The sequence below is a fragment of the Frigidibacter sp. genome (genome assembly GCF_030695035.1).
Classification (GTDB): Bacteria; Pseudomonadota; Alphaproteobacteria; order Rhodobacterales; family Rhodobacteraceae; genus Frigidibacter.
This window is the reverse complement of sequence record NZ_JAUYTT010000010.1, coordinates 281,519-335,867: the sequence shown is the minus strand read 5'-3', so window position 1 is coordinate 335,867 and position 54,349 is coordinate 281,519. Positions and strand designations below refer to the sequence as shown.

The 54,349-nt window shown below is 64.0% G+C and carries 60 protein-coding genes, 4 tRNA genes, 1 pseudogene and 1 riboswitch (1 of these 66 only partly in view); of the genes and pseudogenes, 35 read left to right on the top strand and 30 right to left on the bottom strand.

The features are described from left to right. Positions 1-11 precede the first annotated feature (11 nt). Complete coding sequence (locus Q8S30_RS10785) at positions 12-380, top strand: hypothetical protein (RefSeq protein WP_305666019.1); 369 nt, start codon at positions 12-14, stop codon at positions 378-380. Between the two features lie 168 nt (positions 381-548). Further along, a complete protein-coding gene (gene secD, locus Q8S30_RS10780; RefSeq protein ID WP_305666018.1) occupies positions 549-3,176 on the top strand; it encodes a protein translocase subunit SecD in 2,628 nt (875 codons plus the stop codon). A gap of 258 nt (positions 3,177-3,434) precedes the next feature. Here secD and Q8S30_RS10775 read toward each other — a convergent pair. Next, a tRNA-Thr gene (locus tag Q8S30_RS10775) sits at positions 3,435-3,509 on the bottom strand. Positions 3,510-3,648: 139 nt separating this feature from the next. Here Q8S30_RS10775 and Q8S30_RS10770 point away from each other — a divergent pair. From Q8S30_RS10770 to Q8S30_RS10705, 14 genes are all read left to right on the top strand, one after another. Beyond that, entirely contained in the window at positions 3,649-3,828 is a 180-nt protein-coding gene (locus Q8S30_RS10770; RefSeq protein ID WP_371135497.1) for a hypothetical protein, read from the top strand. 143 nt (positions 3,829-3,971) lie between these two features. Then, the gene (murA, locus tag Q8S30_RS10765; RefSeq protein ID WP_305666016.1) at positions 3,972-5,243 is read left to right on the top strand and encodes a UDP-N-acetylglucosamine 1-carboxyvinyltransferase; all 1,272 of its coding nucleotides are present in this window, start codon (positions 3,972-3,974) and stop codon (positions 5,241-5,243) included. Positions 5,244-5,256: 13 nt separating this feature from the next. Then, on the top strand, positions 5,257-5,733 hold the full coding sequence (locus Q8S30_RS10760) for a DUF2948 family protein (RefSeq protein ID WP_305666015.1): 477 nt from the start codon (positions 5,257-5,259) through the stop codon (positions 5,731-5,733). 58 nt (positions 5,734-5,791) lie between these two features. Continuing rightward, a complete protein-coding gene (hisD, locus tag Q8S30_RS10755) occupies positions 5,792-7,102 on the top strand; it encodes a histidinol dehydrogenase (protein WP_305666014.1) in 1,311 nt (436 codons plus the stop codon). Continuing rightward, a complete protein-coding gene (locus Q8S30_RS10750) occupies positions 7,099-7,578 on the top strand; it encodes a UPF0262 family protein (protein ID WP_305666013.1) in 480 nt (159 codons plus the stop codon). The genes hisD and Q8S30_RS10750 overlap by 4 nt, the downstream gene beginning before the upstream one ends. A gap of 1 nt (position 7,579) precedes the next feature. Beyond that, on the top strand, positions 7,580-8,062 hold the full coding sequence (locus Q8S30_RS10745) for a low molecular weight phosphatase family protein (RefSeq protein WP_305666012.1): 483 nt from the start codon (positions 7,580-7,582) through the stop codon (positions 8,060-8,062). Then, the gene (locus Q8S30_RS10740) at positions 8,059-8,469 is read left to right on the top strand and encodes a ketosteroid isomerase-related protein (RefSeq protein ID WP_305666011.1); all 411 of its coding nucleotides are present in this window, start codon (positions 8,059-8,061) and stop codon (positions 8,467-8,469) included. Before Q8S30_RS10745 ends, Q8S30_RS10740 begins: the two co-directional genes overlap by 4 nt. A gap of 8 nt (positions 8,470-8,477) precedes the next feature. Beyond that, positions 8,478-9,074 (top strand): GNAT family N-acetyltransferase, encoded by a 597-nt coding sequence (locus Q8S30_RS10735; RefSeq protein WP_305666010.1) that lies wholly within the window; start codon positions 8,478-8,480, stop codon positions 9,072-9,074. 30 nt (positions 9,075-9,104) lie between these two features. Beyond that, positions 9,105-9,998, top strand: coding sequence for a carbon-nitrogen hydrolase family protein (locus Q8S30_RS10730; protein WP_305666009.1), 894 nt, complete (start codon positions 9,105-9,107; stop codon positions 9,996-9,998). Between the two features lie 76 nt (positions 9,999-10,074). Then, the gene (gene infA / locus Q8S30_RS10725) at positions 10,075-10,293 is read left to right on the top strand and encodes a translation initiation factor IF-1 (protein ID WP_007205486.1); all 219 of its coding nucleotides are present in this window, start codon (positions 10,075-10,077) and stop codon (positions 10,291-10,293) included. Between the two features lie 10 nt (positions 10,294-10,303). Continuing rightward, a complete protein-coding gene (locus tag Q8S30_RS10720) occupies positions 10,304-10,876 on the top strand; it encodes a nucleoside triphosphate pyrophosphatase (protein WP_305666063.1) in 573 nt (190 codons plus the stop codon). After that, positions 10,873-11,937 (top strand): ribonuclease E/G, encoded by a 1,065-nt coding sequence (locus Q8S30_RS10715; protein ID WP_305666008.1) that lies wholly within the window; start codon positions 10,873-10,875, stop codon positions 11,935-11,937. The genes Q8S30_RS10720 and Q8S30_RS10715 overlap by 4 nt, the downstream gene beginning before the upstream one ends. Beyond that, positions 11,934-12,131, top strand: a complete 198-nt coding sequence (locus Q8S30_RS10710; RefSeq protein WP_305666007.1) for a DNA gyrase inhibitor YacG — start codon at positions 11,934-11,936, stop codon at positions 12,129-12,131. The genes Q8S30_RS10715 and Q8S30_RS10710 overlap by 4 nt, the downstream gene beginning before the upstream one ends. Before the next feature lie 195 nt (positions 12,132-12,326). Continuing rightward, a tRNA-Phe gene (locus tag Q8S30_RS10705) sits at positions 12,327-12,402 on the top strand. Positions 12,403-12,421: 19 nt separating this feature from the next. Here Q8S30_RS10705 and Q8S30_RS10700 read toward each other — a convergent pair. The 3 genes from Q8S30_RS10700 to Q8S30_RS10690 are packed head-to-tail and all read right to left on the bottom strand — an operon-like array spanning position 12,422 to position 14,024. Next, positions 12,422-13,546: a tyrosine-type recombinase/integrase gene (locus Q8S30_RS10700; RefSeq protein WP_305666006.1), complete on the bottom strand. Its 1,125-nt coding sequence runs from the start codon at positions 13,544-13,546 to the stop codon at positions 12,422-12,424. Then, positions 13,546-13,782, bottom strand: a complete 237-nt coding sequence (locus Q8S30_RS10695) for a hypothetical protein (protein ID WP_305666005.1) — start codon at positions 13,780-13,782, stop codon at positions 13,546-13,548. Before Q8S30_RS10695 ends, Q8S30_RS10700 begins: the two co-directional genes overlap by 1 nt. A 17-nt stretch (positions 13,783-13,799) precedes the next feature. Next, positions 13,800-14,024, bottom strand: a complete 225-nt coding sequence (locus Q8S30_RS10690; protein ID WP_305666004.1) for a hypothetical protein — start codon at positions 14,022-14,024, stop codon at positions 13,800-13,802. Positions 14,025-14,168: 144 nt separating this feature from the next. Here Q8S30_RS10690 and Q8S30_RS10685 point away from each other — a divergent pair, with 144 nt between their 5' ends. Together Q8S30_RS10685 and Q8S30_RS10680 are read left to right on the top strand one after the other, a co-directional pair. After that, entirely contained in the window at positions 14,169-14,588 is a 420-nt protein-coding gene (locus tag Q8S30_RS10685; RefSeq protein WP_305666003.1) for a helix-turn-helix domain-containing protein, read from the top strand. Next, complete coding sequence (locus tag Q8S30_RS10680) at positions 14,585-14,956, top strand: hypothetical protein (RefSeq protein WP_305666002.1); 372 nt, start codon at positions 14,585-14,587, stop codon at positions 14,954-14,956. Before Q8S30_RS10685 ends, Q8S30_RS10680 begins: the two co-directional genes overlap by 4 nt. Positions 14,957-15,068: 112 nt before the next feature. Here Q8S30_RS10680 and Q8S30_RS10675 read toward each other — a convergent pair whose 3' ends face one another. After that, a complete protein-coding gene (locus tag Q8S30_RS10675; protein ID WP_305666001.1) occupies positions 15,069-16,298 on the bottom strand; it encodes a tetratricopeptide repeat-containing protein in 1,230 nt (409 codons plus the stop codon). Positions 16,299-16,930: 632 nt separating this feature from the next. Here Q8S30_RS10675 and Q8S30_RS10670 point away from each other — a divergent pair. The 7 genes from Q8S30_RS10670 to Q8S30_RS10640 all read left to right on the top strand — a co-directional run bounded on the left by Q8S30_RS10670 (position 16,931) and on the right by Q8S30_RS10640 (position 23,026). Continuing rightward, positions 16,931-18,067 carry a carbohydrate kinase family protein gene (locus Q8S30_RS10670; protein WP_305666000.1) on the top strand — a complete coding sequence of 379 codons (1,137 nt, stop codon included), beginning with the start codon at positions 16,931-16,933 and terminating at the stop codon, positions 18,065-18,067. A 72-nt stretch (positions 18,068-18,139) separates the two neighbouring features. Then, on the top strand, positions 18,140-19,543 hold the full coding sequence (locus tag Q8S30_RS10665) for a toll/interleukin-1 receptor domain-containing protein (RefSeq protein ID WP_305665999.1): 1,404 nt from the start codon (positions 18,140-18,142) through the stop codon (positions 19,541-19,543). A 26-nt stretch (positions 19,544-19,569) separates the two neighbouring features. Next, positions 19,570-20,235 (top strand): hypothetical protein, encoded by a 666-nt coding sequence (locus tag Q8S30_RS10660; RefSeq protein ID WP_305665998.1) that lies wholly within the window; start codon positions 19,570-19,572, stop codon positions 20,233-20,235. After that, a complete protein-coding gene (locus Q8S30_RS10655) occupies positions 20,232-20,822 on the top strand; it encodes a 7-cyano-7-deazaguanine synthase (RefSeq protein ID WP_305665997.1) in 591 nt (196 codons plus the stop codon). Before Q8S30_RS10660 ends, Q8S30_RS10655 begins: the two co-directional genes overlap by 4 nt. Before the next feature lies 1 nt (position 20,823). Then, complete coding sequence (locus Q8S30_RS10650) at positions 20,824-21,291, top strand: TIR domain-containing protein (RefSeq protein ID WP_305665996.1); 468 nt, start codon at positions 20,824-20,826, stop codon at positions 21,289-21,291. A 353-nt stretch (positions 21,292-21,644) separates the two neighbouring features. Continuing rightward, on the top strand, positions 21,645-22,154 hold the full coding sequence (locus Q8S30_RS10645) for a TIR domain-containing protein (protein ID WP_371135491.1): 510 nt from the start codon (positions 21,645-21,647) through the stop codon (positions 22,152-22,154). Beyond that, positions 22,151-23,026 carry a DUF4231 domain-containing protein gene (locus tag Q8S30_RS10640; protein WP_305665995.1) on the top strand — a complete coding sequence of 292 codons (876 nt, stop codon included), beginning with the start codon at positions 22,151-22,153 and terminating at the stop codon, positions 23,024-23,026. The genes Q8S30_RS10645 and Q8S30_RS10640 overlap by 4 nt, the downstream gene beginning before the upstream one ends. Positions 23,027-23,214: 188 nt before the next feature. Here the strand turns inward: Q8S30_RS10640 and Q8S30_RS10635 are convergent, their stop codons facing one another. The 5 genes and pseudogenes from Q8S30_RS10635 to Q8S30_RS10615 all read right to left on the bottom strand — a co-directional run bounded on the left by Q8S30_RS10635 (position 23,215) and on the right by Q8S30_RS10615 (position 25,914). Beyond that, positions 23,215-24,120, bottom strand: coding sequence for a nucleotide-binding protein (locus tag Q8S30_RS10635; protein ID WP_305665994.1), 906 nt, complete (start codon positions 24,118-24,120; stop codon positions 23,215-23,217). Continuing rightward, positions 24,117-24,398 (bottom strand): hypothetical protein, encoded by a 282-nt coding sequence (locus tag Q8S30_RS10630; RefSeq protein ID WP_305665993.1) that lies wholly within the window; start codon positions 24,396-24,398, stop codon positions 24,117-24,119. Before Q8S30_RS10630 ends, Q8S30_RS10635 begins: the two co-directional genes overlap by 4 nt. A gap of 303 nt (positions 24,399-24,701) precedes the next feature. Then, positions 24,702-25,133: pseudogene (locus Q8S30_RS10625) on the bottom strand (IS3 family transposase); the annotation flags it as partial. Between the two features lie 85 nt (positions 25,134-25,218). Further along, positions 25,219-25,557 (bottom strand): hypothetical protein, encoded by a 339-nt coding sequence (locus Q8S30_RS10620; RefSeq protein WP_305665992.1) that lies wholly within the window; start codon positions 25,555-25,557, stop codon positions 25,219-25,221. Positions 25,558-25,629: 72 nt separating this feature from the next. Next, positions 25,630-25,914, bottom strand: a complete 285-nt coding sequence (locus Q8S30_RS10615; RefSeq protein ID WP_305665991.1) for a helix-turn-helix transcriptional regulator — start codon at positions 25,912-25,914, stop codon at positions 25,630-25,632. 304 nt (positions 25,915-26,218) lie between these two features. Here Q8S30_RS10615 and Q8S30_RS10610 point away from each other — a divergent pair, with 304 nt between their 5' ends. Both Q8S30_RS10610 and Q8S30_RS10605 read left to right on the top strand, forming a co-directional pair. After that, complete coding sequence (locus tag Q8S30_RS10610) at positions 26,219-26,521, top strand: helix-turn-helix transcriptional regulator (RefSeq protein ID WP_305665990.1); 303 nt, start codon at positions 26,219-26,221, stop codon at positions 26,519-26,521. Beyond that, positions 26,521-27,855 carry a type II toxin-antitoxin system HipA family toxin gene (locus tag Q8S30_RS10605; RefSeq protein ID WP_305665989.1) on the top strand — a complete coding sequence of 445 codons (1,335 nt, stop codon included), beginning with the start codon at positions 26,521-26,523 and terminating at the stop codon, positions 27,853-27,855. Before Q8S30_RS10610 ends, Q8S30_RS10605 begins: the two co-directional genes overlap by 1 nt. 280 nt (positions 27,856-28,135) lie before the next feature. Here Q8S30_RS10605 and Q8S30_RS10600 read toward each other — a convergent pair whose 3' ends face one another. The 3 genes from Q8S30_RS10600 to Q8S30_RS10590 form a co-directional block, all read right to left on the bottom strand. Next, a complete protein-coding gene (locus Q8S30_RS10600) occupies positions 28,136-28,543 on the bottom strand; it encodes a helix-turn-helix transcriptional regulator (protein WP_305665988.1) in 408 nt (135 codons plus the stop codon). Positions 28,544-28,685: 142 nt separating this feature from the next. After that, on the bottom strand, positions 28,686-29,276 hold the full coding sequence (locus Q8S30_RS10595; protein WP_305665987.1) for a hypothetical protein: 591 nt from the start codon (positions 29,274-29,276) through the stop codon (positions 28,686-28,688). 353 nt (positions 29,277-29,629) lie between these two features. Further along, positions 29,630-30,487, bottom strand: a complete 858-nt coding sequence (locus Q8S30_RS10590; protein WP_305665986.1) for a hypothetical protein — start codon at positions 30,485-30,487, stop codon at positions 29,630-29,632. Positions 30,488-30,874: 387 nt separating this feature from the next. On the opposite strand from Q8S30_RS10590, the gene fabI reads away from it, so the two are divergent. From fabI to Q8S30_RS10555, 7 genes are all read left to right on the top strand, one after another. Next, a complete protein-coding gene (gene fabI, locus Q8S30_RS10585; protein ID WP_305665985.1) occupies positions 30,875-31,639 on the top strand; it encodes an enoyl-ACP reductase FabI in 765 nt (254 codons plus the stop codon). A 14-nt stretch (positions 31,640-31,653) separates the two neighbouring features. Then, positions 31,654-34,323, top strand: a complete 2,670-nt coding sequence (locus tag Q8S30_RS10580; RefSeq protein ID WP_305665984.1) for a DUF3141 domain-containing protein — start codon at positions 31,654-31,656, stop codon at positions 34,321-34,323. Between the two features lie 33 nt (positions 34,324-34,356). After that, positions 34,357-35,733 carry a bifunctional enoyl-CoA hydratase/phosphate acetyltransferase gene (locus Q8S30_RS10575; RefSeq protein ID WP_305665983.1) on the top strand — a complete coding sequence of 459 codons (1,377 nt, stop codon included), beginning with the start codon at positions 34,357-34,359 and terminating at the stop codon, positions 35,731-35,733. Continuing rightward, positions 35,730-36,908 (top strand): acetate/propionate family kinase, encoded by a 1,179-nt coding sequence (locus Q8S30_RS10570; RefSeq protein WP_305665982.1) that lies wholly within the window; start codon positions 35,730-35,732, stop codon positions 36,906-36,908. The genes Q8S30_RS10575 and Q8S30_RS10570 overlap by 4 nt, the downstream gene beginning before the upstream one ends. Beyond that, entirely contained in the window at positions 36,905-37,558 is a 654-nt protein-coding gene (locus Q8S30_RS10565; protein ID WP_305665981.1) for a CoA transferase subunit A, read from the top strand. Before Q8S30_RS10570 ends, Q8S30_RS10565 begins: the two co-directional genes overlap by 4 nt. A gap of 11 nt (positions 37,559-37,569) precedes the next feature. Beyond that, complete coding sequence (locus Q8S30_RS10560) at positions 37,570-38,223, top strand: 3-oxoacid CoA-transferase subunit B (RefSeq protein WP_305665980.1); 654 nt, start codon at positions 37,570-37,572, stop codon at positions 38,221-38,223. A 117-nt stretch (positions 38,224-38,340) separates the two neighbouring features. Then, positions 38,341-39,213 carry an alpha/beta fold hydrolase gene (locus tag Q8S30_RS10555; protein ID WP_305665979.1) on the top strand — a complete coding sequence of 291 codons (873 nt, stop codon included), beginning with the start codon at positions 38,341-38,343 and terminating at the stop codon, positions 39,211-39,213. Between the two features lie 2 nt (positions 39,214-39,215). On the opposite strand, the gene Q8S30_RS10550 is transcribed toward Q8S30_RS10555, so the two are convergent. The 4 genes from Q8S30_RS10550 to Q8S30_RS10535 all read right to left on the bottom strand — a co-directional run bounded on the left by Q8S30_RS10550 (position 39,216) and on the right by Q8S30_RS10535 (position 42,505). Then, positions 39,216-39,380: a hypothetical protein gene (locus tag Q8S30_RS10550; protein ID WP_304808295.1), complete on the bottom strand. Its 165-nt coding sequence runs from the start codon at positions 39,378-39,380 to the stop codon at positions 39,216-39,218. After that, on the bottom strand, positions 39,377-40,501 hold the full coding sequence (locus Q8S30_RS10545) for a YeeE/YedE thiosulfate transporter family protein (RefSeq protein WP_305665978.1): 1,125 nt from the start codon (positions 40,499-40,501) through the stop codon (positions 39,377-39,379). Before Q8S30_RS10545 ends, Q8S30_RS10550 begins: the two co-directional genes overlap by 4 nt. After that, on the bottom strand, positions 40,501-41,427 hold the full coding sequence (locus tag Q8S30_RS10540) for a sulfurtransferase (protein ID WP_305665977.1): 927 nt from the start codon (positions 41,425-41,427) through the stop codon (positions 40,501-40,503). Before Q8S30_RS10540 ends, Q8S30_RS10545 begins: the two co-directional genes overlap by 1 nt. A 235-nt stretch (positions 41,428-41,662) precedes the next feature. Beyond that, positions 41,663-42,505 (bottom strand): NAD(P)H-binding protein, encoded by an 843-nt coding sequence (locus Q8S30_RS10535; RefSeq protein ID WP_305665976.1) that lies wholly within the window; start codon positions 42,503-42,505, stop codon positions 41,663-41,665. A gap of 98 nt (positions 42,506-42,603) precedes the next feature. On the opposite strand from Q8S30_RS10535, the gene Q8S30_RS10530 reads away from it, so the two are divergent. Beyond that, positions 42,604-42,981 (top strand): helix-turn-helix domain-containing protein, encoded by a 378-nt coding sequence (locus Q8S30_RS10530; RefSeq protein WP_305665975.1) that lies wholly within the window; start codon positions 42,604-42,606, stop codon positions 42,979-42,981. Here Q8S30_RS10530 and Q8S30_RS10525 read toward each other — a convergent pair. The 13 genes from Q8S30_RS10525 to Q8S30_RS10465 all read right to left on the bottom strand — a co-directional run. Beyond that, a tRNA-Arg gene (locus Q8S30_RS10525) sits at positions 42,960-43,036 on the bottom strand. The two genes, Q8S30_RS10530 and Q8S30_RS10525, sit on opposite strands and share 22 nt — an antisense overlap. Positions 43,037-43,360: 324 nt before the next feature. Continuing rightward, complete coding sequence (locus Q8S30_RS10520) at positions 43,361-43,771, bottom strand: GNAT family N-acetyltransferase (RefSeq protein ID WP_305666061.1); 411 nt, start codon at positions 43,769-43,771, stop codon at positions 43,361-43,363. A 233-nt stretch (positions 43,772-44,004) separates the two neighbouring features. Then, positions 44,005-44,730, bottom strand: a complete 726-nt coding sequence (locus Q8S30_RS10515) for a DNA-processing protein DprA (RefSeq protein WP_305665974.1) — start codon at positions 44,728-44,730, stop codon at positions 44,005-44,007. Beyond that, the gene (locus Q8S30_RS10510; RefSeq protein ID WP_305665973.1) at positions 44,711-45,541 is read right to left on the bottom strand and encodes a hypothetical protein; all 831 of its coding nucleotides are present in this window, start codon (positions 45,539-45,541) and stop codon (positions 44,711-44,713) included. Before Q8S30_RS10510 ends, Q8S30_RS10515 begins: the two co-directional genes overlap by 20 nt. Positions 45,542-45,809: 268 nt before the next feature. Then, positions 45,810-45,885: transfer RNA gene (locus Q8S30_RS10505), tRNA-Ala, on the bottom strand. 71 nt (positions 45,886-45,956) lie between these two features. Continuing rightward, complete coding sequence (trxC, locus tag Q8S30_RS10500) at positions 45,957-46,403, bottom strand: thioredoxin TrxC (RefSeq protein WP_305665972.1); 447 nt, start codon at positions 46,401-46,403, stop codon at positions 45,957-45,959. A 106-nt stretch (positions 46,404-46,509) separates the two neighbouring features. Further along, entirely contained in the window at positions 46,510-46,650 is a 141-nt protein-coding gene (locus Q8S30_RS10495; RefSeq protein WP_163535496.1) for a hypothetical protein, read from the bottom strand. Between the two features lie 207 nt (positions 46,651-46,857). Further along, on the bottom strand, positions 46,858-49,695 hold the full coding sequence (gene gcvP, locus Q8S30_RS10490; RefSeq protein ID WP_305665971.1) for an aminomethyl-transferring glycine dehydrogenase: 2,838 nt from the start codon (positions 49,693-49,695) through the stop codon (positions 46,858-46,860). An 8-nt stretch (positions 49,696-49,703) separates the two neighbouring features. Further along, positions 49,704-50,063 (bottom strand): glycine cleavage system protein GcvH, encoded by a 360-nt coding sequence (gcvH, locus tag Q8S30_RS10485; protein ID WP_305665970.1) that lies wholly within the window; start codon positions 50,061-50,063, stop codon positions 49,704-49,706. Positions 50,064-50,079: 16 nt separating this feature from the next. Then, positions 50,080-51,204 carry a glycine cleavage system aminomethyltransferase GcvT gene (gcvT, locus tag Q8S30_RS10480; RefSeq protein WP_305665969.1) on the bottom strand — a complete coding sequence of 375 codons (1,125 nt, stop codon included), beginning with the start codon at positions 51,202-51,204 and terminating at the stop codon, positions 50,080-50,082. A 150-nt stretch (positions 51,205-51,354) separates the two neighbouring features. Beyond that, positions 51,355-51,458: riboswitch (glycine riboswitch) on the bottom strand. Between the two features lie 101 nt (positions 51,459-51,559). Then, positions 51,560-52,591 carry a histone deacetylase family protein gene (locus tag Q8S30_RS10475; protein WP_305665968.1) on the bottom strand — a complete coding sequence of 344 codons (1,032 nt, stop codon included), beginning with the start codon at positions 52,589-52,591 and terminating at the stop codon, positions 51,560-51,562. Positions 52,592-52,673: 82 nt separating this feature from the next. Further along, positions 52,674-53,753 carry a CaiB/BaiF CoA-transferase family protein gene (locus tag Q8S30_RS10470; protein ID WP_305665967.1) on the bottom strand — a complete coding sequence of 360 codons (1,080 nt, stop codon included), beginning with the start codon at positions 53,751-53,753 and terminating at the stop codon, positions 52,674-52,676. Then, a protein-coding gene (locus Q8S30_RS10465; protein WP_305665966.1) for a hydantoinase B/oxoprolinase family protein crosses the window boundary here: on the bottom strand, positions 53,753-54,349 show its 3' portion. It continues 1,104 nt past the right edge of the window; 597 of the gene's 1,701 nt are visible here — the last part of the coding sequence; the start codon falls outside the window, past its right edge; its stop codon occupies positions 53,753-53,755. Before Q8S30_RS10465 ends, Q8S30_RS10470 begins: the two co-directional genes overlap by 1 nt.

Genomic DNA, 54,349 nt, shown 5'->3' with positions numbered 1-54,349 from the left:
AGAAGCGCGCTATGACCACGCGCGCCACGCCTCCCGGGAAGCTACGTCAGGCTGCGTTCGCCTGGACGGTGGTGCTGTCGCTGTTCATGGTCTGGGCGGCATCGGGGCAACGTCCGGCAGGCATTCCGGTTCAGTCCGGGGCGGCCAGCTTGGCCGAAGCCCGAGGCCACGACCACGTCGCGACGCCCGTCGCCGCCAGCAAGGCGCATCGCCCTTCGGAGGTCCGAAGCGGGCCGGACCCCGATCTTCTTGCTCTGATCGCCGAGGCGCCGGGTTTCCCGGTCGGCACCGCGGCGAATGAACCGGCCTGCCCGCCGATTGCGTCGCGCTGCCTGCAGCCCCGGCACCGCCCCGAGCCCCGGGCACCCCCGCTGACCTGACCCCGAGTTTCGAACCGTGCGCGCAGCCCGCGCCGCGATCCATCCCCACCACAGCCATTCTGCCGGACCGTCCTTGAGGGCGGTTCGCAAGCTGTGGCGGCCCTTCGGTTTCAACGTCTCCGGTGTGTCTTGCGCCCTTGCGGCGGGCCTCCGGGTTCAGGACAGGTCATGACAAATACTCTTCTGTGGAAGCGCCTCCTCATCTGGGGAGTCTGTCTCTGGGGCATCCTCTTTGCCCTTCCCAATGCCTTCTACCCGCAGGTGGAACGCCACAACGATGCCGCGGCGGTCATCGCCGAAACCGGCACCCTGCCGCCGGGAGCGCAGGCGGATCTCGACGGCTGGCCCGCCTGGATGCCCTCCAGCCTCGTCAACCTGGGCCTCGATCTGCGCGGCGGCGCGCATCTGCTGGCAGAGGTGCATGTGGAGGACGTCCATGCGGCGCGGATGGAGGCGCTGTGGCCCGAGCTGCGCGATGCACTGCGCGGGCTGCGGGGTCAGGTCGGCACCGTGCAGCGGCAGGACAGTGCCCCCGGCGAGCTGCGGGTGCGGATCGGCAACCCGGACGGGATGCAGGCAGCGCTGGCCGCCGCCCGGGCCTTGGCGACGCCGGTGGTGTCGCTGACCGGCGCCGGCCAGACCGACATCGAGCTGCGAGGCGACGGGACCACGCTGGTGGTGACGCTGTCCGAGGCAGAGCGGCAGGCGCTGGACCAGCGCACGATCCAGCAGTCGCTGGAGATCGTCCGGCGGCGGGTGGATGAGGTCGGCACGCGCGAGCCGACCATCATGCGGCAAGGCACGGATCGCATCTTGATCCAGGTGCCGGGCATCGGGTCGGCGGCGGAACTGAAATCGCTGATCGGGACGACGGCGGAACTGACCTTCAACGCGGTGCTGGGGCAGGCGGCCGAAGGCCAAACGGCGGGCGCGGGGGAGATGATCCTGCCGGCAGCCGACCAGCCGGGGCTGTTCTACGAGCTGAACCGCACGCCCGTGGTACGCGGCGAGAACCTTGTCGATGCGCAGCCAGCCTTTGACCAGAACGGCCGCCCCGCAGTAAACTTCCGGTTCGATCCGGCGGGCGCGCGGGCCTTCGGCGACTTCACCGGCGAGAATATCGGCAGCCCCTTTGCCATCGTGCTCGACGGTGAGGTGCTCTCGGCCCCGGTGATCCAGAGCCACATTCCGGGCGGATCGGGGATCATCACCGGCAGCTTCACGGTCGAGGAAAGCACCGAACTGGCCGTGCTGCTGCGCGCCGGTGCCCTGCCTGCCAAGATGACCTTCCTCGAAGAGCGCACCATCGGCCCCGAGCTGGGGCAGGACAGCATTGAGGCGGGCCAGCGGGCCGCGGTGATCGGTATGGTCGCCGTCGTGACCTTCATGATCGCCTGCTATGGCGGCTTTGGCCTGATGGCAAACCTCGCGCTGGCGCTGAACATGGGGCTGCTGCTGGCCTTCCTGTCGGTGCTGGGGGCGACGCTGACGCTGCCCGGCATTGCCGGGATCGTGCTGACGATGGGCATGGCGGTCGATGCCAACGTGCTGATCTTCGAGCGGATCCGCGAGGAGTTGCGGCAGGGCCGCACCCCCGGCCGCGCCGTCCAGATCGGGTTCGACAAGGCCCTGTCGGCGATCATGGACAGCAACATCACTGGCCTGCTGACCGCGGTGATCATGTTCGCGGTCGGCTCCGGCGCGGTGCGCGGCTTTGCGGTAACGCTGGGGCTTGGCATCCTGACCTCGATGTTCACCGCCGTCTATGTGACGCGGCTGATCATCGAGACATGGCTGCGCTGGAAACGCCCCAAGACCCTCGCGGTGAAGGGATGGATCCGGCTGGCGCCAGAGAAGACGACCATCGACTTCTTCCGCGCCCAGTGGCTGACCTTCGGGGCGTCGGTTGTGGCGGTCATCGCCTCGCTGCTGCTGGTGGCGACCCTCGGGCTCAACTTCGGGATCGACTTCAAGGGCGGCACGACGATCCGGGCCGAGACGACGCAATCCCTCGATATCGGCGGCTACCGGGCGGCGCTGTCGGACATGGGCCTCGGCGATGTCTCGATCACCGAGGTGTTCGACCCGTCCTTCCGCGCCGACCAGCATGTGGCGACCATCCGCATCGAGGCGCAGCAGGGCACCGAAGCGCTGGCCCCCGAGGTGGTGGCGAGCGTGGAGGCGGCGCTGAAGGCCGTCGATCCGGCGGTGGGTTTCACGGCAGTTGAATCAGTCGGACCGAAGGTCTCGGCCGAGTTGATCTGGCTGGCGCTCGCCTCGGTCGGGGCGGCGGCGGCGGGCATCCTCGTCTATGTCTGGATGCGCTTCGAATGGCAGTTCGCAGTCGGCACCGTCGCGGCGCTGGTCCATGACGTCATCGTCACCGTCGGCATCTTCGCGCTGTTCGGGCTGAAGTTCGACCTGACCATCGTGGCGGCGCTGCTGACCATCCTTGGCTATTCTGTCAACGACACGGTGGTGATCTTCGACCGGCTGCGCGAGAACCTTGCCAAGTTCAAGACGACGCCACTGCGCGACCTGATGAACCTGTCGGCCAACGAGACGCTGAGCCGCACGCTGATGACAGCGATGACCACGCTGATCGCCCTCGTGGTGCTGCTGGTCTTCGGCGGCGACGTGATCCGCGGCTTTGTCTTCGCCATGCTGTTCGGCGTGATCATCGGCACCTGGTCCACGCTCTATGTGGCCAAGAACATCGTGCTGTTCCTCGGGCTCAATCGCAGCGACAAGCCAAGGCGTGGGGTGGAGCACGAATTTGCCAAGATCGACGCGTGATGTCTGCGGCCCGAACCGGAAGATGGTTTCGGGCGCCCACCGCCATGAAGAGCGTCTTCATGGCGGTGGGGCGCGACGAGGGCTCCCGGCACACCTGTGGGGGTAGCCCGCGCCCCCGTTGACCGCACAGCAGGAGCACGTCGCCCCGGAGATTGATCTGTCACGTTGGCTGCAGAAAGTCGGCGAATGACCCCCGTTCTGGCGCAGATAATGGCACCACCCCTGACTAGGGTCTTCTTTGCAATCAAGGGGTTAGGATGGTGCTGTGAGAGAGGATTGAACTCTCGACCTCACCCTTACCAAGGGTGTGCTCTACCACTGAGCTACCACAGCGCCGTGGCCAATCACGTCTGCTTGCGCATCTGCGTTTCGGCCGGTGTGGGCGCGGATTTAGACGCAAAGCCCGGGCAGCGCAAGCGCAATCTGGACCCTTTTCGCCATCCGCGTTACAGAGGCGGGGATGGAACGCAAAGTGAGCAAAAAGCCGGGCGGAACGGCGGCAGACGAGCGTGCAGCCCGGCTGAAGGCGGCGCTGAAGGCCAACCTCGGACGGCGCAAGGGGCAGGCGAAGGCGCGTGCCTCGGCCGACGAGGGCGTCGCGCCCGAAGGCAGCCCGCAAAGCGATGTCGACAGCGGCGCAGGCGAAGGATAGGAGCGCGGGCACCCCCCCGGCACGATACGGGGAAGCCCGGGCAAGGCCAGGACCCGCCGCACAGCGCGGACCAGACAGGACCGGGGCACGGGCGGCAGCGCCCTCCCCCGCACAATCAACAAGACGCAACGCGAGGCAGGCAGATGGATTCGATACGGGTGGTGGGCGGCACGGAACTCAACGGGCGAATCCCGATTGCCGGGGCCAAGAATGCCTGCCTGACGCTGATGCCGGCGACGATCCTGACGGATGAGCCGCTGACGCTGACCAATGCGCCGCGGCTGTCGGATATCCGCACCATGACCGCGCTGCTGCAATCGCTGGGGGCAGAGGCGGCCAGCCTGCAGGGCGGACAGGTGCTGGCGCTGTCGAGCCATGACCTGTCGAACCTCCATGCCGATTATGACATCGTGCGCAAGATGCGCGCCTCGATCCTCGTGCTCGGGCCCATGCTGGCGCGGCACGGTCAGGCTGTGGTCTCGCTCCCCGGCGGCTGCGCCATCGGCGCCCGGCCCGTGGATCTGCACCTGAAGGCGCTGGAGGCGATGGGGGCGGAGCTGGAGCTGCGTGAAGGCTATATCCATGCGCGGGCGCCAATGGGCGGGCTGCGCGGCGCGGTCATCGACTTCCCCTTCGTCTCGGTCGGCGCCACGGAAAACGCGCTGCTGGCCGCCACCCTCGCCCGCGGCACCACGGTGCTCAACAACGCCGCACGCGAGCCGGAGATTGTCGATCTCGCCCGCTGCCTGCGCCGCATGGGCGCGCAGATCGAAGGCGAAGGCACCCACACCATCACCATTCAGGGCGTCGACCGGCTGGGCGGCGCCACGCATCCGGTGGTCGTGGACCGGATCGAGCTTGGCACCTACATGCTGGCCCCGGCGATCACTGGCGGGTCGGTCGAATGCCTTGGCGGGCGGATGGAGCTGATCGGCGCCTTCGCCGAGCGGCTGGATGCGGCTGGCATCGCGGTCGAGGAAACGCCCGACGGGCTCAAGGTCACCCGCCGCAATGGCCGGGTGAACGCGGTGGATGTGGTGACGGAACCTTTCCCCGGTTTCCCGACTGACCTTCAGGCGCAGATGATGGCGCTGCTGTGTACGGCCGAAGGAACCAGCGTGCTGGAGGAGAGGATCTTCGAGAACCGCTTCATGCACGCGCCCGAGCTGATGCGGATGGGCGCGCGGATCGAGGTGCATGGCGGTACTGCCACCGTCACCGGGGTGGACCGGCTCAAGGGCGCGCCGGTGATGGCGACCGACCTACGCGCCAGCGTCAGCCTGATCCTGGCCGCGCTGGCGGCGCAGGGCGAAACCGTGGTCAGCCGCGTCTATCACCTCGACCGCGGCTATGAGCGGGTGGAGGAGAAACTGCGGGCCTGCGGCGCCACCATCGAACGGGTGCAGGGCGATTGAGGGAAGCAGCGACATGACCGATGCACGCTTTGAAGACGGCGGCGAGACCGCGCTGACCCTGCTGGCGCAATCGCCCGAGGATCTGCCGGTGATCTCGGCCCTGCTGCAGGACGCGGTGCTGCCCGCCTCGGAAATCCGCTGGGACCGCACCGCGCGCAAGCTGGCGCTGCTGGTCAACCGCTTCCGCTGGGAAGACCGCGAGGCGGCAGAGCGCGAGGGGCGGCCCTATGAACGGGTGCGCTCCTTGCTGGTCATCGGTGATGTGCAGCGCGTCGTCTCGCAGGGGATCACCCGCGGCGATGCCGATACCGTACTGTCGATCCTGTCGCTGGACTGGCAGCCCGCGGAAGACGGCACCGGCCGGCTGGTGCTGGTGCTGGCCGGCGACGGCGCCATCGCGGCCGAGGTCGAATGCCTCGACCTCAGCCTGCGCGATGTGACGCGCCCCTACATCGCCCCCTCGCGCAAGGCTCCCGGCCACCCTGACTAGGCTTGAGGCTCGCCCCCCGCCCCTGTAAGCGATAGGCCGACAGCCGCAGGAGTGCCCGATGCCCCAGTTCCTGACCACCGCCGATGACGGTTTTGAGCCCGCCTTCGCCGCGCTCCTCGGCCTCAAGCGCGAGGATGCGCCCGATGTCGATGACGCGGTGGCCGCCATCATCGCCGATGTCCGCGCCCGCGGCGATGCAGCGCTGATCGAGCTGACTTCCAGGTTCGACCGGCTCGACCTGACCCCTGCGACCCTCGCCTTCACGACAGCCGAGATCGAGGCGGAATGCGCCAAGGTCTCCCCCGAGGACCGCGCCGCGCTGGAACTGGCGGCCGAGCGTATCCGCGCCTACCACGCCCGCCAGCTGCCCGAGGATGCCAGCTGGCAGGACGAGCATGGCGCCACCCTCGGCTGGCGCTGGACGCCCGTTTCGGCGGCGGGCCTCTATGTCCCCGGCGGCCTCGCATCCTACCCGTCCTCGGTGCTGATGAACGCTGTCCCCGCCCGCGTGGCAGGCGTCGAGCGGCTGGTGATCTGCTGCCCCACCCCCGGCGGCGTGGTGAACCCGCTGGTGCTGCTCGCCGCCCGCATCGCCGGGGTGGACACCATCTACCGCGTCGGCGGCGCGCAGGCGATTGCCGCCCTCGCCTATGGCACCGAAACCATCGCGCCCGTCGACAAGATCACCGGCCCCGGCAATGCCTATGTCGCCGCCGCCAAGCGCCGGGTCTTCGGCCGCGTCGGCATCGACATGATCGCCGGCCCCTCGGAAATCCTCGTCATCGCCGATGCCGACAATGACCCCGACTGGATCGCCCTCGACCTTCTCAGCCAGGCCGAGCATGACGAAAGCGCCCAGTCGATCCTCATCACCGATGACGCCGCCTTCGGCCGCGCCGTCGCCGCCGCCGTGGACAGCCGCCTTGAAACGCTGGAACGCCGCGCCATCGCCGGGGCCAGCTGGCTGAACAACGGCGCGATCATCATCACCCAGGACCTTGAGGAAGCCGCCCAGCTTTCCAACCGCATCGCCCCCGAACACCTCGAGCTTTGCGTGGCCGATCCCGACGCGCTGGCCACCCGCATCACCCATGCCGGCGCCATCTTCTTGGGGAACTGGACGCCCGAAGCGATCGGTGATTACGTGGGCGGGCCGAACCATGTGCTGCCCACCGCACGCTCGGCGCGGTTCTCCAGCGGGTTGTCGGTCATGGATTTCGTCAAGCGCACCACCCTTGCCAAGATGACCCCCGGCGCGCTGGCCGCCATCGGCCCCGCCGCCGAACGCCTCGCCACCTCGGAAAGCCTTCAGGCGCATGGCCTGTCGGTCCGCGCGCGGCTGGACCGGCTGAATGGGGGCGCGCAATGACCCGCATCTGCCGCATAGAGATCGACGATTCGGGCCTGCCGGCGCCGACGCCGGAGATCGAGCAGGAACGCCGGGTGGCGATCTTCGATCTGCTGGAAGACAACAGCTTCATCCTGCCCGGTCGCCCCGGCATCCCGGCCCCTGAAGGCCCCTTCGTGCTGGCCCTTGCCATGCGTGAAGGCCGGCTGGTCTTCGACACCACCACCGAGGCGGGTGCCAAGGCCGCCGAATTCCACCTCTCGATGGGCCCCTTCCGGCAGGCGGTGAAGGACTACTTCCAGATCTGCGCCAGCTATTTCGAGGCGGTCAAGCGCCTGCCCCCCAGCCAGATCGAGGCCATCGACATGGCCCGCCGCGGCATCCACAACGAGGGCGCGCGGATCTTGCAAGAACGGCTGGAGGGCAAGGCAGAGCTGGACATCGACACCGCCCGGCGCCTGTTTACCCTGATCTGCGTCCTCAATACCGGGAGCTGATTTGGCCAGACCGCTGCCCACCTCTGTGCTGTTCTGCTGCGACCACAATGCCGTGCGCTCGCCGATGGCCGAAGGGCTGATGAAGAAGCTGTTCGGCGACAAGGTCTATGTGCAGTCGGTTGGCGTCAAAAGCGATCTGGAGGTGGATGGCTTCGCCGTCGCCGTCTGCCACGAGATCGGGGTAGAGCTGGAACGCCACCGCACCCGCAGCTTCGACCAGATGCAGGACTGGGGCGATGACCTGTCGGGCTTCGATCTGGTGGTGGCCCTTTCCCCGGCCAGCCAGCGCCGGGCGCTGGACCTGACGCGCTTCTTCCACCTCGATGTCGAATACTGGCCGATCCTCGACCCGACCGGCCTTGCCGAGGGCCGCGAGGGCAAGCTGGCCGCCTATCGCCAGACCCGCGACCAGATCCACGAGCGCATTCTGGGCCGCTTCGGCCCCGCTGCCGAACAGCCGACCACAAGGGAGACAGGGACATGACCATCGATGCAGGCGCCGTGATCGCCGCCTATTACCGCGCCTTCAATGCCGGCGATGCGCAAGGGATGCTGGCGCTGCTGGCCGATGATGTGGAGCACCATGTCAACGAAGGCGGCATCCGCCGCGGCAAGGAGCTGTTTGCGGAGTTCTGCGGCCATATGGGCGTCAGCTACCGCGAGACGCTGACCGATATCGTGATTTTCTCTGGCCAGGACGGCACCCGCGCCGCCGCCGAGTTCACCGTGAACGGCGAATATCTGCAGACCGACCCGGGCCTGCCAGAGGCCAAGGGCCAGCGCTACATCCTGCCCGCCGGCACCTTCTTTGCGTTGCGGGGTGGGCTCATCACCCGCGTGACCACCTATTACAACCTGTCGGACTGGGTGAAGCAGGTCTCGGCGGGATGAGCGGGGATGTGCAAACCAGCGACGTGCAAGTCAGAGTGCTGACGGGCGCGGCGCTGGATGCCGCGCTGGACGATGTCGCCGGGCTGCGCATGGCGGTGTTCCGCGACTGGCCCTATCTCTATGAAGGCACGCTGGAATACGAACGGCGCTACCTGCGGAATTACCAGACCTCGGCCAATTCCGTTCTGGTGGGCGCGTTCGATGGCAATGCCCTGATCGGCGCTTCTACCGGCGCTCCGATGGAGGATCACGCGGGCGAGTTCTCCGCCGCCTTCTCGGGCACCGGGCTGGCGCTGGAGGACATCTTCTACTGCGCGGAATCGGTGCTGCTGCCGGCCTATCGTGGCCGCGGCCTCGGTCATGCCTTCTTCGACGCGCGCGAGACCCATGCCCGCGCCCTCGGCCGCGCCAAATCCGCCTTCTGCTCGGTGCTGCGGCCCGAAGATCATCCGGCCCGCCCAGCAGACTATCGCACCCTCGACAGCTTCTGGCGCGGCCGTGGTTATGCCCCGCTGTCCGGCGTCGTCGCGCAGTTCGACTGGACGGATGTCGGCGACACCTATGACAGCCGCAAGCCCCTGCAATTCTGGATCCGGGATCTCTGACTCCCCTGCCCTTCCGCAAAGGACACCGCCATGAAGATCGCCGCCGCCGCCTACCCGCTGGACTGGTTCGACACCTGGCAGGGCTATGAGGACAAGCTGACCCGTTGGGTGGCCGAGGCTGCAGGGCAAGGCGCCGAGCTTCTGGTCTTCCCCGAATACGGCGCGATGGAGCTGGCGAGCCTTGGCGGGGCCGAGGTCGCGGCGGATCTGGAGGCCGCCATCCGTATGGTCGCGCAGCACGGGCCGGCGGCGGATGCGCTGCATGACCGGCTCGCGCGTATGTATGACATACATATACTTTCTGCATCGAAACCATATTACCCAAGTGCTGCCTCGCGCCCCGTCAACCGCGCCAGCCTCTTCGGCCCGGATGGCCTGATCGGCCATCAGGACAAGGTGATGATGACCCGCTTCGAGCGTGAGGATTGGGATGTGGTGGCCGGGGCCAGCCTCACGGTTTTTGACACGGCGCTTGGCCGCATCGGCGTAACCATCTGCTACGACAGCGAATTTCCTCTGCTGGCGCGCGCCCTTGCCGAAGCGGGCGTGGAAATCCTCCTCTCCCCCTCCTGCACCGACACCCTCGCCGGCTTCACCCGCGTCCGCGTGGGCTCCATGGCCCGGGCGCTGGAAAACCAATGCGTCGTCGTCCACGCCCCCACCGTCGGCCCTGCCGCATGGTGCCCCCCGGTCGATGAAAACATAGGCCGCGCAAGCATTTACGGCCCGCCCGACAGGGGCTGGCCCGAGACCGGCATCCTCGCCGAAGGCGCGCTGAACACCCCCGGCTGGGTCTATGCCGACATCTCGCTCGACCTCGTCCGCCGCAGCCGCGCCGATGGCGGCGTGATGCCCTTCGCCCATTGGCCGGAACAGGCCGCCGCCGCCGCCCATGTCACATTCGCGGGCCGGGAACCGCAATAAGCCTTGAATTGTTGCCCCGACAGGAGCATTTAAGCGGCGCCCGCCGAACAGGCGGGTGTTTCAAGACGGAGTGACCATGGCCAAGGAAGAACTGCTCGAATTCCCCGGCGTCGTGAAGGAACTCCTGCCGAACGCGACATTCAGGGTCGAGCTGGAAAACGGCCATGAGATCATCGCACATACGGCAGGCAAGATGCGCAAGAACCGCATCCGCGTTCTCGCAGGCGACAAAGTACAGGTCGAGATGACCCCCTACGACCTGACCAAGGGGCGGATCAATTACCGCTTCAAGTAAGACCGGGCCGCTGCTGATCCTGGGATCGGCCAGCCCGCGCCGGAAGGAAATTCTGGCGCAACTTGGGCTTACGCCCGACGCGGTGCGAGCCCCTGACATCGACGAAGATCCGCGCCGGGGCGAGCTGCCCCGCCCCTATTGCGAGCGCATCGCCCGCGAGAAGGTGCTGGCCGTTCAGGCGGGCGCCGATGATATCGTGCTATGTGCCGACACGACCGTCGCGCTTGGCCGCCGCATCCTTGGCAAGCCACGCGACGCAGGCGAGGCGGCAGAGTTCCTGCTCGCCATGTCGGGCCGGCGCCACCGGGTGCTGACCGCGGTGGCGGTGCGGCGCGGCGCGCAGGTTTGGGAGCGACTGGTAGAGACTGTGGTGAAGATGAAACCGATATCCGATACCGAACTGAACGGCTATCTCGCCACCGGCGACTGGCAGGGCAAGGCCGGTGCTTATGGCATTCAAGGGCCCGCCGGCGCGTTCTTCCCATGGATCCAGGGCAGCTATTCGGCGGTGATGGGCCTGCCCGTCACCGAAACCGCGCATCTGCTGGCCGCCGCCGGCTATCCGGTCTGGGGGCGCGCATGAAGGGCCGGGTTGTCGTTCTGGGCAGCCTCCGCGGCCGCGAGGCCGCGGCGCTGTTGGTCGATGGCCGGCTGGAAGACCTGCTGATCGAGCCGGGCGAGGCCGCGCCCCCGGGCGTCGGCGCGATCTTCCGGGCCGTGGTGGACCGGCAGATGAAGGGTCAGGGCGGGGTTTTCGTGAAGCTCCCCAATGGCTTGAAGGGCTTTCTTCGCGAAACCGGTGGCCTCGCCCCCGGCCAGACCCTGCTGGTGCAGGTCTCGAGCCATGCCGAGCCCGGCAAGGCGCTGCCGGTCAGCCTGCGGCTGCTGTTCAAGTCGCGCCTTGCCATCGTCACCCCCGGTGTACCCGGCCTCAACCTCTCGCGCCGGGTGCGCGATGAGGAGGAGCGGACGCGGCTGGAGGCGGTTGCCGCCGCCGCGATGGCGGGCTGCGAGTTCGGGCTGATCGTCCGCTCTGCCGCGGAAGGCATGGAAGAGGCCGAACTGGCCGAAGACATCGCCGCCACCCGCGCTCTGGCCGAGGCGGTCAGCGAGGATCTGACGGGCGGCCCCGAGCTGCTGGTCGATGCCGCGGGCCCCCATGAAACCGCCTGGCGCGATTGGGCCGACCCCGCGCCGGATGAGGTGGCCGAGGGCGAGCGCGCCTTTGCCGATCACGGCGTCGAAGACATGGCGCTTGAGCTGCTGGACCCGGTGGTGCCGCTGCCCGGCGGCGGGTCGATGGCGGTGGAACCCACCCGTGCGCTGGTGGCAGTGGACGTCAACACCGGCACCGACACCTCTCCCGCTGCCGGCCTCAAGGCCAATATCGCCGCCGCCCGCGACCTGCCCCGCCAGCTGCGCCTGCGCGGGTTTGGCGGCCAGATCGCTGTGGATTTCGCGCCGATGCCGAAGAAGGACCGCGCCACGCTGGAACAGCAACTGCGTGCCGCCTTCCGCGCCGAGGGGGCCGAAACCAGCCTCGCCGGCTGGACCCCGCTTGGCCTCTACGAGCTGCAGCGCAAGCGCGCGCGCCAGCCGCTGACCGAGGTGCTGGCCGAGGTGATGAAGGAGACCCGCGCATGAGCTGCCCGATCTGCGGCAAGACCACCGATGCCGGCTACCGCCCCTTCTGCTCGCGCCGCTGCGCCGATATCGACCTCGGCCGCTGGCTGACCGGCAGCTACGTCATCCCCGGCGAGGCGCTGGAGGAGGACGAGGCGGCGCTGAAACTGCCGGAAGACGATGCGGACGAGCCGCCCCGGCGCAAGCCCCACTGAGCGCGCCCGGGGTCGCGGAGGGAAACCTCAGTGGGTCCGGTTAAAGCCTCCTTGGGGCCGCAGGCCAAAACCGCACCAAGCCCCCGAATTTTGCGCAGAACCCACTGGACAGCCCCCGCCCCTTCCCCTAATACCGCGCCACCAAGGCGGTAACGCCCCGGCCGATCCGCAAGGATCGCCCCGGGATATACCAGCGCCCGGATAGCTCAGTTGGTAGAGCAGCGGATTGAAAATCCGCGTGTCGGCGGTTCGAATCCGTCTCCGGGCACCACTTAAGCTCCTGAATTCATTCATTTCTGCACTGCCTCCGTCGCCTGTTTCGGCTTGGGTTTGCCGCTTTTCGCGGAAGGTTTGACAATCTGCGCCCGCCGCGCATTCTCGGTTTCGAGCGTCGCCATCGTCTCGCGGTTCTTCGCAGCGAGGTTTGCAGAGCGGGAATAATGCCGCGCCATCGACAGGGTTTTCTGCCCCAGCAGGTCGGCGATGCGCCGTTCATCAAGGCCCGCTTCCCGCAAGGTGGTCGCAACCGTGTGGCGCAGCCCCTTGAGGGTCAGGCCGGGTTCGATCAGCCCCTCCTCCTCCAGATCCACCTTGAAGCGGTGCCAGACGGTCGAGAACCCGTTATAGGTCCAGGGCTCGCCGCGGGAGTTGCACAGCATGGTCTCGGCCTCATGCTCCGGGATGCTGTCGAGCGCACTCTGCAAGGCCCGGCTGACCGGAATCGCCACCTCCTCCCCTGTCTTGCCGCGCACGCCCCAGATGGTGTCGCCGTCGATCTGATCCTTGCGCAGCTTCAACGCGTCGGAGGGATCGAGCCCGGTGTTCATCATCAAGGCCAGCGCGACGCGCACATGCGGCTTAGCCCGGGGCAGAACCATGTCGCGCTCCTCGATGCTCCAGGGCCGGTTGGCATAGGCACGGTCGCGCGGGCGGCGCTTGGGGATCACATCCTTGGCGTAGTTCGCGGTGATCAGGCCCTTGGGGATGTTGTAGCGGAACACCTCGCTGAGTAGCGTGCGCACCATGTTGGCCCGCCGCCAGCCGATCTTCGCGGCGGCCTTGTCATGGATGCCCGATACCAGCGGCGTGTCGAGCACATGGACCGGAGTGTGCCGGATCGGCTCCAGAAAATCTGCGCATTTGCGGTAGTCGCGGCGAGTCGCCTCGGCGAGGTTCTGGAAGTGCTCGGTCTGGAAGTAGGACAGGATCAGCCCGCCGAGCGTGCCGGCCTTCGGGGCCTTGGCCTTCTGCGCTTCGGCAATGGTGCGGATGGTTTCGCACTCAGCGAAGAATTCGGCCGACCCCAGCGGTGCCTTCTGCAGATCGACCTTGTGGCCGGTGATGCGGTGGTAGCAGCGCATCCGCCCGTGACGGTCCTTGAAGACCTTGAACCCTTTGACGCGCACCTGGGTCATCACAGCCGGCCCAGGATGTCGTCCCGCGTCTCCATCACCTCGCCGGACTTCACCGTGTCGATCCACTGATCGATATCGCGGCGGTCCCAGAGCAGCGAGCCCTGCGCCAGTTGCACGGGCCGCACCGGACAGGCCGCCTTGAAGTGCTTTACCGGAAGGCCGGTATAGCTGGCCGCCTCGGCCTGCTTCAGCATGCGCTTGTCGATCACACTGATGTTGAGATTGGTCGTGGCCATCGGATCTCTCCCCTTCGTCAGTTGGCACCCGAAGCCACACCCGACCTCTCACTCTCCCGAGCCCTGACCCGCGTCGCGCGGCGTTGGAACCGGTCCCAGCCGCTCATGGTCAGCATCTTCGTCTTCGATGAAATCTCGACGAATTCGAGCCGCCCGTCGTTCATCAACGCGCGAACCTGCGCCGTGCTGAGCCCGACGATGTCGCCGAGTTCCTTGGGCGACAGTAGCTTTTCCTGTGCCAAAGCCTGATCCTTCCCTGACGGTCCATGAATCCTGTTGAAAGCCCCGCGCCGCCATGGTCCGATAGTGAACTGGCACGAATAACGCTCAAACGTGCGCTTATCATCTTTACGTGCGCAATGACAAGTGACTCGATGGCAAGAATAGTGTCTCGACCCTACGACTACCTGAGCGCCCTCGGCGCGCGCATCGCCATTGCGCGCAACGAACTGGGGCTGTCGCAGGCCAAAATGTCCGAGGCGCTTGGCATGTCGCTGCGCGCCTACCAGAGCTATGAGCTCGGCAAGCGGTCGATCCCGGTCGAGGCGCTGGTGGAGCTACACCGCAAGTACGACGTGGACCTGAACTGGATCCTGCTCGGCGTCGAGGCGGTTCGGATGAAACACGACCTGGCCGCGCTGGAGGCCTTCGAGATCGCGCTGGACAAGCACCTGTCGGAGAGCGGCACGAAGCTGCGGAGCGAGAAGCGCGGGGCGATCGCGGCCCGCTGGTACCGGTCCTTCCTAGAAGGGAAGGAAATCGCGATGGACGATGTCCACACCTGGATCGAACTTTTGAGGGAATGACGATGGAGCTGAAGCAAACCGAGGCGTGGCAGCGCCATCAGATGGCGACGACGGAACGGATGCAGGCGGAGGTGGGGCGGTATACGCAACCGGTGATGCGGGCGATGGGGGTCTGCTCGCTGGCCTATTTGGCGAGCTGGGGGCTGATGTGGGTGTTTGGAGCGGAGGGGCGCGCGCCGGTGGTTGCCGTGGCTGGGCTGTCGGGGGTGGTAGTGGTTCTGGGTGCGCCGGCGTTTGCGCTGGCGGTGGGGGTGGAGGGGTATTTTCGGCGGCGGATGCGGGGAGTGCAGTGCGGGGGTAAGGAAACAACCAGACGAATGGCCACGCAGCACCCCGAACAAAAGAAAATCGGAAGAAGTCACTCATAGAGCGACCCGCATCGTGCCCCTGCCCCGCTCAAATCGGTTCCCGAGACTGACTGGCTTTTGGAAGTAAGCTGAATAGTTAGCGATGCGAGAAAGTCATCCTTGGCCTTAACAACTATAGCTCTTCAATAAGCCGCAGCCCATCATCGAAAGATTTGACCTCCCAGTCAGGAGCACCGGCATCCCGATACATCCTTTCGTATTCATCACCATCCCGAGTTCTGCCAACAGCTTTGAGGCAATGCGCCATGGTCGCAAGAATCCACTGACGGTCTGCACGCTCATCGAAATCGGGCTCCTTCATTAGTTCTTCAATAATTTGGATAACGGCACTCCAAACTTTGGTCGCGCTCATTGAGTCGTACTGCACTTCCGCAACGTCAGACTGAAGCGAACTACGAGAAATATAGCAATCCGCCAAGTTTTGACCGTTGTAGTAGTCGCGCCGTACGTCGAAGCCTCGGCCATAGTACTTAATGGCATAGTTCAACTGGACCAAATCACCTGTCTCTATCCAGAGGCGTTTTCGAATAGCTCCAGCCAAACCTAAGGTCTCTGGGTCATTCGAGTTGTCTGGATCGAGCTCAGAAATGAGTTCCCGAGCCTTCATCAAAGCCTCGAGTTTTGATGGGATCTCGCATTTGTAAGTGGCCAACGCCAATCGCTGAACTATGTAGGGCTCACCCGGCTTCAATTTGTTGGCGCCAGAATAGGCCGCGACTGCCACGTCCATCTCGCTGGACTCGAACGCACTTTCCCCTCTTTCGAGATAGTCGCTCATTCTCTCCTGCGCCTCCTCGGCCTGCTCGATTATTTCCTGGTATTCTTCCTCACTTAAGCGTGGGCGTTGCAAGCGTGGCAGAAAGGTATAGACGGGACTATCAGGTTCCTGAGATTCTCTGGCAGCAACTAAGAGCGCCGACAAGGCTTCCCGGGCGCGATTTGCCTCGGTGAAACCAATGTCCTCACCCAAGTGGCGATAATGAAAAGTATTTATGTGATTAAGGTCGAAGTGAAGCCTGCCACGATCCTCCTTCATTACGACCGTGGTGTTTGGACGCAATGCGTGACGAACCCCGAGTTCGTAAAGCGCATTTGCGTTGCCTGTAGAAATGTCAGCCACTACCACATCGGCGCGTAGCAGCATATCATACATCTTAAAATCAATAACCGCCGAGTGAAGAATCTCATCTGCTCTAATCGGCCTCAGGCCGGCCGACTTTACCGCAGGTTCAATTATCGCTCTATAAGTTGCATCCAAGTCAAAGGTCATGCCGAGCTCATAGTCGGTCTTTTTCCCGAACCCCATCACAATAAAGCAGATCGGCCGCTCATCTACAGTCATCTGAACATAATCCCGTTAGAGTCAGAACAGAATCGGGGGGAATGGGTGAACTGTCAAGTATGCTATTCGCCGCACCGGGGAGCCCCTTCGCCCCGCCGCACTTAATGCAGGCCCCGCTCCAGAACGTCACCACGCTCGGCCATCGGCACCGTGGCGGACCCTGAGCGAGGGGGCCGTCGATCGGAACACAATTCAGAGCAAAATGCTCAAATCTCCAACCAAGATCCCTTTCCGAGCTGGGATCAACGTGCAGTGCCAGCACGACTGGCAGAACGATCTGTCATATCGAGAAGTGGAAACAACCAGAACATTAGAATCGGCCTGGCACCTCAGGAAACTTGCCAAATTCCTCAGTACGAAGATGGCTAAGTTTCTTGATTGGCTCACGTAGCTGATCAGCTTCGCTAGCCCCTAGGCCAAGACCTGCCCCAAGTTGAATCGGGTTGTCCTTCATCGGCGGTCATCCCGCCCGAGGGACGGATCCTCGCACCTGCCCAAACCTTGCGCTCTGCAAGAAGATTTGCTCGGGCGGCGCCGCGACCAAGACGTTGAGAGAAGACTTGCACCGCAAGCCATTTGACGGATAAGAGTTACATGACTACGTTGCAAGTATCTCCACGGAGGGGCCGGGCATGCACGTTGCCGGCGGCATATATCTGGAAACTTGCGAAACTCCAAGCTGGAGCGGACTCTGGGGATCCGGGCTCCGCGCCGCAATTGCAATCAGCGAAATGTCAGAAAAAGTCACTTTGCATGGGTATCTAAAAAACAACGGCGAAAATCTAACGTCTCGCCTCGCTTCCTATAGAGTTTCGACAGAAATTCTTCCGCGCCATCATGATGTAGTGTTTTCATACTTTCACCCGCTATCAGACCCCCTTGTCGAGCCTGCCCACCAGAGAATAAGAAAACAACGCGCACTGCTCCTATCGGCGGATAATATACTCAGATTTAGCTATCTTGAGGGATCTGCGTGCGTTCATGGTTCACATGTCGTCTACGATCCACAGTCGCCCCGCGGGCCCGAAAAATTTCATGAGAATGGTTCGACCGCTGAGAATCTGGCACTCGTAATGAACGAAAATGAGTTTAAGGCCTACTCTGCCTCAGATGATCTAGACGAGGGAGCAAGCCGGCTTTTGAAGGCAAATGAAGCACAAGTAATCGTTGTCAAGCGGGGCATATTTGGCGCCAACGTTTATCAGACTTCAGAAACTCCATTTTATGTGCCAGCTTATCAATCCGAACGGATTTTTAAAATTGGGACCGGGGACGTCTTCTCGGCCGCGTTTTCTTACTTCTGGGCCGAAAAGAGGCAGGATGCAAATCAAGCTGCGGACCTAGCGTCTCGCGCAGTGGCCAGCTACTGTGAGAATCCTACAGTCCCGATCAATTCGATGGGGCTACGAGATAGAAAGCCCATTCAAGAATGTAGGGCGTCGTTGATCGAGGTCTACGGTTCCGCCGACACCCTAGGTCGCCTATATACTCGGCAGGAGGCACTATACTGCATCAGAAGCCTCGGACTCGAGGCTTCTATAGGGAGCGGCACTTTGGCTGCGGCTGGGAAACGGGTGGGCACTGTTAGCCTTGTTATCGTAGATGGATTTCCGGACCAGTGTCTGACCGTGCTGGACACAACTTTACCAGGGATCATTTTCCTAGATGAAGAACATCGCTTGAAGCCGGCCTTTACCCACCATGAGCAAATAACTGACGATTTCACGTCTTCCATTTATAAAGCATGTATGCAAAGTCCCGTGTTGTGATACATGGAAGACGGGTGCTTGTAATCCATTGCCGAAGAGGATCTTGTAGTGCCTGGGGAAAAGACGCGTTCCATGTCTGACGTCTACGTTATCCACTCGAGCGAAGACGGCGAAGCTACGAGAATAATCGTTGAGTTTCTGTCAAGTCACTGGACTATCTGGTGGGACGACACGCTGGTCGGAGACTTCTCAACCGTAATTCAAGAGAAGATGTCCTGTACCAAGTTTGTTGTCGCGGTGCTATCAGCACACGCTATAAAGAAAGAAACAGTCATCGATGAGATGCGTTTAGCAAAGGAAGCCGGAGTTACCTTGCTCCCCGTGATGCTAGATGCCAGTAGTCCTCCTTATCCCTATGGCGGCCTGAGCCGCGTGAGCTTGGCTGAGTGGGACGAAACCGAGGCGCATGCAGACTTTCAGAAGATCATAAGAAAAATTAGCTCTGTCGTGCCTAGGCGCGTCCCCCCTTCACGCCCCATGGAGGTGTTGAGGACATCGCTTTCCTTACCTGCAGTTTTTCTATCGGTGTCTTCGCACGAAACCCAATTAGTGCCTCTGGAAGCAATCAAGGTATTGCGTGTATTCGGAGCTCCGGCTGTTTTAGTTTCAGCGTATGACCTTTGGGCGAAGAGGAGGCCCAAGGCGGCAGCATCCGAATTAAACGCAATCCGAGAGGCGGGTGGGGTCGTGATTGTCGATTCCGGGAACTATGAAGCGTCACGGCGGCGCAGCAGGAACTGGACACCTCAAAAATTTCACGAAGCACTACAAGGAATACCACACGATTGGGCATATTGTTTCGACGTCATGCGGCCATCGCAGAGTTTGAAAGATGCTGTGACCGAGGTCGTTGATGCGGTCAACCGCGACAGCAAGGCGACCGGTTCGATGGTGCTACCGATCGTGCACACCTTTAGGGAACCTGCCGGATACGACTCGCGGCAGTTACCGGAGGTGGTGAAGCTGGTGGCCAGCGAGTTGCAGCCACCGCTCATCGCTGTTGCAGAACGAGAATTGGGGCGCGGGCTGATTGAACGAGCCGATACAGTACGAAAGATTAGGCGATCTCTTGACAATCTGCCATTCTATCAACCCTTACATGTTCTTGGAACGGGAAACCCATGGAGCATCGCGCTCCTAGCCGCGGCTGGTGCCGATAGCTTTGACGGACTGGAGTGGTGTCGGATGGCGTTCGATCACCAGATGCATCGGCTTAATCACTACCAGCATTTTGACTTCTTTACATTCCAGACAGAGCTTTCGGAATCGGCCGTCGCCCTGAAGGCTCTTGAAAGTAAAGACATTGGGTACACCGGAAAAGTTGCGTTCCACAATCTCGAATACTACCGACGGTACGCTAAAGATTTACGCGACTACGCTCACACCAATCGCATGGAAGCGTTCATTATGAAAATAATGGGAGACGGTGCCACAAACCAGATTTCAGTTGCGCTGCCGGGGATATTCGTTCGATGATAAATGCGTCCCGCTTGGAACAAGCCGTGGTGTCGATCTATCCAGAAATTTTTCGCAGGGCTACTTCTTCTCTTGATTTTGCAGACGAAGAATCTCTCTGGAAAGAACTTTCCTGCTGCATACTAAGTAGTCAAGTACGGTATCCATTAGCCGTCGCTGCGGCAGAGGCATTAGAGCGCAACGCGGTCCTGCTTCAGAAGGGGGCTTCGGTGCACGCTCTGGAGACTATCCTTGGGTCACCCCTTCAAGTTGATCATCGAGTTCAGCGCTACCGATTTCCCAGATCGAAGTCGCAACAGTTGGCTTCGACCCACGCAGCCGTCCACTCATCCGCAGATAGTTTGACAGCTCTGCTCGACGGTTTCTCTTGTGCAGAAGATGCGCGCCGCTGGCTTGTCAGAAACGCGCCGGGAGTGGGGCCCAAACAGGCCAGCATGTTCCTTCGGAACACAGGTATGACTTACGACCTCGCGATTATCGATCGGCATGTAATAGATTACATGAATGAAATTGGCATCTCAGCCCCCCGTGGAGCGGGTGGGCTTTCAAACTTAGAAGGCTACTCCGCTCGAGAAATAGCCTTGAAGTTGTATTCACGCGACTTGGGCATGGCCGTAGGCCTTATGGATTGGGCGATCTGGATCGTGATGAGAATGTATAAATCCGAAAGCAGCGAGGTGGCGCAAAAATGAGTGTTGTAACTCTCGTATCCGGCGGCCTTGATTCGACCTTGATCGCTCATCTTGCAAGAGAGGAGGGATTGCATATCTATCCTCTTTTTGTCAACTATGGACAGAGAGCACTTGAGGCGGAACTTGCCGCTTGCAGGCGATCGATGGCCAAGCTTGGCCTTAATAATTTGCAGATCGCAGATCTTCCCGGATTTGGCGCACTAATACGCTCAGGTTTGACCGACCCAAATCAGAGAGTTATTGAGGACGCGTTTACGCCGGGTAGAAACATGTTGTTCTTGCTCGTTGCAGCCGCGTACGCCTACAAGGTTGGAGCAGACGCTGTCTCCATTGGCCTTCTCCACGAAGAAACAGCGTTGTTTCCTGACCAAACTTCAGGCTTCCTGTCAGAGGCTGAGAACATAATTTCGCGGATCATGGGACGAAGGATCCGCGTTCTTGCACCGCTGGCTTCGTTCCACAAAGATGAAGTCGTTGCGCTCGCGGAGATCAAGGGGGTGGAGGGGACGTATTCTTGCCATGTCGGGGGAGAAGCACCCTGCGGGAACTGCATATCCTGTAACGAGTTCAGTTTGAGGAGAATATAGAATGGGCGGCGGGAATAGTGGTCGCTGGAGCCGTCTCGGCGATATACGTGGTCTCGAAGAAAGGGCAAAAGAGGCACTGAAGGGTGGCAAGCGAAACGTCTTCATAAGCTTTGCGACCGAAGATATGACTGAGGTGAATCTTCTACGTGCCCATGCTAAGAATGAGAATAGTGACATTGAATTTAATGACCACTCAGTTCGAGACCCCTACAATAGCGACCGGGCGGCGTACATTAAGGAGAAGATCAGCGAACGCATCGCTCGATCTTCCGTTTGCGTGGTTTACGTCTCCGATAGCACGCGGCAAAGTAAATGGGTGAAATGGGAGGTCGAAGAAAGTCTGCGTCAGGGGAAGAAAGTGGTGGGCGTGCACCCTCGCGGAAAGGCGCCGATGTCAGCTCCTGATTGGGTAAAAAAGCACGGGATCAAGTTGGTCAATTGGTCGGATCTCTCGAGAGAACTAAGATAGCCGATTTTCGCTCCGCGCGTAAGCGCCTGGTTCCGAAGTCAGCTGCTTCGCTTCGGCCTACCGGCAATCTTGAGGCGGTCTAGACGCCCCAGATCATTCCTCGAAGCCACCAATCGGGACACAGCGACGCAACAGGCCGACTCGCTTCAATGGTTGGCGCCCGAAGAGCACCGGCCCTGTCCGGCGGGGAAACAAGACAGATGATGCTGCGGAGTGGCTATCGTAGCAACCTAGGATAATGGCCATTCGTCCGTGTTTAACGTATCCCCAGGCCAGCGTCCGGTAACTGGGTGATTTGGCCACCTTAAGAAGTGCGCATGTTGAACGCCTCCCCTGCTCGAAGCGAATGAATCATGTGGCTAGCCCACAAGCTAGAGGTTCTTGGAATCCTGCAGCTGTTCACCGTTCCCCTTTATGTTGTCACGTGCTATGTGCTAGCTTTGACACCTCAATCAGGTCGACAACAAATGCCGAAGCGCCTTTTTATTAGCCATTCTTGGTCTTACGGTGAACGCTATAATTCGATGACCAGTCTGCTGAACAATCGCCCCTACTTCGAGTGGACGAACTACTCCGTTCCGGAGAGTAAGGCATTTTCCGGACTCAGTTCTGCTGGGCTGGCCGAGCAACTTCGAAACCAGATTCGTCCGGTTCAGTGCGTGATCATAATTGGCGGCATGTGGACCAACTATAGCGATTGGATTCAGTTCGAGATGGAATTCGCTAAGAACGTTGGTAAGCCGATTCTTGGCGTCCGCCCACGTTCCGCGAAAGTCATGCCGCAAGCTGTGGTCAATGCTGCGGACCTCGTCGTCAACTGGAACACCGAGTCAATTGTTTCTGGCATTAGGCAAATATCATGAGCGGGTCGAAACTTGAATATCCGGCGCTCTACACCAGTGCGGATTGCGCCTCGGCTAGAGCTCAGAGCGGTTTTCTCTGGACAATCCGGACCGAGTACTTCCTGCTGTTTTTGGTCAGCCTCTCGCTGGCCAACAAGGATGTGTTTAAGCATAGTAGGCTTGCAGTTACGCTGCTGCTAATGGTACTCGCTGGACTTTTTGTCTACAAGGTGGTGGTGAAACTCGATCAGGATTGGTATCGCTGCCGGGCACTGTCTGAGTCCGTTAAAACCTTGACTTGGCGATTTTGCATGAGGGCTCACCCGTTTGGCGACGCGGATTTAATCGCGGTGCCAAAAGCCGCTTTCCGAAACCAGCTCCGGGGTATTCTGCAGTCAAATCAGGCCATCGCCCGAGAGTTAATCACGCCCGAGTCGGAGCAGGTCTCGGCTTCGATGCTTAAAGTTCGCGCGTTCGGATTGACTGAGCGGATTGCATACTATGTTGAGCAACGTGTCGACGATCAGCGGCGCTGGTATACGAAGAAGTCCGCGTGGAATCGACGGGTGCTTCGCATTTGGGTCCTGATCACTATACTTATCTATATAGCCGCGGCGCTGTCACTGTATGCTGACGAGTTTGGTTATGGCTGGCTATCGCGGTTCTTTGATCCTTTGATCGTTTTGGTCACATCTGTGTTGGGGTGGATTCAGATGAAGCGCCACAGTGAATTGACTGCCAGCTACAATCTAGCTGCACACGAAATTGGCATCATCAAAGGCAACGCCGAGACCGTTATGACGGAAGCCGAGTTCTCGGACTTCGTAAACGAAGCTGAACTTGCCTTTTCCCGTGAGCACACCCAATGGGGCGCGCGTAAGGATGCAAACTAGTCTATGTTGCGGGCGCGAGTGGTTTCTAACTGACAATACGCAGCACCACAGTCAATACTTGCTTCGAAATACAGCAGTGTTGTACCTTATAGTGTCAAATTTCCAGAATGGGTCGAATTTCTCAATGCGACCCATTCGTAGCTATTTTAGAGGCGACTTGGCGGATATTTTTCTGCCGCTAGCCTAGGTCAGCGCATCAACTTGTTCCAGTCAACAGGATGGCCTGCTGCTTGAAGTTCGCGCCCCAGCTTCTGCCGCCAGCCACCAGCCACATCCATTTCCTCCCAGACAACACCCGCAAAGTCGCTCGGGATGGAGACTTCACCGCGGCGGAGGGCGCAGACCTTGTCCCTTCCTAGCTTCGCCATGAAGTATCCGAGCTCAAGCAGGACGTTCTGACGGGCTCTCGGCTCTAAATCATCAGCACTCTTGGCGCGCCCAAAGTCGTCAGGTGTTAGCAGGACCACTGCAAATCCAACATCGGCATTTGCCTCGACTTTCTCGATAATTGTTCGACCCTGGTTGGCTTGCTCGTTCAAGATTACTGGTTCAAATCCAAGATTGCTCAAGAATCTGGCCACAGCCTCGCGAGCTTCGCCATCATGCCCGTGAACAATAAAGACCTTATTTGACATTGGTAGAATCAGTGTGGGGTTTAGCCTTCCGTCGCCTTCAACATAGTCCTTGAAGTCGCGGAAGAACGGAATTATTATCTGGCTGATTACTGCGTGTACACCACTCATTATCTTTTTGCTGCCGGTCCAAAAGAACGTGTAGCCAAATTCCGCCATATACTCCGGATTCTCGCTGAACTTAACAATAAGCAGAAGCCTTAATCCAAGAATTTGTTTATCATCCTCAGGCCAGACAAGCTCGGCGCTACCAACCATTCCGCCTTGCGTGCGCTCGCTAGACGCAATGAATTCGTCAAGATTGACTTTTTCTGTCAAGGCTGAGTTAAATGGTTGAAGTTCCTCGTTCTGAAGGAGCCTGCCAAGTCTCTTGACTTGCGCGGGATACGACTGGAGGTCTGACTGCTGCAAGTCGAGCAACGTGTTGTTTATTTGCCTAAATAGGCCTTGGGAAGCAATCATTTATCGCCCTTAATTCTGAATTCGGCCGCTTTCTCTAGAATTATCCGCCGATATTCTTCTTTCATTTCCTCAACAAGAGATGCAACAAGGTCGTTATCCTCGAAACCGGCGACCTTTCTATCAATCAAATTTTCCATTGACGTTACTGCAAGATCAATGCTTGATGGATCGTCCGGATTGAAAGAAACAATCCCAAACTCGCCATCCAGCTCGCTCAGCGCGTCCTGTGCCCTTTGCAAGTCTAGTTGCAACTCATCTAGTCCTTCAATCTTAAACATCTATCCAACCCCGTCGCTTGTAGAATCGCATGAACTATGGGTGTAGAGGCATCACCACGCAAGATGGATGGTTAGTGTTGCGACACTGATCTCACCCCGACTGTTCCTCTAGTTTATGTTGAGTTATCGCCTGCGGCTTACAGCCCCTTTCGTGCAAGTTGTTCAACCTTCTAGTGCCGCCTTCACCGTTTCGCGCGCCGCCTGAAACGCTTCCGCCAAATCGCCATGCCCTTCCACCCCCTCCAAGCAGTAGCCATTCAGAAACTGCCGCCCTGGGCTGCTGCCGGTTCCGTGGACACGGGGTTAGGTTTGCATGGCGCGGTCCTCGAACGCCATGGGGCTAAGATAGCCCAGCTTCGAGTGGCGTCGCCGCGGATTGTAGAAGCGCTCGATGTAGTCGAACACGTCGGCACGGGCTGCATCGCGGGTGCGGTAGACCTTGCGGGCCGTTCGTTCGGTCTTCAGCGATGAGAAGAAGCTCTCCATCGCCGAGTTGTCCCAGACGTTGCCGGCCCGGCTCATGGAGCAGGTGATGCCGTTGTCGAGGAGCAGGCGCTGGAACTGCTCGCTGGTGTATTGCGATCCCTGGTCCGAATGGTGGAGCAGCGCATCCGCTTTTCCGCGCCGCCACACGGCCATCATCAGGGCATCCATGACCAGCGTGGCATCCCGGTCCGCCTTCATCGACCAGCCGACGACGCGCCTGGAGAACAGGTCCAGCACATTGCCAGCGTACTCGCCCGAGCCTCTCCCTTGATCAGCATGGCTTGCGACGCCTCGTTCCCGGTCCGCCCTTGCGGGCAGATATCGTAGGCAGGCGTCAGTGGTTGCTTTGCCGCGGATCATTGACCATCGCCGAGGCCCAAAAATCCAGCGCGCCGATCCGGTCAGAGCCCGACTTCAGCAGGAAGGTCAGCTCGCTGAGATCCGGCACGCCGGCTGCATCGGGTTTCCGGCCCGTCAGCCTGTTGATGATGACGCGCCGCCTCCAGGCATCGGGGGACCCGTCCCGGATGGAGCTCGTCATGGACAGCACGGCAATCGGTTCGATCACTCCCTTGCGCAGGGGGAGCTCCGGGTAGTAGATCGGGACAGCATCCCTGCGCCGCCGGTAGCTGGCACCATAGGTGAAATGCGGGCGGTCGCCCTGCTGCCACAACCGCCCAGCGACGAAGGGCTCGTTGCTCCTGGCAGCCAGATCCAGACATAGGCCTCCCGTGCGGCCCCCTCCCTAGAAGTCATCATCGACCTCGTTGCGGGCGGGGCGGACGCTTTGCGGCAGCAGCGTCAGCTTCTCATCGAGGTGCGCGCTGTGCAGGGCGAGCGTGCGCTCGTCGGGATCGAACAGCCGCACGCCGATGAGAGATGCCACCTCGAAGACAATGCCGATCTCGGCGCCGGGTGCCCCCTTCTCGATGTTGTGGAGCGTTGTGCGGCTGATGTCAGCACGGTCGGCCAAGTCCTGGGCCGTCAGGCGGCGCTCCGACCTGCCAATGCGGATCAGCTTGCCCAGCATGGCGAGAGCTCGGCGCGTTGTTTTGGAGTAGGTTCTGTTGCGAGGTATGAATCGGTCAACCATGTCCATTCATCTGAACGGAGAGAGCGGCAAGGTGTCGTAGGGGCGACTGCGCTCCGCCCGTCAGTTATCAAGCGTCACCGGAACGTTGGTGTAGTTCACTTCTATACTCGGTCGCGCATGAAATTCACCTATACGCCAAGACGTATAACTTGACATAATACGCTAACGCGTATAACTATCGCCGATACGCCAGTGCGTATACCACCCACCTGTCCTCGAAGGCGAGAAGAGGCCGACGGCAATGAAAAAAGCAGTGCCTTCTTCGGGCGAAAGCAGTTCCGGGCGTGCGGGGCGCCGTCCCGCGGAAATTGGCGCCGTGCTTCGTCGCTATCGCAGGGAGCTGAAGCTCTCGCAACAGGGTGTCGCGGACCGCGCGGGCATCCGGCAAGCAACGGTGTCTGCCATCGAGGCCGGCGAAGAAGGTGTGTCGCTCAAAACGCTCGCGCTGATTCTGGCAGCGCTCGATCTGGAATTGGTCATCAGGCCTCGATCGGAACCGACCGCGGACCCGGCCGGTCCGGACAGCTATGACGGGCTGTGGTGATGGCAAGGAAGCTCGCAAATCCAGCGATTGACGTCGTGCTGAATGGCACGGTGGTCGGCCATCTGGCCCGGACACGCGCGGGCGCACTCAGCTTCCGATATGCTCCGGACTGGCTAAGCCGCCACAACGCGCTGCCGATTTCGCTGTCGCTGCCGCTTTCGGACGAGACATACCGGGGCGACCCGGTCCTTTTCGTGATCGAGAACCTGCTCCCTGACAACCTTGATATCCGCGAGCAGATCGCCGCGAAGACGGGCGCGGCAGGAAAGGACGCCTACAGCATTCTCTCGGTCATCGGCCGTGACTGCATCGGCGCGATGCAGTTCCTGCCGAAGGGCACGGCGCCGGGCGCCCTGACGCTGGAAAGCGAACCGATCTCGGACGCGCGCATCGCCGACATTCTTCGCAATCTGGCAACGGCCCCGCTCGGAATGGATGACGAAGACGAGGAGTTCAGGATCTCGATTGCCGGTGCCCAGGAGAAGACGGCATTGCTTCGGCGCGATGGGGCCTGGCACCTGCCGCATGGCACAACACCGACGACGCACATCCTGAAAAAGCCAATCGGCATGCGGCCGGACGGGGTGGATCTCAGCCTCAGCGTGGAGAATGAGCACTTCTGCATGACCTTCCTGCGCCACCTCGGCATGGAGGCGGCCAGAACCGAGATCATGGAGTTCGCCGGGGAGAGAGCCCTCGTCGTCGAGCGCTTTGATCGTCTTGTTCCGGAACATGGGGAAGGCAGGCCGATCCTGCGGCTGCCGCAGGAGGACCTGTGCCAAGCGCTGTCGGTGCCCTCGTCGAGGAAGTATCAGAAGGACGGCGGACCTGGCTTCGAGGACATCATGGATCTCCTCCTCGGGAGCATGGTTGCTCAGGAAGATCGGCGCCTCATGATGAAGGTCATGATCGTCTTCTGGCTTCTGGCGGCCTCCGACGGACATGCGAAGAACTTCAGCCTTCGGTTGCTTCCCCAAGCGCGCTACCGCCTGACGCCGCTCTACGATGTCATGTCGATCCAGCCTTTGTTCGACGCGGGGCAGATCCCGGACAGGAAGGTGCGCGTGGCGATGGCTGTGGGTAGCAATAACCATTACATCGTGAGCCAGATCGCGCTGCGGCACTTCCGAGAGACTGCGCGCAACTGCAAGATGCCGGTGAACATCATCGAGAACCTGGTCGATGAGCTGCTGGAGCAGTCCGCAGATGCCTTGGCGACCACAATGGCGGCGATGCCCGCCGATTTCCCCGAGGAGCTCGGGCGGTCGATCATGGGGGGCTATCTGGGACGTCTCAAGCTTCTCGGCGCGATGCAGGCCGAGGACGCGGCGTAATGGCCAACATTCCTCCCGCGGATGCGGGAGGCTGATGCGTCAGGCTCATTGCCTAAACACCGGCATCGCGGATCACGGTCTTCCCGGCCTCGCCGTGGCCATCACCACCCGGCAAGAGATCATCCATCTGGCCGGCTATGGCACGGCGCTGCTGAACCGTTCCCCCGCTGCCCACGTCCCAGTTCCCCAAACCGGCCACATCCAGTCCACCTGTCGGCCGAGAGGGGCTCCGCGCCGGGCGCACGGGCCCCGATGCGCATATCGATGCTCCGCGCCCCCATTACCATCCCTCCGGCACGTCGTCTGCCTCACCCGAAGCCGCGCCTGGGGTTTGGGTCGATTGCGACGACCGCCGTCGCGAAACGATATTCTTGGGCAGCGTCTTCTCCGCCAGCATCAACCCGATGTCGTCAGCGGCTGGGTCGACGAGATCGGCAAGCCGGTCGAAGAGCCCCAAAACCGACAGCGCCATCGCCAGCGTGTTCAGCGACACGCCCGGATCGCCTTGCTCCAGACGGTGCAGCGTGCTGCGTCCAACCCCCATGCGTGCGGCCATGTCGGTCGTAGAAATCCGGCGCGCACGACGCGCACGCGAGATGTCCCGTCCAAGCCCGGCGATGCCGCGGGCGATGGAGGGGTGAACGACGCCCCCCTTGGTGCGTGCGACCTTTCCTGTGTCGGCGATCATTGTGCTACATCTCACGCATAAAGGGGTTTCCTGTACCATCTGCGATACAGGAAAGATGCTGGCGGAGGTTCACCTTCGCAAGGCAATTGATACCGTTTGTCTCACAAGTAAGACAAAAGAGCGCTCCTGTCTCATTTGCAGATCACAACAAGGGGTCAGACGTATTGGACGCCCTTGGCTTCGCCAACCCCGCTAGCGCCTTGTCGACCTCTCGCGTCATTGCTGCCCGCCTTGCGTCCAAGAGGGTCTGGAACTGCTCCATGAATTCGAAAAGCATCGTCGCCATCGCGCGCATCTTGGCCGCGTCCTCGGCGGTGTAAGGCATGGGGCGGCCTTGCAGCTTGGCCTCGTTCAGCTTGCGGGCGATCTGGTTGATCGCGGCGCCGTGGGTCTGAATCTCGACGCCCCAGCACTGCAGCTTGTCGATCATTGCCGGGTCTGCGGGCGTCAGGATCTTATCTGCGGCCTCCATCAGGCGTCGCAGGGCCGCGGGGCGGTCGATGATACCGCGTGCGGCCAACGCGGCCATGAAACCCGCCAGCTCGCGCTCGCTGACGCGCGCACTGACGGTTTTGGTTCTGGGATGCACGCCTTCAGCCTTGCTCAACGTGTTGTAGATCGTCCGTGGCGAGACCACGAAGCGGCGGGCTAGGGTGGAGGCAGGCATGCCACCAGCGCGCGCTTCGATGATCTGGCGGCGCTCGTCGTCGGTCAGTTTGCGATGGTGGCGCATGTGAAGTTTACGTTCCTATTTCTTGCCAACTTCGTCCAAGCCCCCCGCCTCCCAGCGTCAGCGGAGGCGGGACAGGGGCTTGGACTCATTTTCGAAGGCTGGGTGCGCCATCGGAGGTGGCGGTATCTGGACGAGGGAGAAGGCAGGACGCAGGCTGCGGCAACGCGATGCAGAGGACAGACGGCACGCCACACGGAGCGCGATGCAGAGAACGCGATGCGGGGGACGGAGGGCGTGGTGCAATGGACGCGGTGCAGCGGACGTGACGCGCGATGCACTCCGCGGCGGGCATCCTGCGACAGACGCGGTGCCTTCGCCATCGGCCGCTCCGCGCATGCCATCAGCCCCGCCGCTCACACCGCCAGCCCCACGGCGCGCAACTGCCCCTCGGTGACCAGATTGGCCGCCGTCAGCGCTGCGACCTGCCCTGCGGTGATGTGCTTGCACATCGGGCTCCGCTCGCGGATCCAAGCCGCCAGCCGAGCATGGTGCTCCGCCATGGCCGCCTCCGCCGCCTCGCGCTCGGCCTGCTGCCTCTCGATGGCGCCCTGCCAGCGCCGCAGCTGGAACCAGTTGTCCGAGAAGCAGACCTTGGACCGGGTAAAGCCCGCGCTCTCGGTGGCGTAGGCCTGCACGGCGCGCAGCAAGTCGTCGGGATCCACCCCCTCACCCACCGCATCGGCAATCCGCTCAAGACAGGCCGCCTTCCCGCGCTGGCGGTCCTTCGGATAGGCGGCCCAGATCTTCTCGAATCTCTCATCCGCCTCCGCCTCCACGCGCTTGCGCGTAGGTGGTTTAGGGATGGTTTGAGGGTGGTTTGGGGTCCACCGTGGACCCTCTACCCCGTCCATGGTGGACCCCGTACCGGGTTCAGGCTGGACGGGGTCCACTGTGACCCCCGTCCCCTCATCGGGTTCAGCCGAGGACTCCAGCGTCATCACCCGGGCCAGCACGATCCGGTAGATCACGGTGAACCCGTTCTTGCAGGGCCGCCGCCCGGTCTCGACCAGGATGCCCTCCCGCAGGAAGTCGCTGATCGTCCGCTTCACGGTGCTTTCACCCAGCTCGGTATGCCGCTGGATCGTGCCCTTGGAGCACCAGATGCCCGAGCCATCGTCGCTGGCCTTGTCCGCCAGGAACATGATGATCTGCTTGCGGGCCGCGCTGCCGAAGACCCTCTCGGCGCAGAGGTTGGCGATCTTCCAGCTCACGGCCACACCCCCGGAAGGAGGGCGACGGGGCGGCCGGCGCAGGCTATCCGGCGACCGATCTGGGGACGGCCGCTGACCTGCCCAACCGGCCCCGGACCGGCCATTTCACGCCCCTTCCGGGGCCCAAAATGGTTTGACAATCGCCCGCTAAGTGCCTGATTTTTCGTGGTAGGTTTGACAGAGAAATCGCCCGCAACCGCCGGAAATCCCACAGCCGTTTTGGGATTGAAAATCCGCGTGTCGGGGCAGAGGTGCACTCGCCACACCACCCGGCGTCATATGCGACATTACGTCGCGGCGCAGTCGCAGAAACATCATATCAACGCCACAGACGATAGGTGGAATGAGATGAGTGTCAGCTGGCAAGCTGAGTTGGGGGTCGCACGTATGTTTTCGTTGCACGGACACAAGGCACTGGTGGTCGGGATCGCCAATGAACATTCGATCGCCTGGGGCTGCGCTGAGGCGCTGAAGGCGCAGGGCGCTGATCTCGCGATCACCTGGCTGAACGACAAGGCCGAGGGCTATGTGCGCCCGCTGGCCGAGGAACTGGGCGCCGAGATCATGATGCCGCTCGATGTGGCCCAACCGGGGCAACTCGAAGCAGTCTTCGCCGAAATCACCCGCAAATGGGGCCGGCTCGACACCGTTCTCCATTCCATCGCCTTCGCCCCGCGCGAGGATCTGCATGGCCGCGTCGTCGATTGCTCGGCCGAGGGGTTTGGCCTCGCGATGGACATCTCGGTCCACTCCTTCCTGCGCATGATCCGCCTCGCCGAGCCCCTGATGCCGGATGGCGGCTGCTGCCTGTCGGTCAGCTTCTTCGGCTCCTCCCGCGTCGTGCGGCATTACAACATGATGGGCCCGGTCAAGGCGGCGCTGGAAAGTGCCGTGCGCTATGCGGCCGCCGAGCTTGGCGAAAAGGGCATCCGCGTCCATGCGCTCTCACCCGGGCCGCTCAAGACCCGCGCCGCCAGCGGCATCGACCATTTCGACGAGCTTCTGGCCGCCGCATCCGACCGCGCGCCCACGCATCAACTCGCCTCCATCGAGGATGTGGGGGCGATGGCCGCCTTCCTTGCCTCGCCCGAAGCCCGCAATCTGACCGGCGGTGTCCATGACATCGACGGCGGCTTCTCGATCACCGCCTGAAGGGGGTTCTACCCATGGCCAATGTCTTTGATCTGTTCGATCCCGCGCAACAGCCGCGGATGCCCCGCCCCGAGGCCGACATGCTGACCGCCCTGCTCGGCGCCATGGAAAAGGCCGAGGCCGAGATCGGCGCCGGGTCGGAAACGCTTGAGATCCTGAATACCGCCGCCTCGCGCCAGTCGGCCCGGATCAAGGAAACCCATTCCCGCCGCGCCGAAGAGACGATGGAAAAGGCCGGCAGCCTGATCGAGGATCTGCGCCGCGCCCAGTCCGAGGGCCGGATCGGCAACAACCTCGCCGAATACCTGCGCGACGCAGGCGAGCGGATGATCCTGACGATGGACACGCTGCGCAAACGCGGCGACATCTTCCTGGAGCATGAGGCCGCGGGCTGCCCGCCGGTACTGATCTATGATTACGAAATCATCATGGACGGCAAGGATCTTCCCTACCCGTCCAACTACATCCTGCTGAAGATCACCCCGCCCGAGGGCGTTACGGTGAACGATGCCCGCCGCCCCTATATCATCATCGACCCGCGCGCCGGCCACGGCCCCGGCATCGGCGGCTTCAAGGCCGACAGCCAGGTCGGCGTCGCCCTGCGCGAAGGCCACCCGGTCTATTTCGTCGCCTTCCGGCGCGAGCCCGAGCCGGGCCAGTTCCTCTCCTACGTCACCCGCTCCGAAGCCGCCTTCGTGCGCGAGGTGATGCGCCGCCACCCCGAGGCGTCTCGCCCCGTCATCACCGGCAACTGCCAGGGTGGCTGGGCCACGCTGCTGCTGGCCGCCACCAACCCGGACCTGACCGGCCCCATCGTCATCAACGGCGCCCCGGTCGCGCCCTGGGCCGGTAAGGTCGGCGAGAACCCGATGCGCTACAATGCCGGCGTGCTTGGCGGCACCTGGATCCCGATGATGCTGTCCGACCTTGGCGGCGGCATCTTCGACGGCGCGCATCTGGTGCAGAACTTCGAGATGATGAACCCCTCGCGCACCCTGTTCCGCAAATACACCGACCTCTTCCGCGACATCGACAAGGGCGACGAGGTGTTCCTTGAGTTCGAGAAATGGTGGGGCGGCTTCTTCTTGCTGAACGAGGCCGAAATCCGCTGGATCGTGGAGCAGCTCTTCGTCGGCAACCGTCTGGTCAAGAACGAGGCCCGGATCGAACCCGGCCGGCCCATCGACCTCAAGGCGATCCGCGCGCCCATAGTGGTTTTCGCCAGCCACGGCGACAACATCACCCCGCCGCAGCAGGCGCTGAACTGGATTGCCGAGACATATTCCGACGTCAGCGAAATCCGCATCCGCGGCCAGCGCATCGTCTATATGGTGCATGATCAGGTCGGCCATCTGGGGATCTTCGTGTCCTCCAGCATCGCCAATCGCGAGCATTCCGAGGTTGCCTCCACCCTCAAGACCATCGAGGCGCTGGCCCCGGGGCTCTATGAGATGCTGATCGAGGATGTGACCGAGAAGGACGGCCACAAGACCTTCACCGTCGGCTTTGCCGAACGCACGCTGGATGACATCCGCGCGCTCGACGATACCGTGTCGGATGAGCGCCCCTTCGCCGCCGTCGCCCGCGCCGCCGAAGTGCAGGCACAGCTCTATGACACCGTCCTGCGCCCAGTGGTCCGCGCGATGGTCACCGAAACCGGCGCCGAGATGAGCCGCGCCCTGCATCCGCAGCGCCTGACCCGCGCGCTGATGTCCAGCCGCAACCCGGCGATGCACACGGTCGAGACCGCCGCCGAAAAGGTCCGCACTGTCCGTAACAAGGCCTCCGCCACCAACCCCTTCCTCGCCGCCGAGGCCTTCTGGGTGCAGGCGACCGAGAATGCCATCGACTTCCTGCGCGACACCCGCGACATGCAGTTCGAGCTGACCTTCTTCTCGCTCTGGGGCACGCCCTGGGCCCGCGCCTTCGGGCGCACCCACGAAACCCGCCGCACCCTGAAATCCGAAGGCGAGCTCCGCGGCCTGCCTGAGGTTTCGGCCGCGCTGATGACCATCGAACAGGGAGGCTTCCCTGAAGCGGTGATCCGGATGCTGGTGCTGCTGGCCGAAAACCGCGGCCAGGTGCGCCGCGACCGGCTGGAACGCTCGGCCAAGGTGCTGACCCAGGACGAGCCCTTCCGCAGCCTCGGCGCCGAACATCGCGCGATGATCATCCATCAGCAGACCTTGATCGCCACCTTCGAGCCGGAAAGCGCCATCGACACGCTGCCGCTGCTGCTGCGGGACCCCGAGGAACGCGCGCTGGCGCTGCAGGTCGTGCAGTTCATCCCCGGCGCGATTGACGAGATGTCGCCGCGCACGCTGACCATGCTGCAACGCTTCCACGAGGTTCTGGGCGTGCCCGTGCTCACCCAGAACGTGACCGAAGACCCGTTGTCGGCCAAGGCCGCGCCGGAAGAGGCCGCCGAAGAAGCCGCCCCGCTGCAAGTCGTGGTTGTACCCTCGCCGATGGTCGAGGCCGGCGTCATCGCCGAACCGGCGGCCGAGGCGGTGCCCGAGGCGATTTCGGCGGCCGATATACCTGAGGCAATCGAGTCCCCGGCCGAGACTGTGACGGACGAGGCCCCCGTGCTAGAAGCAGCGCCAGCCACCGACGAGGCGCCCGCCGCCTCCGAACCCCGGCGGCGCAACCGCGCGGCCCAGCCTGAGCCGACAAAGGCCTGATCCGACAAAGGCCTGAACCTACAAAGGACCCAGATGCGCCTGACCAACCGTACCTTCGACGAGATCCAGCCCGGCGACAGCGCCGAGTTGCGGCGCCTGATCACCCAAGACGACCTCTATGTCTTCGCCGTATCCTCGGGCAATACCAACCCGATGCATCTGCAGGACAGCGACCTTGACGGCGATGGCCATAACGAACGTGTCGCACCCGGCATGTTCGTGGCCTCGCTGCTCTCGGCGGTGCTCGGAACCCAGCTGCCCGGCCCCGGCACGCTCTACCGCCGCCAGGTGCTGGATTTCCACGCCCGCGCCCATGCCGGCGAGGAGGTGCTGGTGCGGGCCGAGGTGCTGTCAAAGGCGGACGGGGTCGTCCACCTGAAGACCGAGGTGCGCCGCACATCGGACGGTGCGATCATCCTCTCCGGCGAGGCGGAAGTCCTTGCCCCGACAGAAAAATTCGACCAAGACAACCTCGAGATCCCCGGCCTCGTCGTCCAGCGCCACCGGCATTTCGAGCTGCTGCTGGAACGCGCCCGCCCACTGCCGGCGCTGCCCACCGCCGTGGTCTGCCCCGATGAGGCGAACTCGCTTGGCGGCGCGCTACTGGCCGCCAAGGAAAGCATCATCGCGCCGATCCTGATCGGCAATGAGGCCGCCATCCGCAAAGCCGCCGCCGAGATCGAGGCCGACCTGACCGGCATCGAGGTCATCGACGTGCCTTCTGATGCCGCCGCTGCGGCCCTCGCCTGCGCGCTTGTGCATGAGGGGCGCGCGGCCGCCGTCATGAAGGGCCATCTGCACACCGATAACCTGCTGAAGGCGATGCTCGACAAGGCGACCGGCCTGCGCGTCGGCCGCCGCTTCACCCATGTCTTCGTGATGGACGTGCCCGGCCAGCCCGAACCGCTGTTCGTGACCGATGCCGCGATCAACATCGCCCCCGACCTCGCCACCAAGGTCGACATCTGCCAGAACGCCATCGACCTCGCCCTCTCGCTGGGGATGGACCCGCGCGTCGGCGTACTCTCGGCGGTGGAAACCGTGAACCCGGCGATCCAGTCTTCCATCGACGCGGCGCTGCTGTCGAAGATGGCCGACCGCGGCCAGATCAAGGGCGGCCAGGTCGAAGGCCCGCTGGCGATGGACAATGCGGTGGACATGGCCGCGGCTCGCACCAAGGGGCTGAAGGGCAATGTCGCGGGGCGGGCGAATATCCTCGTGGTGCCGGGTATCGATTCCGGCAACATGCTGGCCAAGCAGCTTTCCTTCATCAGCCATGCCGAGGGCGCCGGGCTGGTGCTTGGCGCCAAGGTGCCGGTGATCCTCAACTCCCGCTCCGACAGCCCGATGTCGCGCCTCGCCTCCTGCGCTGTCGCCGCCATCCACCACTTCGCCGGAACCGCAAAATGACCCGGGCGGTGCTGACGCTGAATGCCGGCTCCTCCTCGCTGAAGGTCGCGCTGTTCCCGGCGAACGGCGATGCGCCGCTCGCCACCGGCCTTGCCGACAAGGTCGGGCCGGATGGGGTGCTGAAGCTCAAGGACGCCGCGGGCGCCACCATCGAGGCCGCGGGCGACCTGACCACCCATGCCGGCGCCATGGCCGCCGTCATCGCCAGCTTCCGCGCCGAATGGCCGGACCTCGACCTTCTGGCCATCGGCCACCGCGTCGTCCACGGCGGGGCCGACCGCGCCGCGCCGGTAACGGTGGATGACGCGGTGCTGAACGATCTGGAGCGCCTCGCCCCCTTCGCCCCCCTGCACCAGCCCCACAACCTCGCCGGCATCCGTGCCGCGATTGCCGCCTTCCCCGGCGTGCCGCAGGTGGCCTGTTTCGACACCGCCTTCCACCGCAGCCACCCCTTCGTGAACGACACCTTCGCCCTGCCCCGCGCGCTCTACGATGAAGGCGTGCGCCGCTACGGCTTCCACGGCCTCAGCTACGACTATATCGCCGGCGAGCTGGCCAGCTCTGCCCCGCATCTGGCCGAAGGCCGCGTGGTCGTCGCGCATCTGGGCAATGGCGCCAGCATGTGCGGCATCCAGAACGGCCGCTCCGTCGCCTCGACCATGGGCTTTTCGGCGCTGGACGGGCTGCCGATGGGCACCCGCAGCGGGCAGGTGGACCCGGGCGTGCTCCTCTACCTCATGGACCAGAAGGGCATGACCGCCGCGCAGATCTCGGACCTTCTCTACAAGCAATCCGGGCTTCTCGGCCTCTCCGGCCTCTCCAACGACATGCGCACGCTTGAGGCTGCGAACACGCCCCACGCGGCCGAGGCCATCGACTATTTCGTCTTCCGCTGCCAGCGCGAGGTCGGCGCCCTTGCCGCCGCGCTTGGCGGCATCGACGCGCTGATCTTCTGCGGCGGCATCGGCGAGAACTCCCGCCTGATCCGCGCCCGCATCTGCGAGCGGCTCGGCTGGATGGGGATCGAGATCGACCACGCCAAGAACGCAGGCAATGACCGCGTCATCTCGTCGGACCTCGCCCGTACCTCGGTGCTGGTGATCCCCACCAATGAGGAACTGGTGATCGCCCGTGCCGCGCGTGCGGCGGTGGGCCTGACAAAGGAAGCGGCATGAAAGGCGCGTTGAAACCGGCGGCTGCGGCCGAGATGATCCCCGAAGGCGCCAGCCTGATGATCGGTGGCTTCATGGCCGTGGGCTCGCCCGAACGGATGATCGACGCCATCGTCGCCCGCGGCGTCGGCGGGCTGACGATCATCGCCAATGACACCGCCATGCCCGGCAAGGGCATCGGCAAGCTGGTCAGCGCCGGCCTCGTCCGCCACATCATCGCCAGCCATATCGGGCTCAACCCCGAAACCCAGGCCAAGATGATCTCGGGCGAGATCACCTGCGAGCTGGTGCCGCAAGGCACCCTGATCGAGCGCATCCGCGCCGGCGGCATGGGCCTTGGCGGCGTGCTGACGCCCACGGGCCTTGGCACCGAGGTCGAGGATGGCAAGCAGGTGGTGACGGTGGAGGGGAAACGCTTCCTCGTCGAAACCCCGCTCAAGGCCGATTTCGCGCTGATCGGCGCCTGGCAGGCCGATTACGTCGGCAATCTCAGCTACATGCTGACCGCGCATAACTTCAATCCGATCATCGCGCTGGCGGGCCGCACCGTGATCGCCGAGGCTGACAGCATCGTGCCGGTGGGGGTGATCCCGCCCGATGCGGTCAAGACGCCCGGCGTTCTGGTCGATCATCTACTGATCCGCGCAAGCTGAGGAGGGCCGACATGGACGCCAAGGAACTCATCGCCCGCCGGGTGGCGCGGGAAGTCCGGCCGGGCTCGCTGGTCAATCTCGGGATCGGGCTGCCCTCGATGGTGGCGAATTTCGTGCCCGCCGGCCTCGGCGTGTTCTTTCAGGCCGAGAACGGGGTGATCGGCCTTGGCGCGCGCCCGCCCGAAGGCATGGAGGATCGCCACCTGACCGATGCGGGCGGCGGTTTCGTCACTGCCGTGCCGGGGGCGGCCAGCATCGACAGCGCCATGAGCTTTGGCCTGATCCGCGGCGGGCATCTCGACATGACCGTGCTTGGCGGGCTGCAGGTCGATGAGGCCGGGCATCTGGCAAACTGGAAGGTGCCGGGCAAGATGGTGCCGGGCATGGGCGGCGCGATGGACCTTGTCACCGGCGCCGCGCGGGTGATCGTTGCCATGCAGCACGCCGCCAAGGGCCAGTCCAAGATCGTGCCGAAACTGACCCTGCCGCTGACCGCCCTGCGCCGGGTGGACCTGATCGTCACCGACCTCGCGGTGATCGAGCCCACCGATGCGGGCCTTGTCCTGCGCGAACACGCGCCGGGGGTCACCCTCGATGAGATCATCGCCGCCACCGAGGCCACCCTCATCATCCAGGGCGATGTGCCGGAGATGATGCTGATCTGACCCCCTGCGACGCTCCGCGTCCTTGACGGAAGGGGGAAGCCGGGCGTCAATCACCTGCCCGCAGCGCGTATGCAGGCGACCCGCGTGGAGGCGGGGTGACGAGGGAGGAGACCTTGCATGGAACGGTTCGAGGCCGAAGACGGCACCCGTCTTGCGTACCGCGATGAGGGCACGGGCCTGCCGCTGCTGGCGCTGGCCGGCCTGACCCGCGATGGCCGCGATTTCGACTATCTCGCCCGCTACCTGCCCGAAGGAACCCGCCTGATCCGGCTCGACAGCCGCGGCCGCGGCCGGTCGGACTGGGCGCCACCTGAGACCTACTCGGTCGGACAGGAGGCAAAGGACGCCCTGGCGCTGCTGGATCATCTGGGCATAGACCGCGCGGCCGTCATCGGCTCCTCCCGCGGCGGTTTCCTGGGGCTGGTCATCGCCGCGACCGCCCGCGACCGCCTTCTGGGCCTCTGCATGAACGATGTCGGCCCGGTGGTCGAACGCGACGGGCTGGTGCGCATCGGCACCTATATCGGCGTCGAACCCACCGTCCCCACGCTGGAAGAGGTCGCCGACCGCACCCAATCGGCAATGCCCGGCTTCGACCGGGTACCGCCCCTGCGATGGCACGAGGAAACCGTGCGCCATTACGTGCAGCTCGATGGCCGCGTCGGGCTGACCTATGACCCCGCCCTGCGCGCCTCGTTCGAGGCGGCAATGGCGCAACCGCTGCCCGAGCTCTGGCCGCTTTTCGATGCCTGCGCCGGCCTGCCGCTGGCGCTGATCCGCGGCGAGGCCTCGGACGTGCTTGCCCGCGCCACCGCCGCCGAAATGCGCCGCCGTCGCCCAGACATGCTGTTCGCCGAGGTGCCCTGGCGCGGCCACATCCCCTTCCTTGACGAACCCGCAGCGATCTCGGTCATCGTGCAATGGCTGGCGCTGGTGCGGGACTTCGCGTCCGCCAGCGCCCCGGCGCCCCTCGCCGAGGCGCCCGGCTGAACCTACTCCGGCATCGCCCCGCAAAACCCGCCCGAGGCGACGGCCCCGGACCCAAGCGCCAGCAGCGGCGGCGCCTTGTAGGGGTTCAGCTCGGCGGTCGCGCTGTCGAACAGGATCAGCAGCCCGATCAGTGCAATCGCCAGCGGCGCGGTGAAACGGCGGGTCATGTCCGCGGCTCCAGTCCAAGGATCGGCCGCAGCCGCACGCCGACAAAGGCCCCGGCAAAGGCCATCGCGAACCAGACCCAGCCATGCAGGCTGCCGGTGGAAATGCCGCTGAAGAACGCGCCCACATTGCAACCGAAGGCCAGCCGCGCCGAATATCCCAGCAGCAGCCCGGCGACGATGGTCGCCGCCCAGGCCCGCGCCGGCAGCTTCGGCAAGGGCTGCGACAGCCCGCCCCGCCGCCAGCAGGCCACCAGAAAGGCCCCGGTGATGATGCCGATATTGGTCAGCGAGGTCACGTCGGTCAAAACGCTCGCCTGCAACCGCCCGGCATTCCCCGGCGCCGCCCAGAAGGCAGAGCCGGACAGGTCCGCGCCAAGCGCAACCGCCCCCTTCGCGCCCCACAGCCCCAGCCCGTAGACCACGCCCCAGGGCTGCCCAGCCACCACGAGGTTGCCAATCGCCAGCCCCGCCAGCAGCAGCGCCGCAATCACCAGCCGCCGCGGCACATGCCGCGTGCCCGGCGCCGCCAACAGCAGCAACAGCCCCGCCACCAGCGCCAGCAGCACCAGCGTCACTGCAAGGCCCGAAGTGCCGGTCAGCGTCAGGACCGGCAGCGCGCCAAGATCCGTCCACCAGATCAGCCCATAGGCGCCCAGAAAGCTGCCGATGGCGAAGAATGGCAGCGCCACCAGCGCCACCGGATTGCCGCTGCCGGCATTGACCAGCGTGCCGGACCCGCATCCCAGCACCACCTGCATACAGGCGCCAAAGACAAAGGCCCCGCCCGCCATCGCCCAGCCAATCGGGGCGGCGGCGCCCGCCAGCTCACCCGACGACCCGGCCAGCAGCGGAAACGCGACCACCGCCACCACGGCAATCGCCAGCAGCTGCGCCAGAATCCCCGACGGATCGCGCCGCAGGATCATCGCGCGCCACGGCCCGGCAAAGCCGAAGCGCAGCCCCTCCAGCACAAGGCCAAAGCCCAGTCCGATGGCCAGCAGCAGCCCATAGCGCGCGCCCGCAAACAGCGCCACCGCCAGCACCAACCCCAGCGCGGCCAGCACGATCAGCCCCCGCCGCGCCGCCCAGCTGCCCGAGGGCTCTGCCGCCGCAACCGTCATCAGTTGCCCCGCAGCTGGTTCAGCAGGTTGCGCACCAGACCCGGGGTATTGTCCATGTCCTGCCCGGTCTGCGACCAGCCGACCATCGACTCCGGATACAGCTTCGCGCCCTCGACGCCCGCCAGTTCCGACAGCGCGAACCATTCGGTCGCCGCCCAATGGCCGGTGTTGCAGAAGGCCACGACCTCCTCATCCCGCCCGATCCCCAGCCGCGCCAGCACCTCATTCGCCGCCGGCGCATTGATCACCTCGGCGCTGCCGTCGAACCACACGGTATGCTCGACGCTCTCCGCTCCCGGCAGGGTGCCCGGGCGCGACATCGCGGGGTGCGAGGTCTGGCCGGTGAAGAAACCCACCGGCCGCGCATCGACCAGCCGCGCCGTCCGCTCGCCATTGACGATGGCGCTGACGTCATCGGTGGTCGCCAGCCAACGGTCCGAAAAGGTGATGTCGATGTCAGACGGGGTAGGCACCGTCGCCTTGGTCTCCAGCGGCAACCCCTCGGTGCTCCAGGCCGCCATCCCGCCATTCAGGATCGCCAGCTGGCTCACGCCCGAGGATTTCAGCGTCCAGTAGACCCGCGCCGCGGCGCCAAAATCGCTGTCATCCTTGCCCTGATGCACCACGATCACCGGTCGCTCCAGCGTCACGCCAAGCTCCTGCAGCGTGGCCTCCAGCTGATCCTCGGGTACCAGCGCACCCGGATTCTCCTTCGGCCCGCGGAAACGCTCATAGGGCGCAGACACCGCCCCGGCGATATGGCCCTGATCATAGGCCGCGCCGCGGATATCCAGCACCAGCGGCGCCGCCTCGCCCGCGGAGAGGGCCTGAACCTCGGCCGCCGATACCAGCGGGCCGAAGTCCTGTGCCATCGCGGCGGTGGAGAGCCCGAGGGCGAGCACGGCGGAAACTGCAAAAGTCTTCATGGGAGAACCCTTTCCTGTTGCCCCCGATGTCGGCGCCTTTGCGCCGCGAGGCAAGGGCCCGCGCACAGGGGCGGCGCGCGACAGGACGAACGGCATTCCGGCCCGCCCAACCGCACGGGACCCCCGCCCCTCCTGCCGAAACCGGCGGCGAACATCTGCATCCTCTCACAGCACGGCGCGGAACAGCGGTCTTATTTGCGTGGGGCCAGCCCATTTAAGGACCGGCCCCCTCGCCTCAGGCCAGCGCCGCAGCCACCGCCTCGGCCAGCCGCACCGTCGGGCGGCCCAGCAGCTTCGCCAGCGTGCCGCTGTCATCCGCCAGCCAGCCCCCCGTCGCCTTCACATCCACATCGACCAGCACCCCGGCAAAGCCCGCCGGCAAGCCAAAGCTCTCCAGCAGCCCCTGATACACCTCCGCCGGCAGGTCGTTATAGGGCAGCGCCTTGCCGGTCTGCCGCGACACCTCCGCTGCCAGATCGGCCAGCGTGATCACCTCCTCCCCGGCCAGCTCCAGCACCCCAACGCGGCCCGCGTCGGCCGCTACGACGGCCAGCGCCTCGGCATAATCGCTCCGCACCGCCGGCGTGAACCGCGCCGTCCCTGCCGCGCCGATCAGAGCGCCCGCGGCAATCGCCCCGCCCAGATTGCCCGTCCAGTTCTCGGTATACCAGCCATTGCGCAAGATCGCCGCCGGCAGGCCCGAGCCCGCAATCATCGCCTCCGTCTCGCGGTGATCCGCCGCAAGCAGCAAGGGCGAGCTGTCCGCCTTCAGCAGCGAGGTATAAAGGATCCGCCCCACCCCCGCGGCCTTCGCCGCCTCGATGACATTGCGGTGCTGCCCCACCCGGTCATTGAAATCGCTGGACGAGATCAGCACCAGCGTCTGCACCCCCTCCAGCGCCGGCCCCATCGTCTCCGGCTGCGTGTAGTCGAAAGCGCGGGCGGCAACGCCCAGATCGGCCACTTTCGCAGGATCGCGCGCCAGCGCCACGATGCCCGCAGGGTCGGTCAGGGTCTTCAGATGGGCAATGGCAAGCCGGCCAAGCTGGCCGCTGGCGCCGGTGATGGCAATGGTCATGGGGATCTCCTTCATGTTGACAGATCCCAGATAGCGGCATACGTACGAAAGGGAAGTACCAACATTTTTGTTAGTGCATGTTTGCCGAAGGACCGCCCATGCCCAAGGACCTGCAGCCCGACGTGATGAACGAGAACTGCCCCTCGCGCCGCGTGCTGAACCACGTCACCAGCCGCTGGGGCGTGCTGATCCTGATCGCGCTGCAAGGCGGCACTTTGCGGTTCAGCGCCCTGCGCCGGCGCATCGGCGGCGTGTCGGAGAGGATGCTGGCCCAGTCCCTGCGCCTGCTGGAGGAGGATGGCATGGTCCGCCGCACCGCCCATCCGGTGGTGCCGCCGCATGTGGAGTACGACCTGACGCCGCTGGGGGATGAGGTCGCCGCCCGCGTCAAGGCGCTGGCCGACTGCCTCGAAGGCAATCTCGCCCGCATCCCCTCGGTGCAGGCAATGGCGGATGGCGACCCCGGAAGGACTTGAACCCTCAACCCCAGACTTAGAAGGTCCGTGCTCTATCCAGTTGAGCTACGGGGCCACTCCCGGCCTTTTGCGGCATCTGCGCCCGCGGATCAAGGGGCGGGCGATGGAGAGGACGGTCATCTCTGGCAGATCGAAGCCTTCGCCCTTCACCCTCCCCATGGCGAAGGCCATCGCCTTCGCCACGCGCTGCCCTCTCAACCCACCCGGACGGGCCTCAAAGGCCCGGCCAGCGCCCGCCCCGCCCCCGGCGGGCGCTTCTCGCCCGCCAGGTCGGGCGCTGGCCTCAGTCGGTCTCTCGCTGCCAGCGGCTCCTATGGACACGTCCCGCACGGGCGGGGTCGAGGCAGTGCCTCGCCCTTTCCCGCCCGACCCAAACGCTCTACAACCCCCGCGTCATGAACACGCTGTTCGGGTCCAGCCCATACCCCTCGAACGGCGGGCATTCCACAAACCCCGCCCGCGCATAGAGCATCCGCGCCGCGGCAAAGCTCGGCTGGCTCCCGGTCTCAAGGCTCAGCCGCCTCACCCCCGCCGCCATCGCCTCCGCCACCAGATGCTCCAGCAACCGCCGCGCCAGCCCGCGCCCGCGCAGCTCCTCCAGCACATGCATCGACTTGATCTCGGCATGCGAGCGGTCGGACAGCCGCTTGAACGCCCCCATCCCCACCGCCGCCCCATCCTCCCGCATCACGAAAAACGAAATCCCCGGCGCGTCCAGCGCCGCAGCATCCATCATGTGAATGCTCTCGGGCGGCGTATCCGCATGCATCGCCTCGGTATGCCGTCGCATCAGCAGCGCCAGATCCGGCCCAAGCGGGCTCTCGCGGGTGAGGGTGATGGAGTCGGTCGGGCTGCTCTGGTCGGTCATCGTCGCCACGCTGAAGGGGGAGTGCTGGGGACTTGGTGCCAGAAGCGCGGGGCGGGGGGAAGTCCCGAGTGGCTCAAACATCGGCGAACGCTTTCGCACAGCTATTGTGCTGCTGCCGCGCGAGACCAAAAATCAACCACGTTAGTATCTGAACGCTAGATAAGCCTGCGGCCTTCGAGAAATCCTGCTGGATCGAAAATTGCGTTTCTCACTTTCGACATGTTCGCGCGCATCGTGGACTTTGAGCGATTGAGGGGCGTCCCCCCCATATCTAGTAACACCTCATTTCCTTTGGCATCCTCTGAAACGGTTTCATACCGCGCAACAAACAAGGGAACACCCATGTCAATAGCGGAGCGCCCAGCTGCAAGTGTGCCGCCGCGCTCTCCCGCCTCAATAACAATCATCGCTCCACTTAGGCCGATAATGATCTTGTTCCTCGCCATGGCACGGAAGGCTTGCCAAGTATCCTCGGGCTCAAACTGGCTGACAACGAGCACCCTGTCCCAATCCCAAACCGAATTAAGTGCTTTCCTAACTCGGAAATTGCATATGCCCTCCGGCAACACCAAAATTGTGCGCCCACCACTCTCGAGAGCACGGTAGTGCGCCTCAAAATCAACTCCAGCCGCGTTGCCGGACACCACGTTTATGTCCATTTCAGCCGCTTGCGCGGCGCAATCTTGGGCTACAGCAAGCCCTTGCGGGGAGGCTTTCCTGGAACCACAGAACCCAAGGCCTGGGCCATTGAAAAGGTCAAGATTTCCGAGGCAGTGGAGTCTCTTGGGTGCGCCGGAACCAAGCGCCCCAACGAGAGTATCGGGATAAAGCTCATCCCCTCTGGAAATTATATGGTGATCTCTATTCAACAACTGGAACATTGTCCGTGTCTCTGAGCGTCTTCACCATGCACAATCCGTGCGCTGAATTGCACCCATACGCTTGAAGCACTCTCCCAAAGAATTGGACAGTTATCCCGGATTGATACTTGTCATCAATCAGTATCACCGACCGCCCCGACAAGTCGAAATCGCTGAGGACCACGCTCGCTTCCTCCCATGCATCCCATTTCTCATCAAGCGAGCAATCCTTGAGGGACTTTCGCTTGTTTTTAACTTGAAAATGTGGGGTAATATCATATTTCCCAACAAGCTGAGATATTGCCACTGAAAGCTTGGCTGGCAAATCAAATTGTTTTTCGGCCATCGCCGGTATCGCGCACAAGTAATCAGCACTCGAGAGGTACGATATGGAGTTGATGGTTTCAGCTGCTTTCTCGGCCAAGTACGCTATGGAATTCGCATCCTGATGGTGCTTCGCAAGCTCCTCGTGTTCGCCAACGAGCGTTTTCTTTCCGTTTAAATTGTCCTCGAAATTGTAGTCCAACGCCACCGTTGAGCTTAGGCAGTTGCGCACAAAGACCCTAGTCCCCTGCCGCTTCTCCCAAGCCTCTACATCGTCGATATCTGCCTGACTTCTCAGGAAGCAATAATGTTGATTGTAGCTAGGATTGTACTTGAGTGGCCTCCCGGTCCCTTCTAGAAAGTGTCCAACAAGACCATTGTCAAACGGAACGGAAAACGTTGGGCTAGCTTTGCCTTTTTGAACGCCAGAATGGCTGCTGAACTGTTTTCGATGTGTTTGACCATCGCTCAAGGTCCTAAACACTTCTTCTTTGGAAATCTCGATCATATCTCGACAGCACCCACAGAACCTTTGGTGAACAAAGGTAGCAGACTGAGTAGCAAAGCGCAACGAGAACCTCCGCGCGCTAGCGATACATACGCTCCACACAAGGTCACACTAGCTGAGATCTGACAGCGCAAAATCTGACACAACAAACCAGTGGGTTTGATTCTGATTCGCCTGTTCGGAATGCTTGCTCCGCGCAGATCAAAAAGTTGAACCGCACTTGCAGCCTACGCCACTGAACCAATAATTCAGTAGTCACCTGCAATAATGGTGGAGCAGATCGGGATCGAACCGACGACCTCGTCATTGCGAACGACGCGCTCTCCCAACTGAGCTACTGCCCCCACGGGCCGGGTATGTGCCCCTTCGGCGCCCCCTTGTCAAGCGCGCCGCCGGGCCTGCCCAGGCTTTTTCGTCACCGCGCCGGCGCCGCCACCTTGCCGCGCACGAAGGCCACGATGTCGGCCGCCGGCCGCGCCCCGGCCAGCCGCGCGACCTCGCGCCCCCGGTGGAACAGGATCAGCGCCGGGATGCCGCGGATGGCGTAGCGCCCCGAGGCGGCAGGATGCGCCTCGGTGTCGATCTTGGCCAGCCGCACCCCGGGGGCCAGCGCCTGCGCGGCCTTGGCGAATTCGGGGGCCATCTGCCGGCAGGGCCCGCACCAGGGCGCCCAGAAATCCACCAACAGCGGCAGATCGTCGCCCGCCGACTTGCGCAGGATCTCGGGGTCGAGCTCCGCCACCTTGCCGGTGACCAGCGCCGCGCCGCAGATGCCGCATTTCGGCGCAGCCCCCAGCCGCTCTGCCGGCACCCGGTTCGCCTGCCCGCAGGCATGGCATGTCAGCTTCAGGGATCCGGTCATCGCCGCCCTCCAGATATTCACGATGCCGCATATATCGGCATCGCCATATATCGGCATCGCCGGGCGGCACCGCAAGAGGGGCGACCCCAAGGGCCGCCCCCTCAGCTTACTTCTTCTTCGCCGCCGCTGCGGCCGCCGAGAACATCGGCGGCTTGCCGGTCGAGTCGAGAACGATCGCCGTCTTCGGCTTCTCCTTCTTCGGCTTCTTCACTTCCTTGTTGCTCTTCTGGTTGTTGCCCTTGGCCATCGCTTGTCCTTTCGACATGTCCTGCCGGGGCGGGCCGCGGAATGCCCGCAGCGCGCCCCCATTGCCAATGTGCTACCCCTGCCCGGCCCGCCGCACAAGCCGCTTGCGCGCCCGCTCACGGGGCCGTCAGCGCAGGGGTTCCCGACAGATTCAGTTTACATATGACATATGTATGGGTTCTGCATGGGTTCCATATGCGCCCAAAGCCTACTCCGCCGCCTCGGCATAGCTCTCCACCGGCGGGCAGGTGCAGGTCAGGTTGCGGTCGCCCCAGACGTTGTCCACCCGCCCCACCGGCGGCCAATACTTGTCCACCCGGAAGCTGGCGGGCGGAAAGCACCCCTGCTCGCGGCTATAGGGGCGGTCCCAATCGGCCACGAGGTCCTCGACCGTGTGAGGAGCGTGCTTCAAGGGGTTGTTATCCTTGGAAATTCGCCCCTCCGCCACATCAGCGATCTCGGCCCGGATCGCCAGCATCGCGGTGATGAAGCGGTCGAGTTCCGCCTTGGTCTCGCTCTCCGTCGGCTCCACCATCAGCGTGCCGGCGACCGGCCAGCTCATCGTCGGCGCGTGAAAACCGTTGTCGATCAAGCGCTTGGCGATATCGTCGACAGTGATCCCCACCTCGGCAAAGGCCCGCGGGTCCAGAATGCACTCATGCGCCACCCGCCCCCGGTTGCCCATGAACAGCACCGGGTAAGCCCCCTTCAGCCGCGCCGCGATGTAGTTGGCATTCAGGATCGCCACCTTGGTCGCCTGCGTGAGGCCCGCCCCGCCCATCATTAGGCAATAGGCCCATGAAATCAGCAGGATAGATGCGGAACCATAAGGCGCCGCACTCACTGGCCCCTCGCCGCCGCCAGTCTCGGGATGCCCCGGCAGATAGGGCGCAAGGTGGGATTTTACCCCAATCGGCCCCATCCCCGGCCCGCCGCCGCCATGAGGGATAGCGAAGGTCTTGTGCAGGTTCAGGTGGCTGACATCCCCGCCGATGCTGCCCGGTTTCACCAACCCGACCATGGCGTTCATGTTCGCGCCGTCGATATAGACCTGCCCGCCGAACTCATGGGTGATCTGGCACACTTCGCGCACCGTCTCCTCGAACACACCATGGGTAGAGGGATAGGTAATCATGCAGGCCGCCAGCCGCCCTCCCGCCGCCTCGGCCTTGGCCCGGAAATCCTCCAAGTCGATGTCGCCGTTGGGGGCGGATTTCACCACCACCACCTTCATCCCCGCCATCTGCGCCGAAGCCGGGTTGGTACCATGCGCCGAAACCGGGATCAGGCAGATGTCGCGGCTTTCCCCTCGCGCCCGGTGGAAGGCGGCGATGGTCAGCAGCCCCGCATATTCCCCCTGCGCGCCGGAATTGGGCTGCATCGAGAACGCATCGTAACCCGTTATCTCGCAAAGCTTTTCCGACAGATCCTCGATCACTTCGGCATAGCCCGCCGCCTGATGCGCCGGCGCGAACGGGTGCAGCGATCCGAACTCCGGCCAGGTGACCGGCATCATCTCCGCCGCCGCGTTCAGCTTCATGGTGCAGGACCCCAGCGGGATCATCGCCCGGTCCAGCGCCAGATCCCGGTCCGACAACCGCCGCATGTAGCGCATCATCTCGCTTTCCGCGCGGTTCATGTGAAAGACCGGATGGGTCAGGTAATCCGACTGCCGCAGCAGCGCCTCGGGCACCCCCGGCTGCGTGGCAATGCTGGCGGGCTCGCTGATGCCAAAGGCATCCAGCAACCGCGCGATCACCCCGTCATCGGTGGTCTCGTCGAGCGAGATCCCGACCCGGTCACGCCCCACCTTGCGCAGGTTGATCCCGCGCTGTTCGGCGGCTGCAAGGATACCCGCCTGCCCCACGCCGACCTCTACCGTGATCGTGTCGAAAAACGCCCCCGGTTGCACTTTTGCGCCTTCCTTGCGCAAGGCATCGGCCAGACCGACGGTCCTCAAATGCAGTTTTTCTGCAATTGCCCGCAAACCCCGCGGCCCGTGGAACACCGCATAAAAGCTCGCCATCACCGCCAGCAGCGCCTGCGCGGTGCAGACGTTGGAGGTGGCTTTCTCGCGCCGGATATGCTGCTCGCGCGTCTGCAGCGCCAGCCGGTAGGCCTTGTTGCCCTTGGCGTCGATGGAGACGCCGACGATCCGCCCGGGCATCGACCGCTTGAACGCATCGCGGCAGGAGAAGAACGCCGCGTGCGGCCCGCCAAAGCCCATCGGCACGCCAAAGCGCTGCGAGGAGCCGACGGCGATGTCGGCCCCCATCGCCCCCGGCTCCTTCAGCAGGCACAGCGCCAGCAGGTCGGTCGCCACCACGGCGATGGCCCCGGCTCCGTGCAGCGCCTCGATTTCGGCGGTGAAGTCCCGCACCTCGCCATAGGTGCCGGGATACTGGAAGATCGCCCCGAAAACCCTTGAACTCTCAAGAGAATCCGCCGGCCCCGCCAGCACCTCGATCCCCAGCGGCTGCGCTCGGGTCTGGATCACCGCGATGGTCTGCGGATGGCAGGCCTCATCGACAAAGAAGGCCCGCGCCTTCGACGTGGCCACCCGCTCGGCCATCGCCATCGCCTCGGCCGCTGCCGTCGCCTCGTCCAGCAGGCTGGCATTGGCGATGGGCAGGCCCGTGAGGTCCGCCACCATCGTCTGATAGTTCAGCAGCGCCTCCAGCCGCCCCTGCGCAATCTCGGGCTGGTAGGGGGTGTAAGCCGTATACCAGGCAGGATTTTCCAGGATATTGCGCTGGATCACCGGCGGGGTGACGGTGCCGTGATAGCCCTGCCCGATCAGGCTGGCCATCACCCGGTTCTTCGCCGCAACGCCGCGCATCCTGGCCAGCAGCTCATGCTCGGCCAGCGGGGCCCAGTCCAGTTCCGTGCCCTGGCGGATGCTGGCGGGCACGGTTTCGGCGATCAGCGCGTCCAGATCCGGGGCGCCGACGGCTTGCAGCATCAGCCGCATCTCATCGGGCGAGGGGCCGATATGGCGGCGGTTGGCAAAGTCGTAGGGGTCGTAGTCGGTCGGGGTCCAGGTCATGATTTTCCTCAGCCGATCAGGGCCTTGTAGGCGGCCTCATCCATGAAGCCATCCAGCGCCGACAGGTCCGCGACCTTCATCTTGAAGAACCAGCCGGCCCCCAGCGGGTCCTCGTTGACCAGCGCCGGGGTGTCCGCCAGCGCGTCATTGACCGCGACAATCTCGCCCTCCAGCGGCGCAAGGATGTCGGAGGCGGCCTTGACGCTCTCGATCACCACCACCTCATCGCCGGTGTTGACGCTGCGGCCCGCCGCGGGCAGGTCCACGAACACCACATCGCCCAGTTGTTCCGAGGCATGTTCGGTGATGCCGACGATGACCAGATCGCCCTCGACGCGCAGCCATTCGTGATCTTCGGTGAATTTCATCTGTGCAATCCTTGACTTAGCGTTTGAAGGTGGCGGGACGGAAGGGCATGGGGACGATGCGCGCGGGCAGGCGTTTGCCGCGCACATCGCCATAGACAGTGGAGCCTTCGGGCAGGTCGGGCGGCAGGTAGGCCATCGCCATCGGTGCCTCGATGCTGGGGCCGAAGCCGCCCGAGGTGACGCGGCCGATGGGCGCGCCACCCTCTTCACCCGCATAGATCTCCACGCCCTCGCGCATCGGGGCACGGCCCTCGGGGCGCAGGCCGCGGCGTTTGCGGGCCGGCCCTTCGGCCAGTTCGCGCAGGATCCGCCCGGCACCGGGGAAGCCGCCGGCACGGGCGCCGCCGGTGCGGCGGATCTTCTGGATCGCCCAGGAGAGGCCAGCCTCCACCGGGCTGGTTTCCTCATCAATATCATGGCCATAGAGGCACAGCCCCGCCTCCAGCCGCAAGCTGTCGCGCGCGCCAAGGCCGATGGGCGCGACCTCTGGCATCTCCAGCAGCCGTTCGGCCAGGGCCTCGGCAAACGCGTCCGGCACCGAGATTTCAAACCCGTCCTCGCCGGTATAGCCGGAGCGCGAGATCCACAGCTCCACCCCCTGCCACAGCCGGATGCCCACATCCATGAAGGCAAATTCGGGCGCATCGGGCACCAGCCGCGCCAGCGCCGCCTCGGCCCCCGGGCCTTGCAGCGCGATCAGCCCGCGGCCGGGCACCTCGGCCACGTCGCAATCGGGCAGGCCGGCGCGCAGGGCGGCAAGGTCTTCGGTCTTGCGAGAGGCGTTGACGACGATGAGGAAGTGATCCCCGCGGTTGGCGATCATCAGATCGTCGATGATCCCGCCCGCCTCATTCGTCAGGAAGCCATAGCGCTGCCGCCCCTCGGCCAGCCCGGCCAGATCGACCGGCACCAACCGTTCCAGCGCCAGCGCCGCATCCGCCTGCCGGCCGCTGATGGCGGTGACCAGCACCTGCCCCATATGGCCGACATCGAACAGGCCCGCCACGCTGCGGGTATGCAGATGCTCCTTGAGCACCCCTGCGGGATATTGGACCGGCATGTCATAGCCGGCGAACGGCACCATTTTCGCGCCAAGCCGCAGATGCAGGGCGTGAAGTGCCGTGCGGTTCAGGTCGGCCATTGCCGCCCTCCTTGCCTTTGGCCGGGGAAACGCCCTGGCATCGCCCGACGGAATCGTCCCGTCGTTCCGATGCCCCCTCTGTCCTTGCGCCTGAGATCGTTATCCCTTCGGCGGGCGCGGGGTTGCCCTCGCGCCTCTCTCCAGAGTCCTTGTGCCAGAACGGTCCCTTGCGCCTGAGAGTTTACCGGGGCGGTTGCTCCTTCGGCACCGGAGTGCCCCTTGCGGGGTGCCCCGGATTCTCCCGATCCTGACCCTTCCCGGATACAAGACCGCCCGCGGTTCTGGCAAGTGAAATGCTGGGAAGCGACGCTTTGTCTGCACAAAGCGCCGCCTGCGGGCGCGAGGCGGCCAGCAATCAGGCGCCGAGGAAACCTTCCAGCACGTTCACCGTGTTGATCCCCACCGCCTCGATCGCATAGCCACCCTCCATGCAGAACACCGTCGGCAGGCCGAGCGTCTCGATCCGGCGGCCGGCATCGGCGAAGTCGGGGCTGTCGAGCTTGAAGAAGCTGATCGGGTCGTCCTTGTAGGCATCGACCCCCAGCGAGACCACCAGCGCCTCTGCCCCCCACGCCTTGATGCGGGCAATGGCATCGTCCAGCGCCCCGGACCAGCGGTCATAGCCGGTGCCGGGCGGCAGCGGGTAGTTGGCCGTGGTGCCCTCGCCCGCGCCCGCGCCGGTCTCATCCGCGAAGCCGAGGAAGTAGGGAAAGGCATCCTCCGGCGCGCCGTGGACCGAGGCGAAGAACACGTCGCCTCGGCCATAGAAGATGTCCTGCGTACCGTTGCCGTGGTGGAAGTCGATGTCCAGCACCGCGACCCGGCCCGCGCCCTGATCGCGGAACATCTGGGCGACCACGGCGGCGTTGTTGAGGAAGCAATACCCGCCATACATGTCCGCCGTCGCATGGTGCCCGGGCGGACGGCAGAGCGCGAAGGCCGACCGCGCGCCCGCCGCCACATGGCGCTGCGCCGCCTGCGCCGAAGCCATCGACGACAGCGCCGCGCCCCAGGTGCCGCCGGTGATCGCGGTCTCCTGCGCGAGGCAGTAGTAGCCCGCCAGCCCGTCGATATTGCGGGGCGGCCGCGCCATCTGCATCCGCCGCGCCGGGATCGCCGCCGGGATCACCTCACCCGCGCAGCCCGCGGCCTTCCACTGGTCCCAGGCGGTTTCGAGGAAGGCAAGGAAGCCCGGGTCCATCATCGCCCGCACCGGGGCCATGTCGCAGGCACCCGGATCGGCGATGTCGCGCAGGCCCTGCTGCTTGAGCCGCTGATAGACGTATTCCGCCCGGCTTGGCCGCTCATAGGGGGTGACGAACTGGCCCCCGCTCAGCTCGGCCTGCGGGAAATGCAGGCGGTGATCCTCGCTGAAAAACACCTTCATTCTTGGTCTCTCCTTGGCTGTCGCCGCTGCGCGCTGCGGCGATCCTGCCCGGAAGCGGGCGAGGCGGGAAGGTGGAAAAGCGTCAGGGCAGCAGGCCGCGCTGGCGGAGGTCAGTGAGGATCTCCGTCCGGTGCTGGTCGCGGGCGGGGAGCGGGTTCAGGTCCGCGCGATGGCCGTCGAAGCGGGGCGCGGGGGAGGGTTGCAGGGTGCCCCCCGTCTCCTGCCACGTGCCGCGCTCGGCCATATGCGGATCGGCGGCGGCCTCGTCCGGGGACAGCACCGGGGCCACGCAGGCATCGCTGGCGCCGAAGAGCGTTTCCCAGTGGGCGCGGGGATGGGCCGCGAAGATCGCAGCCAGCCGGGCGGTCTGGGCCGGCCATTGCTCAGGGTCGTGCTGCGCGGCCATCGCGGGGTCGCCCGCCAGCCCCAGCCCCTCCAGCAGCAGCGCGTAGAATTTCGGCTCGTAGGCCTGCACCGCGACATGGCCGCCATCGGCGGTGCCATAACTGCGCGACCAGTGCGGGCCGTCCAGCGGACCGGTGCCGCGGGCAAATCCCTGCGCGGTGGGAGGGCGCAGCGACAGCAGCAGCGCCAGCATATGGGCCGAGCCATCGACGATGGCGGCATCGACGGTGGTCCCCTGCCCGGTCATGCGCGCCCGCATCACCCCGGCCAGCAGGCCGACGGCCAGATACATCGCCCCGCCGCCGATATCGCCGACCAGCGCCGGCGGCGGCATCGGCGCGTCCCCGGGCAGCCCCGCAAACCACAGCGCGCCAGAGCGGGCGAGGTAGTTGAGGTCATGCCCCGCCACTGGCGCCAGCGGTCCGGTCTGGCCCCAGCCGGTCATGCGCGCGTAAACCAGCGCCGAGTTCAGCGCGTGGCAGTCCTTGGGCCCCAGCCCCAGCCGCTCCATCACCCCCGGCCGCAGCCCCTCGATCAGCGCCTCGGCCGAGGCGATCAGGGCGCGGGCGATGGCGATATCATCCGGGGCCTTGAGGTCGAGCGTGATGGAGCGCTTGCCGCGGTCCAGCAGCCCCGGCGCGCCCGGGCCGGGGCGGTGGATGGTGATGACCTCGGCCCCCAGATCGGCCAGCAGCATCGCGGCGAAGGGGCCCGGCCCCAGCCCCTCGAACTCGATGACCCGCAGCCCTTCCAGCATTAGCCCCTCCATCCTGGAAACAGTGCGCGGGCCTGATCGGGAGTGTAGCGGCCAAGGCGTACATCCTCGGCCACCGCCCCCGGATCGCGCAGGGCCGGATCGCCATAGCCGCCACCGCCGGGGGTGCGGACGCGGACCCGGTCGCCGGGCTGCAAGGGGATGTCCTGCGCCTTGGACAGATGCTCGGGCACCGCCACCACGCCGCCGCGGATCACCTCCACCCGGTTCACCGCGCCATCCTGCCCGCCAAGCGCCCCCTGCGGGCCGGTGCGGCCGTGGTCCATCACGAAACTGGCGCGGGCAGTGCCGCGCAGAAGCTCGATCTCATAGTCGAGCCCAAAGCCACCCCGCTGCTGCCCGGCCCCGCCCGAGCCCTCATGCAGCGCATAGCGGCGGTAGAGCACCGGATAGGTCTGCTCCATGATCTCCACCGGCGGGGCCTTGGAGATGCCGATGGTGGAGCAGCCATTGGCCAGCCCGTCATGCCCGGCATTGCCGCCATAGCCGCCACCCGAGATCTGGTACATCACATAGTCGCGGCCCTTGTCGGGGTCGTGCCCCCCCAGCCCGAAATTGCCCGAGGTGCCGGCGGGGGA

Bases quoted from the DNA above. Each gene is read 5' to 3' on its own strand.
- Q8S30_RS10565 (WP_305665981.1), top strand. From the start codon at position 36,905: ATGAAAGGCGCGTTGAAACCGGCGGCTGCGGCCGAGATGATCCCCGAA.
- Q8S30_RS10535 (WP_305665976.1), bottom strand. From the start codon at position 42,505: ATGACCATTGCCATCACCGGCGCCAGCGGCCAGCTTGGCCGGCTTGCC.
- Q8S30_RS10645 (WP_371135491.1), top strand. From the start codon at position 21,645: ATGTGGCTAGCCCACAAGCTAGAGGTTCTTGGAATCCTGCAGCTGTTC.
- Q8S30_RS10675 (WP_305666001.1), bottom strand. From the start codon at position 16,298: ATGACTGTAGATGAGCGGCCGATCTGCTTTATTGTGATGGGGTTCGGG.
- Q8S30_RS10560 (WP_305665980.1), top strand. From the start codon at position 37,570: ATGGACGCCAAGGAACTCATCGCCCGCCGGGTGGCGCGGGAAGTCCGG.
- fabI (WP_305665985.1), top strand. From the start codon at position 30,875: ATGTTTTCGTTGCACGGACACAAGGCACTGGTGGTCGGGATCGCCAAT.
- Q8S30_RS10530 (WP_305665975.1), top strand. From the start codon at position 42,604: ATGCCCAAGGACCTGCAGCCCGACGTGATGAACGAGAACTGCCCCTCG.
- Q8S30_RS10695 (WP_305666005.1), bottom strand. From the start codon at position 13,782: ATGGCCACGACCAATCTCAACATCAGTGTGATCGACAAGCGCATGCTG.
- Q8S30_RS10635 (WP_305665994.1), bottom strand. From the start codon at position 24,120: ATGATTGCTTCCCAAGGCCTATTTAGGCAAATAAACAACACGTTGCTC.
- gcvT (WP_305665969.1), bottom strand. From the start codon at position 51,204: ATGGCCGACCTGAACCGCACGGCACTTCACGCCCTGCATCTGCGGCTT.
- Q8S30_RS10580 (WP_305665984.1), top strand. From the start codon at position 31,654: ATGGCCAATGTCTTTGATCTGTTCGATCCCGCGCAACAGCCGCGGATG.
- Q8S30_RS10730 (WP_305666009.1), top strand. From the start codon at position 9,105: ATGAAGATCGCCGCCGCCGCCTACCCGCTGGACTGGTTCGACACCTGG.
- Q8S30_RS10520 (WP_305666061.1), bottom strand. From the start codon at position 43,771: ATGCGACGGCATACCGAGGCGATGCATGCGGATACGCCGCCCGAGAGC.
- Q8S30_RS10595 (WP_305665987.1), bottom strand. From the start codon at position 29,276: ATGCGCCACCATCGCAAACTGACCGACGACGAGCGCCGCCAGATCATC.
- Q8S30_RS10570 (WP_305665982.1), top strand. From the start codon at position 35,730: ATGACCCGGGCGGTGCTGACGCTGAATGCCGGCTCCTCCTCGCTGAAG.
- Q8S30_RS10640 (WP_305665995.1), top strand. From the start codon at position 22,151: ATGAGCGGGTCGAAACTTGAATATCCGGCGCTCTACACCAGTGCGGAT.
- Q8S30_RS10495 (WP_163535496.1), bottom strand. From the start codon at position 46,650: ATGGCCAAGGGCAACAACCAGAAGAGCAACAAGGAAGTGAAGAAGCCG.
- Q8S30_RS10700 (WP_305666006.1), bottom strand. From the start codon at position 13,546: ATGACCCAGGTGCGCGTCAAAGGGTTCAAGGTCTTCAAGGACCGTCAC.
- Q8S30_RS10670 (WP_305666000.1), top strand. From the start codon at position 16,931: ATGCACGTTGCCGGCGGCATATATCTGGAAACTTGCGAAACTCCAAGC.
- Q8S30_RS10550 (WP_304808295.1), bottom strand. From the start codon at position 39,380: ATGACCCGCCGTTTCACCGCGCCGCTGGCGATTGCACTGATCGGGCTG.
- gcvP (WP_305665971.1), bottom strand. From the start codon at position 49,695: ATGACCTGGACCCCGACCGACTACGACCCCTACGACTTTGCCAACCGC.
- Q8S30_RS10655 (WP_305665997.1), top strand. From the start codon at position 20,232: ATGAGTGTTGTAACTCTCGTATCCGGCGGCCTTGATTCGACCTTGATC.
- Q8S30_RS10740 (WP_305666011.1), top strand. From the start codon at position 8,059: ATGACCATCGATGCAGGCGCCGTGATCGCCGCCTATTACCGCGCCTTC.
- Q8S30_RS10600 (WP_305665988.1), bottom strand. From the start codon at position 28,543: ATGATCGCCGACACAGGAAAGGTCGCACGCACCAAGGGGGGCGTCGTT.
- infA (WP_007205486.1), top strand. From the start codon at position 10,075: ATGGCCAAGGAAGAACTGCTCGAATTCCCCGGCGTCGTGAAGGAACTC.
- Q8S30_RS10615 (WP_305665991.1), bottom strand. From the start codon at position 25,914: ATGCTGGGCAAGCTGATCCGCATTGGCAGGTCGGAGCGCCGCCTGACG.
- Q8S30_RS10630 (WP_305665993.1), bottom strand. From the start codon at position 24,398: ATGTTTAAGATTGAAGGACTAGATGAGTTGCAACTAGACTTGCAAAGG.
- Q8S30_RS10785 (WP_305666019.1), top strand. From the start codon at position 12: ATGACCACGCGCGCCACGCCTCCCGGGAAGCTACGTCAGGCTGCGTTC.
- Q8S30_RS10540 (WP_305665977.1), bottom strand. From the start codon at position 41,427: ATGAAGACTTTTGCAGTTTCCGCCGTGCTCGCCCTCGGGCTCTCCACC.
- Q8S30_RS10715 (WP_305666008.1), top strand. From the start codon at position 10,873: ATGAAGGGCCGGGTTGTCGTTCTGGGCAGCCTCCGCGGCCGCGAGGCC.
- Q8S30_RS10555 (WP_305665979.1), top strand. From the start codon at position 38,341: ATGGAACGGTTCGAGGCCGAAGACGGCACCCGTCTTGCGTACCGCGAT.
- Q8S30_RS10650 (WP_305665996.1), top strand. From the start codon at position 20,824: ATGGGCGGCGGGAATAGTGGTCGCTGGAGCCGTCTCGGCGATATACGT.
- trxC (WP_305665972.1), bottom strand. From the start codon at position 46,403: ATGACCGGATCCCTGAAGCTGACATGCCATGCCTGCGGGCAGGCGAAC.
- Q8S30_RS10510 (WP_305665973.1), bottom strand. From the start codon at position 45,541: ATGATCGAGATTTCCAAAGAAGAAGTGTTTAGGACCTTGAGCGATGGT.
- Q8S30_RS10515 (WP_305665974.1), bottom strand. From the start codon at position 44,730: ATGTTCCAGTTGTTGAATAGAGATCACCATATAATTTCCAGAGGGGAT.
- hisD (WP_305666014.1), top strand. From the start codon at position 5,792: ATGCCCCAGTTCCTGACCACCGCCGATGACGGTTTTGAGCCCGCCTTC.
- Q8S30_RS10575 (WP_305665983.1), top strand. From the start codon at position 34,357: ATGCGCCTGACCAACCGTACCTTCGACGAGATCCAGCCCGGCGACAGC.
- Q8S30_RS10665 (WP_305665999.1), top strand. From the start codon at position 18,140: ATGTCTGACGTCTACGTTATCCACTCGAGCGAAGACGGCGAAGCTACG.
- Q8S30_RS10605 (WP_305665989.1), top strand. From the start codon at position 26,521: ATGGCAAGGAAGCTCGCAAATCCAGCGATTGACGTCGTGCTGAATGGC.
- Q8S30_RS10710 (WP_305666007.1), top strand. From the start codon at position 11,934: ATGAGCTGCCCGATCTGCGGCAAGACCACCGATGCCGGCTACCGCCCC.
- Q8S30_RS10545 (WP_305665978.1), bottom strand. From the start codon at position 40,501: ATGACGGTTGCGGCGGCAGAGCCCTCGGGCAGCTGGGCGGCGCGGCGG.
- Q8S30_RS10750 (WP_305666013.1), top strand. From the start codon at position 7,099: ATGACCCGCATCTGCCGCATAGAGATCGACGATTCGGGCCTGCCGGCG.
- secD (WP_305666018.1), top strand. From the start codon at position 549: ATGACAAATACTCTTCTGTGGAAGCGCCTCCTCATCTGGGGAGTCTGT.
- Q8S30_RS10470 (WP_305665967.1), bottom strand. From the start codon at position 53,753: ATGCTGGAAGGGCTGCGGGTCATCGAGTTCGAGGGGCTGGGGCCGGGC.
- gcvH (WP_305665970.1), bottom strand. From the start codon at position 50,063: ATGAAATTCACCGAAGATCACGAATGGCTGCGCGTCGAGGGCGATCTG.
- Q8S30_RS10760 (WP_305666015.1), top strand. From the start codon at position 5,257: ATGACCGATGCACGCTTTGAAGACGGCGGCGAGACCGCGCTGACCCTG.
- Q8S30_RS10610 (WP_305665990.1), top strand. From the start codon at position 26,219: ATGAAAAAAGCAGTGCCTTCTTCGGGCGAAAGCAGTTCCGGGCGTGCG.
- murA (WP_305666016.1), top strand. From the start codon at position 3,972: ATGGATTCGATACGGGTGGTGGGCGGCACGGAACTCAACGGGCGAATC.
- Q8S30_RS10475 (WP_305665968.1), bottom strand. From the start codon at position 52,591: ATGAAGGTGTTTTTCAGCGAGGATCACCGCCTGCATTTCCCGCAGGCC.
- Q8S30_RS10680 (WP_305666002.1), top strand. From the start codon at position 14,585: ATGACGATGGAGCTGAAGCAAACCGAGGCGTGGCAGCGCCATCAGATG.